Annotated in this window: 44 protein-coding genes, 1 tRNA gene, 1 rRNA gene and 1 pseudogene (1 of these 47 only partly in view); 33 read left to right on the top strand and 14 right to left on the bottom strand. The window is 71.5% G+C overall.

The annotated features are described in order from the left end of the window. A 5S ribosomal RNA gene (gene rrf / locus AB0J33_RS27280) occupies positions 1-85 on the top strand; the annotation flags it as partial. A 90-nt stretch (positions 86-175) separates the two neighbouring features. On the opposite strand, the gene AB0J33_RS27275 is transcribed toward rrf, so the two are convergent. Continuing rightward, positions 176-2,032: a hypothetical protein gene (locus tag AB0J33_RS27275; RefSeq protein ID WP_363617300.1), complete on the bottom strand. Its 1,857-nt coding sequence runs from the start codon at positions 2,030-2,032 to the stop codon at positions 176-178. Here AB0J33_RS27275 and AB0J33_RS27270 point away from each other — a divergent pair. Together AB0J33_RS27270 and AB0J33_RS27265 are read left to right on the top strand one after the other, a co-directional pair. After that, complete coding sequence (locus tag AB0J33_RS27270; protein ID WP_363617310.1) at positions 2,021-3,013, top strand: Replicase polyprotein 1ab; 993 nt, start codon at positions 2,021-2,023, stop codon at positions 3,011-3,013. The genes AB0J33_RS27275 and AB0J33_RS27270 overlap by 12 nt on opposite strands. A 38-nt stretch (positions 3,014-3,051) precedes the next feature. After that, positions 3,052-4,041 carry an HAD-IIA family hydrolase gene (locus tag AB0J33_RS27265; RefSeq protein WP_363617308.1) on the top strand — a complete coding sequence of 330 codons (990 nt, stop codon included), beginning with the start codon at positions 3,052-3,054 and terminating at the stop codon, positions 4,039-4,041. 11 nt (positions 4,042-4,052) lie between these two features. On the opposite strand, the gene AB0J33_RS27260 is transcribed toward AB0J33_RS27265, so the two are convergent. Beyond that, positions 4,053-4,391 (bottom strand): SCP2 sterol-binding domain-containing protein, encoded by a 339-nt coding sequence (locus AB0J33_RS27260; RefSeq protein ID WP_363617298.1) that lies wholly within the window; start codon positions 4,389-4,391, stop codon positions 4,053-4,055. A 111-nt stretch (positions 4,392-4,502) separates the two neighbouring features. On the opposite strand from AB0J33_RS27260, the gene AB0J33_RS27255 reads away from it, so the two are divergent. From AB0J33_RS27255 to AB0J33_RS27235, 5 genes are all read left to right on the top strand, one after another. Further along, entirely contained in the window at positions 4,503-5,105 is a 603-nt protein-coding gene (locus AB0J33_RS27255; protein WP_363617296.1) for a hypothetical protein, read from the top strand. Next, a complete protein-coding gene (locus AB0J33_RS27250) occupies positions 5,102-5,410 on the top strand; it encodes a hypothetical protein (protein WP_363617294.1) in 309 nt (102 codons plus the stop codon). The genes AB0J33_RS27255 and AB0J33_RS27250 overlap by 4 nt, the downstream gene beginning before the upstream one ends. A gap of 38 nt (positions 5,411-5,448) precedes the next feature. Further along, positions 5,449-6,309 (top strand): TlyA family RNA methyltransferase, encoded by an 861-nt coding sequence (locus AB0J33_RS27245; RefSeq protein WP_363617292.1) that lies wholly within the window; start codon positions 5,449-5,451, stop codon positions 6,307-6,309. 103 nt (positions 6,310-6,412) lie between these two features. Next, the gene (locus tag AB0J33_RS27240; RefSeq protein WP_363617290.1) at positions 6,413-7,297 is read left to right on the top strand and encodes an NAD kinase; all 885 of its coding nucleotides are present in this window, start codon (positions 6,413-6,415) and stop codon (positions 7,295-7,297) included. 158 nt (positions 7,298-7,455) lie between these two features. Continuing rightward, on the top strand, positions 7,456-11,178 hold the full coding sequence (locus AB0J33_RS27235; protein WP_363617288.1) for a S8 family serine peptidase: 3,723 nt from the start codon (positions 7,456-7,458) through the stop codon (positions 11,176-11,178). A 79-nt stretch (positions 11,179-11,257) separates the two neighbouring features. Here the strand turns inward: AB0J33_RS27235 and AB0J33_RS27230 are convergent, their stop codons facing one another. Next, complete coding sequence (locus AB0J33_RS27230) at positions 11,258-12,277, bottom strand: helix-turn-helix domain-containing protein (protein ID WP_363617286.1); 1,020 nt, start codon at positions 12,275-12,277, stop codon at positions 11,258-11,260. 89 nt (positions 12,278-12,366) lie between these two features. On the opposite strand from AB0J33_RS27230, the gene recN reads away from it, so the two are divergent. From recN to AB0J33_RS27185, 9 genes are all read left to right on the top strand, one after another. Continuing rightward, a complete protein-coding gene (gene recN / locus AB0J33_RS27225) occupies positions 12,367-14,124 on the top strand; it encodes a DNA repair protein RecN (RefSeq protein WP_363617306.1) in 1,758 nt (585 codons plus the stop codon). A 119-nt stretch (positions 14,125-14,243) separates the two neighbouring features. Next, entirely contained in the window at positions 14,244-15,422 is a 1,179-nt protein-coding gene (gene steA / locus AB0J33_RS27220; protein WP_124773929.1) for a putative cytokinetic ring protein SteA, read from the top strand. Positions 15,423-15,449: 27 nt separating this feature from the next. Then, on the top strand, positions 15,450-16,391 hold the full coding sequence (locus AB0J33_RS27215) for a copper transporter (RefSeq protein ID WP_363617283.1): 942 nt from the start codon (positions 15,450-15,452) through the stop codon (positions 16,389-16,391). A gap of 82 nt (positions 16,392-16,473) precedes the next feature. After that, positions 16,474-17,340 carry a hypothetical protein gene (locus AB0J33_RS27210; protein WP_363617281.1) on the top strand — a complete coding sequence of 289 codons (867 nt, stop codon included), beginning with the start codon at positions 16,474-16,476 and terminating at the stop codon, positions 17,338-17,340. A 1-nt stretch (position 17,341) separates the two neighbouring features. Continuing rightward, complete coding sequence (locus AB0J33_RS27205) at positions 17,342-19,027, top strand: lipid II flippase MurJ (protein WP_363617279.1); 1,686 nt, start codon at positions 17,342-17,344, stop codon at positions 19,025-19,027. Beyond that, positions 19,024-20,193, top strand: a complete 1,170-nt coding sequence (locus AB0J33_RS27200) for a glycosyltransferase family 4 protein (protein ID WP_363617277.1) — start codon at positions 19,024-19,026, stop codon at positions 20,191-20,193. Before AB0J33_RS27205 ends, AB0J33_RS27200 begins: the two co-directional genes overlap by 4 nt. Continuing rightward, positions 20,193-22,580, top strand: a complete 2,388-nt coding sequence (locus tag AB0J33_RS27195) for a hypothetical protein (protein ID WP_363617275.1) — start codon at positions 20,193-20,195, stop codon at positions 22,578-22,580. The genes AB0J33_RS27200 and AB0J33_RS27195 overlap by 1 nt, the downstream gene beginning before the upstream one ends. 164 nt (positions 22,581-22,744) lie before the next feature. Further along, complete coding sequence (locus AB0J33_RS27190; RefSeq protein WP_363617273.1) at positions 22,745-24,496, top strand: CTP synthase; 1,752 nt, start codon at positions 22,745-22,747, stop codon at positions 24,494-24,496. 76 nt (positions 24,497-24,572) lie between these two features. Further along, on the top strand, positions 24,573-25,178 hold the full coding sequence (locus AB0J33_RS27185; RefSeq protein ID WP_363617271.1) for an NUDIX hydrolase: 606 nt from the start codon (positions 24,573-24,575) through the stop codon (positions 25,176-25,178). Between the two features lie 84 nt (positions 25,179-25,262). Here the strand turns inward: AB0J33_RS27185 and AB0J33_RS27180 are convergent, their stop codons facing one another. Beyond that, positions 25,263-25,538: a TM2 domain-containing protein gene (locus AB0J33_RS27180; RefSeq protein WP_363617269.1), complete on the bottom strand. Its 276-nt coding sequence runs from the start codon at positions 25,536-25,538 to the stop codon at positions 25,263-25,265. 293 nt (positions 25,539-25,831) lie between these two features. Between AB0J33_RS27180 and ald the strand changes: the two genes are divergently transcribed. The 9 genes from ald (at position 25,832) to AB0J33_RS27135 (ending at position 34,503) form a co-directional block, all read left to right on the top strand. Further along, positions 25,832-26,947: an alanine dehydrogenase gene (gene ald / locus AB0J33_RS27175; protein ID WP_363617267.1), complete on the top strand. Its 1,116-nt coding sequence runs from the start codon at positions 25,832-25,834 to the stop codon at positions 26,945-26,947. A gap of 38 nt (positions 26,948-26,985) precedes the next feature. Beyond that, on the top strand, positions 26,986-27,951 hold the full coding sequence (locus tag AB0J33_RS27170; RefSeq protein ID WP_363617265.1) for a site-specific tyrosine recombinase XerD: 966 nt from the start codon (positions 26,986-26,988) through the stop codon (positions 27,949-27,951). A gap of 178 nt (positions 27,952-28,129) precedes the next feature. Then, positions 28,130-29,053, top strand: a complete 924-nt coding sequence (locus AB0J33_RS27165; protein WP_088990243.1) for a ParA family protein — start codon at positions 28,130-28,132, stop codon at positions 29,051-29,053. Between the two features lie 23 nt (positions 29,054-29,076). After that, on the top strand, positions 29,077-30,123 hold the full coding sequence (locus tag AB0J33_RS27160; RefSeq protein ID WP_363617262.1) for a segregation/condensation protein A: 1,047 nt from the start codon (positions 29,077-29,079) through the stop codon (positions 30,121-30,123). Next, positions 30,116-31,186, top strand: coding sequence for an SMC-Scp complex subunit ScpB (gene scpB / locus AB0J33_RS27155; RefSeq protein ID WP_363617260.1), 1,071 nt, complete (start codon positions 30,116-30,118; stop codon positions 31,184-31,186). The genes AB0J33_RS27160 and scpB overlap by 8 nt, the downstream gene beginning before the upstream one ends. Next, on the top strand, positions 31,173-31,943 hold the full coding sequence (locus AB0J33_RS27150; RefSeq protein ID WP_363617258.1) for a pseudouridine synthase: 771 nt from the start codon (positions 31,173-31,175) through the stop codon (positions 31,941-31,943). Before scpB ends, AB0J33_RS27150 begins: the two co-directional genes overlap by 14 nt. A gap of 196 nt (positions 31,944-32,139) precedes the next feature. After that, entirely contained in the window at positions 32,140-32,820 is a 681-nt protein-coding gene (cmk, locus tag AB0J33_RS27145) for a (d)CMP kinase (protein ID WP_363617256.1), read from the top strand. Then, entirely contained in the window at positions 32,817-34,217 is a 1,401-nt protein-coding gene (gene der / locus AB0J33_RS27140) for a ribosome biogenesis GTPase Der (RefSeq protein WP_363617254.1), read from the top strand. Before cmk ends, der begins: the two co-directional genes overlap by 4 nt. A 212-nt stretch (positions 34,218-34,429) precedes the next feature. After that, positions 34,430-34,503: transfer RNA gene (locus AB0J33_RS27135), tRNA-Pro, on the top strand. 106 nt (positions 34,504-34,609) lie between these two features. Here the strand turns inward: AB0J33_RS27135 and AB0J33_RS27130 are convergent. From AB0J33_RS27130 to AB0J33_RS27110, 5 genes are all read right to left on the bottom strand, one after another. After that, complete coding sequence (locus AB0J33_RS27130; protein WP_363617252.1) at positions 34,610-35,818, bottom strand: tyrosine-type recombinase/integrase; 1,209 nt, start codon at positions 35,816-35,818, stop codon at positions 34,610-34,612. Between the two features lie 195 nt (positions 35,819-36,013). Then, positions 36,014-38,023, bottom strand: coding sequence for a hypothetical protein (locus AB0J33_RS27125; protein ID WP_363617250.1), 2,010 nt, complete (start codon positions 38,021-38,023; stop codon positions 36,014-36,016). Next, entirely contained in the window at positions 38,020-39,171 is a 1,152-nt protein-coding gene (locus tag AB0J33_RS27120; RefSeq protein WP_363617248.1) for a 5'-methylthioadenosine/S-adenosylhomocysteine nucleosidase, read from the bottom strand. The genes AB0J33_RS27125 and AB0J33_RS27120 overlap by 4 nt, the downstream gene beginning before the upstream one ends. Next, positions 39,168-39,899, bottom strand: coding sequence for an NUDIX domain-containing protein (locus tag AB0J33_RS27115; RefSeq protein WP_354859420.1), 732 nt, complete (start codon positions 39,897-39,899; stop codon positions 39,168-39,170). Before AB0J33_RS27115 ends, AB0J33_RS27120 begins: the two co-directional genes overlap by 4 nt. Before the next feature lie 236 nt (positions 39,900-40,135). Continuing rightward, a complete protein-coding gene (locus AB0J33_RS27110; RefSeq protein ID WP_363617246.1) occupies positions 40,136-40,384 on the bottom strand; it encodes a hypothetical protein in 249 nt (82 codons plus the stop codon). On the opposite strand from AB0J33_RS27110, the gene AB0J33_RS27105 reads away from it, so the two are divergent. The 3 genes from AB0J33_RS27105 (at position 40,379) to AB0J33_RS27095 (ending at position 43,819) form a co-directional block, all read left to right on the top strand. Beyond that, entirely contained in the window at positions 40,379-41,287 is a 909-nt protein-coding gene (locus tag AB0J33_RS27105; protein ID WP_363617244.1) for a hypothetical protein, read from the top strand. The two genes, AB0J33_RS27110 and AB0J33_RS27105, sit on opposite strands and share 6 nt — an antisense overlap. 363 nt (positions 41,288-41,650) lie before the next feature. Next, positions 41,651-42,607, top strand: coding sequence for a tyrosine-type recombinase/integrase (locus AB0J33_RS27100; protein ID WP_363617242.1), 957 nt, complete (start codon positions 41,651-41,653; stop codon positions 42,605-42,607). A gap of 357 nt (positions 42,608-42,964) precedes the next feature. Further along, entirely contained in the window at positions 42,965-43,819 is an 855-nt protein-coding gene (locus tag AB0J33_RS27095) for a hypothetical protein (protein ID WP_363617240.1), read from the top strand. Here AB0J33_RS27095 and AB0J33_RS27090 read toward each other — a convergent pair. Continuing rightward, positions 43,798-44,190, bottom strand: a complete 393-nt coding sequence (locus AB0J33_RS27090; RefSeq protein ID WP_363617238.1) for a hypothetical protein — start codon at positions 44,188-44,190, stop codon at positions 43,798-43,800. The two genes, AB0J33_RS27095 and AB0J33_RS27090, sit on opposite strands and share 22 nt — an antisense overlap. Positions 44,191-44,616: 426 nt before the next feature. Between AB0J33_RS27090 and AB0J33_RS27085 the strand changes: the two genes are divergently transcribed. The 3 genes from AB0J33_RS27085 to AB0J33_RS27075 all read left to right on the top strand — a co-directional run bounded on the left by AB0J33_RS27085 (position 44,617) and on the right by AB0J33_RS27075 (position 46,767). Beyond that, positions 44,617-46,065 (top strand): hypothetical protein, encoded by a 1,449-nt coding sequence (locus AB0J33_RS27085; protein WP_363617236.1) that lies wholly within the window; start codon positions 44,617-44,619, stop codon positions 46,063-46,065. Positions 46,066-46,195: 130 nt separating this feature from the next. Continuing rightward, entirely contained in the window at positions 46,196-46,375 is a 180-nt protein-coding gene (locus AB0J33_RS27080; RefSeq protein WP_363617234.1) for a hypothetical protein, read from the top strand. Continuing rightward, positions 46,372-46,767: a hypothetical protein gene (locus AB0J33_RS27075; RefSeq protein WP_363617232.1), complete on the top strand. Its 396-nt coding sequence runs from the start codon at positions 46,372-46,374 to the stop codon at positions 46,765-46,767. Before AB0J33_RS27080 ends, AB0J33_RS27075 begins: the two co-directional genes overlap by 4 nt. A gap of 1 nt (position 46,768) precedes the next feature. On the opposite strand, the gene AB0J33_RS27070 is transcribed toward AB0J33_RS27075, so the two are convergent. From AB0J33_RS27070 to AB0J33_RS27055, 4 genes and pseudogenes are all read right to left on the bottom strand, one after another. Further along, positions 46,769-47,155 (bottom strand): hypothetical protein, encoded by a 387-nt coding sequence (locus tag AB0J33_RS27070; RefSeq protein ID WP_363617230.1) that lies wholly within the window; start codon positions 47,153-47,155, stop codon positions 46,769-46,771. 478 nt (positions 47,156-47,633) lie between these two features. Further along, complete coding sequence (locus AB0J33_RS27065) at positions 47,634-48,194, bottom strand: hypothetical protein (protein WP_363617228.1); 561 nt, start codon at positions 48,192-48,194, stop codon at positions 47,634-47,636. A gap of 519 nt (positions 48,195-48,713) precedes the next feature. Beyond that, positions 48,714-49,220 (bottom strand): hypothetical protein, encoded by a 507-nt coding sequence (locus AB0J33_RS27060; RefSeq protein ID WP_363617226.1) that lies wholly within the window; start codon positions 49,218-49,220, stop codon positions 48,714-48,716. A 467-nt stretch (positions 49,221-49,687) separates the two neighbouring features. After that, a pseudogene (locus tag AB0J33_RS27055) lies at positions 49,688-50,068 on the bottom strand (site-specific integrase); the annotation flags it as partial. Positions 50,069-50,421: 353 nt separating this feature from the next. Between AB0J33_RS27055 and AB0J33_RS27050 the strand changes: the two are divergent. Further along, positions 50,422-50,936 carry the 5' portion of a Tn3 family transposase gene (locus AB0J33_RS27050; RefSeq protein ID WP_363617224.1) on the top strand. 169 nt of this gene lie beyond the right edge of the window, so 515 of the gene's 684 nt are visible here — the first part of the coding sequence; it begins with the start codon at positions 50,422-50,424; its stop codon lies off the right edge, out of view.

Below are 50,936 nucleotides of genomic sequence, written 5' to 3'. Positions count from 1 at the left end.
TTACATTCCGAACCCGGAAGCTAAGCCCTCCAGCGCCGATGGTACTGCACTCGTGAGGGTGTGGGAGAGTAGGACACCGCCGGACAATCTTCCAGTCGAGGGCCGCCCCATCCGGGTCGGCCCTCGACTGCGTAGCGCCATTGGTGGCGCAATCAGGAAGGATGTACCTGTGAGTTCAGGACCGCAGGGCGGAGACCGTCCCCGTCGCTACGAAGACCGTACTGACGGTGCGGGTGGACGCGACCGCGGCCCGCGCCGTGATGACCGAGACCGGCCTCCGTACCGGGGAGACCGCGACAATGGTGGCGCCCGAGGCGGATACGCCGGCGGCCGCGACTCTGGTTCCCGTGGTGGTGACCGGGACAGCTCGCGCTCCAGCGCCCCGCGTGAGGGTGGCTACCGGGGCGGCGACCGTCGCGAAGGCGGCTTCCGAAGCGGCGACCGCGACGGCTCGCGCTCCAGCGCTCCCCGCGAGGGCGGCTACCGAGGCGGCGACCGCGATGGGGCACGCTCGGGTGGCGCTCCCCGCGAAGGTGGCTTCCGGTCCGGTGCTCCCCGCGAGGGTGGTTTCCGTGGTGGGGACCGGGACGGTTCGCGCTCGAGCGCCCCGCGCGAAGGCGGTTTCCGGGGCGGTGACCGTGACGGTGGTTTCCGGGGCGGTGACCGCCGTGAGGGTGGTTTCCGTGGTGGCGACCGGGACAGCTCGCGCTCCGGCGCTCCCCGTGAAGGTGGCTTCCGGGGTGGTGACCGTCGTGAGGGCGGGTACCAGGGCGGCGGCGACCGTACTCGTTCCGGTCCGCCTCGCGAGGGTGGCTTCCGGGGCGGTGACCGTGACGGTGGTTTCCGGGGCGGTGACCGCCGTGAGGGTGGTTTCCGTGGTGGTGACCGCGATGGTTCGCGTTCCAGCGCCCCGCGTGAGGGCGGCTTCCGCGGCGGTGACCGCGACGGAGGTTTCCGGGGCGGTGACCGCCGCGAGGGTGGCTTCCGGGGCGGTGACCGTGACGGTGGTTTCCGGGGCGGTGACCGCCGTGAGGGTGGTTTCCGTGGTGGCGACCGGGACAGCTCGCGCTCCGGCGCCCCGCGTGAGGGCGGCTTCCGGGGCGGTGACCGCGACAGCGGCTTCCGGGGCGGTGACCGCCGCGAGGGCGGTTTCCGGGGCGGTGACCGTGACGGTGGTTTCCGGGGTGGTGACCGTCGTGAGGGCGGGTACCAGGGCGGCGGCGACCGTACTCGTTCCGGCCCGCCTCGCGAGGGTGGCTTCCGGGGCGGTGACCGCCGTGAGGGTGGTTTCCGTGGTGGCGACCGCGATGGTTCGCGTTCCAGCGCCCCGCGTGAGGGCGGCTTCCGCGGCGGCGACCGCGACAGCGGCTTCCGAGGTGGCGACCGTGAGGGTGGCTTCCGTGGTGGCGAGCGGGACGGTTCGCGTTCCAGCGCTTCCCGTGAGGGTGGTTTCCGTGGTGGTGACCGTCGTGAGGGCGGGTACCAGAGCGGCGGCGACCGTAGTCGCTCTGGTCCGCCTCGCGAGGGTGGTTTCCGGGGCGGTGACCGTGACGGTGGTTTCCGGGGCGGTGACCGCCGTGAGGGTGGATTCCGTGGTGGGGACCGGGACGGTTCGCGTTCCAGTGCCCCGCGTGAGGGTGGTTTCCGGGGCGGTGACCGTCGTGAGAGTGGTTTCCGTGGTGGGGATCGCGATGGTTCGCGTTCCGGCGCTCCCCGTGAGGGTGGTTTCCGTGGTGGCGACCGGGACGGTTCGCGTTCCAGCGCCCCGCGCGAGGGCGGTTTCCGTGGCGGCGACCGCGACGGCGGCTATCGGGGTGGAGAGCGCACCGGTGGCTTCCGAGCCGACGACCGGCCGCGTCGTGAGGGCGAGTTCCGCCGCGACGACCGCGCGGGGGGCTCCGAGTCGTTCGAGGGCGGGCGTAGCTCGGCCCCGGCACTGCCGGACGACATCGTCGCGACCGACCTCGACAAGGACGTACGCGCCGAGTTGCTCTCGCTGAACAAGCCGGTCGCCGAGACGGTGGCCCGGCACCTGGTCGCCACCGGGCAGCTGATCGACGAGGACCCGGCCGAGGCGTTGGCGCACGCGCTGGCCGCCCGGCGGCTCGCGTCGCGTATCTCCGCCGTTCGTGAGGCGGTGGGGCTGGCCGCGTATCACGCGGGGGAGTGGCAGACGGCGATCGCCGAGCTGCGCACGTACCACCGGATGAGCGGGCTGCAGAGCCACCTGGCCGTGCTCGCGGACTGCGAGCGGGCTCTCGGCCGGCCGGAGCGGGCCATTGACCTGTTCCGTGGCGCGGACCGGGAGAAGCTTGACCAGGCCGTGGCGATCGAGTTGCTGATCGTCGCCGCTGGCGCGCGAGGAGACCTCGGGCAGAAGGACGCCGCGGTCGCGATGCTCCAGGTGCCGGACCTCACCAGCGAGGCCACCGTGCCGTGGACCGCCCGGCTGCGGTACGCGTACGCCGACGCGCTGCTCGCGGTGGGTCGGCGTGAGGAGGCCCGCGAGTGGTTCTCCCGTGCGGCCGACGTGGACACGGAGGGCGAGACCGACGCGGCCGAGCGGCTGCTCGAACTCGACGGCGTGGTCATCGAGGGCGACGACGAGGACGAGGTCGCCGAGGAGATCGCCGCGGGTCCGGGCGCTCCCGGCGCGGTACCGACCCGGTCCGACGCCGACCTGACCGGCGACGACGACGAGGACGACCTCGACGACCAGGACGACGACGAGGATGACGACGTCGACGACCAGGACGAAGACGACGAAGACGAGGACTTCGACGACGAGGAGGAGGCCGCCGCAGTCGGCCGTCCCGCCGACGACGAAGGCTTCGACGACGAGGACGAGGACCGTCACCCGACCGGGAGCGGCAACGCCGAGACGGACGCCGCTGGCGACAGCGGCGTGGCGAACGGCGAGGCGGCGAGCGGGGACGCGGCGAGCGGGGACGCGGCGAACGTTGCCGGGACCGTTGCGGCCCGGAACGACGAGTCGGGGTCGGCGCAGCGGTGAGCACGGGCGTGGGGGAGCGGCTGGTCGACGGGTACACCATGGTCGTCTTCGACCTGGACGGGGTGATCTACCTGATCGACCGGCCGATCCCCGGCGCCGTCGAGGCGGTGGCCCGGCTGCACGCCGAGGGACGGTCGGTGGCGTACGCCACCAACAACGCGTCCCGCCGGTCCAGCGAGGTCGCCGACCTGTTGACCGGGATGGGTGTGCCGGCGCGGCCGGAGGAGGTCCTCACCTCCGCCGCCGCCTCGGCCGAGTTGCTTCGCGACCGGCTGCCCGCCGGCGCCGCGGTGCTGGTGGTGGGCGCGGAGGCGCTGCGCGCGGAGCTGCGCGCGGTCGGCCTGAACCCGGTCAGCCAGGCCGACGAGAAGCCGGCCGCGGTGGTGCAGGGGTACGGCCCGCAGGTCGGCTGGGCCGAGCTGGCCGAGGCGTCGCTCGCGGTGCGGGCGGGTGCGCTCTGGATCGCCACCAACACCGATCGAACGCTGCCCAGCGGGCGGGGGCCACTGCCCGGCAACGGTTCGCTGGTCGCCGTGCTGCGTACCGCGCTGGAGCGGGACCCGGACGTGGTGGTCGGCAAGCCGGAGGCGGCGCTGTTCGAGACCGCCGCCCGGCGCAGTGGTGGTGGCCGGAGTCTGGTGGTGGGTGACCGGTTGGACACCGACATCGAGGGTGCCCGGCGGGCCGGGCTGGACAGTTTGCTCGTGCTGACCGGGGTCAGCGGCGTACCGGATCTGCTGGCCGCCGAGCCGCGGCGGCGGCCCACGTTCGTCGCGCGGGACCTGGCGGGGCTGTTCGATCCGGCTGCCGCCGTGCGGGTGCCGGGCCCGGCGGACGCCAGCGGCTGGTCCGTGACCGACCGGGACGGCACGCTGGAGCTGGCCGGGTCGGGTCGGGCGCTGGATGCCCTGGCGGCGCTCTGCGCGGTGGCGTGGTCGGCACCGGAGCCGGCGCTGCCGAAGATCCGTCCGGTGGGTTCGGACGCGGCCCAGGTGATGGAGAGCTTCGGTCTGACCGCTGCCGTGTGAGGCGGCCGGCCTCAGAGCAGCTTGCGCAACTTGATCAGGTCGAACGGGTTCGCCTTGATCGACACGCGGCGGGAGGTCACCGCGTTGGTGACGTCGAGGTCGCCGCGGACCAGGGCGAGCAGGTCGTCGCTGGACGTGCTCAGCGCGATCTTGGCCTTGGGGTCGTCGCCGTCGGTCAGCTCGACCAGCCGCCCGCCGGTGATCCGGCCGTGGAACGCGGTGTTCAGGTCGGTGATCCGGCAGGCGAGCGTCCGGTCCAGGTCGATCTTCTCGCGTACCGTCTCGGCGTTGCGATCCAACCGGGCGGCCAGCTCCTGCAACGCCTGCCGGCACTCGTCCACGCTGGCCACATCTCCCCCTCGCTGATCGCCACGCCGTCCTCGGCACCGTACCGCACGGGTCGGTCCGAGGTGCCCGGTAGCGTGACACCTGGACACCCCGCCCCGTGGAAGGACTCAGGCATGCAGGACGCGTGGCGCGCCTACCTCGAGCTGGCCATGGGCCTTGCGGAGGCGCCCCGGAAGAAGGCCCAGGACGTGGCGCGGCGCCTCGTCGGCTCCGGCGGTGCGACCGCCGCCCAACTTCAGGCCCTCGGCGAGGAACTGGTCACCACCGGCGCCGCCAACCGGGAAGCCCTGACCAAGCTGGTCCGCTTCGAGGTCGACCGGGCCCTCGGTGCGGTCGGTCTGGCCACGGCCGACGAGGTGGCCGAGCTGACCCGGCGGGTGCACGACCTGGAACGGCAGCTCCGGGAGGCGCGGTCCGCCGAGCCGGCCGACGCGCCGGCCGCCGGCCCCACGCCGCAACCCGCCCCGACCGTCGCCGCGCGGCCCGGCACCGGCCTCGTGCCCTCCGACACCTCGGCGGGTGCCCCGGTCTCCGCGCCGGCGCCCCACAAGGCCGTGGCGAAGAAGGCCGTGGCGAAGAAGGCGGTCGCCAAGAAGGCCATCGCGAAGAAGCCGCCGGCGACGATCAGCCGGACCGCCGACGAGGACGTCCCGACGCCGGCGGCGATGCCCGCCAAGAAGGCGGTCCGCAAGCAGCAGCCGGACGACGCCGCATGACCCGGCCCGGCCCACCGACCGGCGGGTCCTTCCCGAACCGGCCCGGCCCACCGCCTGGCGGGTCCGTCCCCGCTCGGCCCGCTCCGCCGGCTGGCGGCTTCCCGGCGCGGCCGGCTCCTCCGGTGGGCGCCCGCCCCGGGCCGCCGCCGGACCTCGGCGACGACGAGGCGCGGCACCCGGCGGTGGACGCCGCCGTGCGGGCCATCGCCAACGCGGCGACGCTCGCTCCCGCCGACCAGATCGCCCAGTACGAGGCGGCCTACGAGACGCTGCGGGAAACCCTCGCCACCATCGACCAGACCTGAGCGCGACGACCAGGCCTGAGCAGACCGGAGAACCACCCATGGCACGTCGTAACCGGCTGGACGCCGAACTCGTCCGCCGCGGTCTGGCCCGCTCCCGTGAGCAGGCCGCCGCGTTGGTGGAGGCCGGCCGGGTCCAACTGCGCGGGGTGGTCGCCCGCAAGGCGGCCGCGATGGTCGACCCCGCCGATCCGCTGCTGGTGACCGGTGCGGACCCGACCGAGGAGTACGTCTCCCGGGGCGGGCACAAGCTCGCCGGTGCGCTGGCCGCGTTCGCCCCCGGTGGGCTGCACGTGGCCGGGCGACGCTGCCTGGACGCGGGCGCGTCGACCGGTGGGTTCACCGACGTGCTGCTGCGCGCCGACGCCGCCGAGGTGGTGGCCGTGGACGTCGGCTACGGGCAGCTCGCCTGGTCGCTGCGGACCAACGAGCGGGTCCGGGTTCTGGAGCGCACCAACGTCCGTACCCTCGATGCCGACGCGATCGGTGGCCCGGTCGACCTCACGGTGGCCGACCTGTCGTTCATCTCGCTGCGGCTGGTGCTGCCGGCGCTCGCCGGCTGCACCCGCGACGACGGTGACCTGGCGTTGATGGTCAAGCCGCAGTTCGAGGTCGGCAAGGAACGGGTCGGCGCCGGCGGGGTCGTACGTGATCCGCAGTTGCGCGCCGAGGCGGTGTTGGACGTGGCCGCGACGGCCGCGCGGCTCGGCCTCGGGCTGGCCGACGTGGCGGCCAGCCCGCTGCCCGGGCCGAGCGGCAACGTGGAGTTCTTCGTATGGTTGCGCCGGGGCGCACCGCCGGCCGACCCGCAGCGGGTGCGGGCCGTGGTGGCGGCCGGGCCGGACGGCTCGACGACGGCCGGCGACGTGCCGGACGTGGCGGCGGAGGAGGTCGCAGGGTGAACGCGCGCAGCGAGGGCACCGCAACGGGTCGCGCGGTGACCCGCGGCCGTGCCGGGGCGCCGGGGACGGTACGCCGTCCGGTTTCGGGTGGGCGGGTGGCCCGATGAGCCGGACCGCGCTGCTGGTGACCCACACCGGTCGTCGGCGCAGCACGGAGCACGCCCGTTCGGTGGCCGCCGACCTGATCGACGCGGGTTTCGAGGTACGGGTGGTCGCCGACGAGGCCGACGACCTCGACCTGCCCGGTGTGGTGCCGGTCGCCGGGCCGCAGGCGGCCGAGGGCGCCGAGATCGTCTTCGCGCTCGGTGGGGACGGCACGTTCCTGCGGGCCGCCGAGCTGGCCCGACCGGCGAAGGCGCCGCTGCTCGGCATCAACCTGGGCAAGGTGGGCTTCCTGGCCGAGGCGGAGATCGACGACCTGGACACCGCTGTGCGGGACGTCGTCGGTCGCCACTACACGGTCGACGAGCGGTTGACCCTGGACGTCACGGCCGAGTTCGACGGTGGGCCGACCATCGAGTCCTGGGCGCTCAACGAGATCAGCATCGAGAAGGGCGAGCGGGCGCAGATGCTCGAGCTGCTCGTCGACGTGGACGGTCGACCCTTGTCGCGCTACGGCTGCGACGGCGTCGTGTGCGCCACGCCCACCGGCTCCACCGCGTACGCGTTCTCCGGTGGCGGGCCGGTGGTCTGGCCGGAGGTGGAGGCCCTGCTGCTGGTGCCGATCAGCGCGCACGCGTTGTTCAGCCGACCGTTGGTCACCGCCCCGACGTCCACCTTCGTGATCACCGTCGATCCGTTCACCACCCTCGCCGTGCTCTCCTGCGATGGGCGACGGGTCTACGACCTGCCACCGGGCGCGCGGGTGACGGTGCGTCGGGGCGCCCTGCCGGTGCGGATCGTGCGGTTGCGGCCCCGCCCGTTCACCGACCGCCTGGTGGCCAAGTTCGGTCTTCCGGTGCACGGGTGGCGCGGCAGCCGTCGGTGACCGTGGCGCACACCGTCGGTGGACGTCGGTTGTCCACCTGACGACATGTCGCCGCTGCGGCGGCCGGCGGCTAGTGACCTGGTGACACGCTCCGTCGCAGACTCCGATCGGCCCGCATCTACGGATGCGGGGCCTGGAGGAGTAGAGGAGCACATCGCATGCACTGGTCCCCACGCTGGCTCGCCGTCGGCGCGGTCGGCGCGTTGGTGGTCGGCCTCGCCGCACCGGCGTCCGCCGACCCGCCCGCCCGGCCCACCGGCCCGCACCCGGGCACGCCCGCCTCGGGCGTCGCGCCCGTCCGCATCACCCTGATCACCGGCGACCAGGTCGACCTGGTCCAGGCCGCGCCCGGCCGGGTCACCGCCAGCGTCCGGCGCGGTCCGGGTCGGGAGCGGATCATCTTTCAGACCGTGGAGGTCGACGGTGGGCTGCGGGTGCTGCCCAGCGACGTCATGCCGTACCTCTCCGCGGGGGTGCTCGACCCGAACCTGTTCGACGTGCAGGAGTTGGTCGCCGACGGGTACGGCGACGCCGCGCAGGGCGCGTTGCCGCTGATCGTCCGCTATCAGCAGCCGGCCGCCGGTCGGGTCCGGCCGCTCACCGGCGCCACCGACGCCCGGCCGTTGGCGAGCATCAACGGCGCGGCGGTGCGGGTCGGTAAGGGTGATCTGGGTGGCCTGTGGACGTCGCTGCGGGGTGCGCCGGGGCAGCGTGTCGCCGCCGGTGCGCCGGCCACGCTCGGCGCCGGTGTCGCCCGGATCTGGCTGGACGGGAAGGTCCGCCCGACACTGGAGCACAGCGTGCCGCAGATCGGCGCCCCGGCGGCCTGGGCGGCCGGGCGGGACGGTACCGGCGTGAAGGTGGCGGTGCTCGACACCGGCGTCGACGCCACCCACCCCGACCTGGCCGGCCGGATCGCCGAGGCGCAGGACTTCTCCGGCAGCGGCAGCGCCCGCGACGGGCACGGTCACGGCACCCACGTGGCCTCCACCATCGCCGGCAGCGGGGCCGCGTCCGAGGGGAGACGCAAGGGCGTCGCCCCGGGTGCCCGGTTGCTCGTCGGCAAGGTGCTCGACGACGCTGGCTCCGGCTACAGCTCGTCCATCATCGCGGGCATGGAGTGGGCCGCCCACTCCGGCGCGAAGGTGGTCAGCATGAGCCTCGGCGGTTCCCCGACCGACGGCACCGACCCGATGAGTCAGGCCGTCAACGAGTTGACCACCGAGACCGGGGCGCTGTTCGTGGTCGCGGCCGGTAACGAGGGCGCGGCGCGTACCGTGGGCGCGCCCGGCGCGGCCGCCGCGGCGCTGACCGTCGGCGCGGTGGACCGTGACGACAACCTCGCCGACTTCTCCAGCCGTGGGCCGAGACTCGGCGACAACGGCCTCAAGCCCGAGATCACCGCGCCGGGCGTCGGCATCGTCGCCGCGCGGGCCGCCGGCACCGCCATGGGTACGCCGGTCGACGACGCCTACACGACCGCGTCCGGTACCTCGATGGCCACCCCGCACGTGGCCGGAGCGGCGGCGATCCTCGCCCAGGAACACCCGGACTGGCCGGCCGCGAAACTGAAGGACGCGCTGGTCAGCACCACGAAGGCGAACCCGGCGTTGACGGTGTTCGAGCAGGGTGGCGGCCGCGTCGACGTGGCGCGGGCGCTCGGCCAGCAGGTGTACTCCTCCGGGACCGCCGACTTCGGCCGGCTCAGCACCGGTGGCGCGACGGCCGAGCGGACCGTGACGTACACCAACGGCGGCACGGCCCCGCAGACCCTGCGGCTGGCGCTGGAACTGCGCAACCTGGACACCCGCGCGGCCGAGACCGACGGTGTCTCGGTCGGCGGCGCCGAGGTGACCGTGCCGGCCGGCGGCAGCGTCGCCGTGCCGTTGCGGGCGGACCCGGCAAAGCTGGACCGGGGTCTGCACGGCGGGTGGTTGGTGGCCACCGGCGCGGACGGTGTGGCGGTGCGCACCGCGGTCGCGCTCACCCTCAGCGGCCCGCTGCACACCGTGACCGTGAAGGCGCTGGACATGCAGGGTCAGCCGGGTCTCGCGTCGGTGCTCACCCTCTTCGGTGAGCAGCCCGAGTCCGACTGGCTCGGTTGGGTCGGCGGCGAGGTGCAACTCCAGGTCGAGGAGGGCCCCTACCTGCTTGAGGCGTTGATCGAACACGGTGCCCCACTGGACGAGCAGATCACCCTGGTCACCGACCCGGAGCTGCTGGTCGACCGGGACCTCACGGTGTTGCTCGACCCGCGCAAGGGCACTCCGGTGCGCATCGAGACGCCGAAGCCCTCCGAACAGCAGGCGACGATCAGCTTCTACGAGCACCGGGTCTTCGGCAACGGCCGGCAGGTCGACCACGGGGTAATGACCTTCAGCACCGTTCAGCAGGTCAACGTCACACCGACGCGGCCGGTGCGCGCGGGGGAGTTCGAGTTCTCGTCGCGCTGGCAGTTGGTCGCCCCGATGGTGGACGCGACGATCAGTGGGGTGTCCGGCCCGCTGGACATCAACCTGATGGGTTACTCGCCGGCGCCGTCCGACCGGCGGAAGCTGCCGTTGATCTGGGCCGGCACCGGCACCCCGGGTGAGCTTGCCCGGGTGCGTGGTGCGGCTGCGCTGCTCACCACCAGTCCGGACGCCTCGGAGGAGGAGCAGATCGCGGCGGCGGCCGCCGCCGGTGCGACGGTGGCGCTGATCGTCCGACCGGCCGACTGGAGCGCGTGGACGTCGTGGACGCCGTTGGGTGACCGCCTGCCCATCCCGGCGCTGGCGGTGGCGCACGACGACGGGCAGAAGGTGATCGCGGCGGCCAAGCGTGGCCGCGCGACGCTGGATCTGACGTTGACCGTGCAGAGCCCCTACCTGTACGACGTGTGGCAGGTTTCGAAGGGGCGGGTCCCGGAGCGGATCACGCACCGGGTCACCGAGCGGAACACCGCCGAGGTGACGGCCAGCTACGGGGGCGTCGGTGGTGAGTGGGCCAGCGAGCAGCGCTTCGGGTGGCGTCCGTGGCAGGAGACCTCCTGGAACGACAACCAGCGGCTGGTGCGCGCCGGCAGCACCCGGCAGGAGTTCGTCAGCGCCGACGACAACTGGTGGCAGCACCGGGTCCTGCACAAGATCACGTTCATGGCTGACGGGCAGTTGACCGGTGGCCTGACCGAGCAGCCCCGGCAGTACGCCGCCGACGACCGGGAGACCGAGACCTGGCACGTCCCGGTGATCCGCCCGGCCGTGCCGGCGAGTGGGGTGCCGGTGCCCACCCGCGCCGGTGACAACCTGGATCTGCGGGTGCCCGAGTTCGTCGACGCGCAGGGGCACTACAGCGTGGCCGGTGAGAGCGAGGAGTCGGACACCGTCGCGGTGCGGGTCAGCCGCGACGGGCGGCAGATCGCGGACCTCTCCGACGGCTGGGCGCCGGTGCCCACGACCGCCGGGGCGGCCCGTTACCGCCTGGACGTGACCACCCAGCGGTCCTCGGCCGAGTGGCGCTACGCCACCCGGACCGACACGGCGTGGGAGTTCACCTCGGCCCGACCGGCGGGCGACGCCGCCACGCCGTTGTCGCTGCTGCAGGTGGACTACCGGGTGCCGGCCGACCTGCTCGGCGCGGTACGCGGCAACCGGCCGCACCAGCTGGGGCTGACGCTGCGCCAGCCGGCCGGGGTTTCCGCGCCGAGGGGCACCAGCGTCCGGGTGCAGGTCTCCCTCGACGGGGGCGTCACCTGGCGCAACGCGCCGACGAAGGGGTCGGGCACCCGGTACACCGCGACCGTGCCGGCGGGGCGCGGAACGGTGTCGCTGCGGGTGCACGCCGCCGACCGGGCCGGGAACACCGTCGACCAGACGGTGCTCCAGGCGTACGGGTTGCGCTGACGGGGGAGGGCGGGGCGGCTGAGCCGTCCCGCCCGCCGGGCAGGGGTTCGTCGTCGGTCGACGGCGGACCCCTGCGGCGTCAGAGCCAGCCGCGTCGGGCCACCTGGAACGCCAACCCCGGCCGGGTGTCCACGCCGGCGGCGGCCATCAGGTCGGCGATCCGCCGTTGCACGGTCCGTCGGCTCACGCCGAGCTGGGAGGCGATGGACTTGTCAGGTACACCGGCCACGAACAGCGACAGCAGCCGCGCCTCGTCGGCGTCCGGTTGGTAACCGCCGCCCGGATGGTCCTCGGGTTCCGGCCGGCGACTCTCGGCCGTCGCGACGGCGAGCGGGTCGTCGAGGCGCAGCCGGGTGGCCACCCGCCAGTGACTCTCGAAGAGGGCGAGCAGCGCGTCGAGCAGTTGACTGCGGCCGATCACGGCGGCGCTCGGTTCGCCGCCGTCGCGGTCGGGCACCAGCGGGCAGATGGCCGTGCGGGCGTCCACGATGGCCAGTCGGACCGGCAGCCGGTCCAGGACGCGGGCCTGCTCGCCGGCGGCCACCCCCTTGGCCAGGTCGGCCAACGCGCCCGGCTCCAGCAGCAGGTCGCGTTCGTAGATGGCCCGGTAGCTCACCCCCCGGGCCAGCGCGTCGAACTCCTCGACGTTCTCCGGTCCGGCCATCGCCAGGGGATTGGCGCGGCAGAACCAGAGCACCTCGGATCGCGCCGAGTTCTGTAGGTCGCGCAGCCGGTCCCGAAGAACCCGGGTGCCGGTGATCACCTCGACCAGGTGGTCGACGTGGTGCCGGCGCAGCCCGGAGCGGTACTCCTCGGCCAGTTGGGTGACCAGTCGGCGGGCCGCCTCCAGATCCTCCTGCCGGCGCAGCAGCGTCCCACCGAGGGCGACGTCCGGGGCGGTCGGGCGCAGCGGGGCGTCCGGGTCGTTGTCGCTGCGCTGCACGAGGCCCTTGCCGCGCAGCGCCTCGACCTGCGCGACGACCTGCTCACGGGGTCGGTGCAGGCGCCGGACCAACTCGTCGATCCGGGCCGTGGTGAGCTGGAGCAGGCAGCGGTAGAGCTCCTCCTCAGCCGGGGTCAGGCCGATCACGTCCAACACGGGGCAGAACTGTACGTCGGCCGGGTACCGGCCGTACCCGGGCCCGTCGGCTGGTCAAGTGTCGGGCCTCGCGTCTACTGTCGGTGGCTGTGCTGGAAGAGCTGCGCATCACCGGACTGGGCGTCATCGAGGACACCACGCTGCCGTTGACCGGCGGCATGAACGTCATCACCGGCGAGACCGGTGCGGGCAAGACGATGGTGGTCACCGGCCTCGGCCTGCTCTTCGGCGGGCGGGCCGACGCCGGGCGGGTCCGCGCCCAACCCGGCCGGGCGGTGGTGGAGGGGCGGTTGCGCCTGCACGGGCGGGTCGCCGACGCCGTGCACACGCGGATCACCGAGGCCGGTGGCGAGCCCGACGAGGACGGCTCGGTGCTGCTGAGCCGCACGGTGACGGTGGAGGGGCGCTCGCGGGCGCACGTCGGCGGCCGGAGCATGCCGGTGTCGATGCTCGGTGAGGTCGGCGAGCAGGCGGTCGCCGTGCACGGCCAGTCCGACCAGCTGCGGTTGCTGCGGCCGGCCGAGCAGCGGGCCGCGTTGGACCGGTTCGCGGGTCCCGCGCACGAGAAGCTGCTCGACGCGCTGCGCGACGCGTACACGGGGTGGCGTCGGGTGATCGACGACCTGGCCGACCGGCGGCGCAACGCCCGTGCGCGCAACCAGGAGGCGGACCTGCTGCGGCTGGGCCTCGACGAGATCACCCGGGTCGATCCGCAGCCCGGCGAGGACGACGAGCTGAAGACCGAGGCGCAGCGGCTGGAGCACGCCGAGGGCCTGCGGACGGCCGCGCAGATCGCGCAGCAGTGCGTGGCCGGTGGCGCGGAGGCCACCGACGAGACCCCGGACGCGGCGGCGCTGCTCGGCACCGCCCGGCGGACCCTGGAGGCGCAGGCCGGCACCGATCCGGCGTTGGGTGAGTTGGCGGCGCGCCTGGAGGAGGCGGCCACGCTGGTCACCGACGTGTCCGCGGAGCTGTCGGCGTACCTGGCGACGCTGGACGCGGACCCGGCCCGGTTGCAGCATGTCTACGAGCGGCGGGCGGCGCTGCGCGCGTTGACCCGCAAGTACGCCGACGACGTCGACGGGGTGATCGCCTGGGCCGATCGGGCCCGCACCCGACTGTCCGACCTGGACACCTCCGACGACCTGCTCGACGAGTTGGAGCGGGAGGGTCAGCGGCTCGCCGTCGAGGTGGCCGAGTTGGCGGGGCGGGTGTCCACGTCCCGGCAGGAGGCGGCGGTGCGCTTCGCCGACCAGGTCACCGTCGAGTTGGCCGGTCTGGCCATGCCGCACGCGCGGATCGAGGTGGCGGTGCTGCCCCGCCCGGCCGGGCGGGCCGAGCCGACCCTGGCCGTCAACGGCGTCGAGGTGGGCGTCGCCCCCGACGGTGGTGACGAGGTGGAGTTGCGGTTGCTGGCCCACCCGGGCGCGCCGTCGTTGCCGTTGCAGCGCGGCGCCTCCGGCGGTGAGCTGTCCCGGGTGATGCTCGCCATCGAGGTCGTCTTCGCCGGCTCGGGGGGCCCGCCGACGTTGGTGTTCGACGAGGTCGACGCGGGGGTCGGCGGTCAGGCGGCGGTGGAGATCGGCCGCCGGCTGGCCCGGTTGGCCCGCAGCCACCAGGTGTTGGTCGTCACGCACCTGCCGCAGGTGGCCGCGTTCGCCGACCGGCACCTGGTGGTGGCGAAGGACACCGGCGGGGCGGTGACGACCAGCGGGGTGCGGGTCGTCGAGGACACCGAGCGGGCTCGGGAGTTGGCGCGCATGTTGGCGGGTTTGCCCGATTCGGATCTGGGTATCGCCCACGCCGAGGAGTTGTTGGCCGTGGCCGCCAAGGAAAGGCGGTTGTGACGCCGCGTATTGTGAGCGCAAGCACACCGGCTTGTGCCGACGTGTGCTTCCCTGGGTAGGCGGCCCTGCTCAGGCATGTCGCGACAGAAAAGCCTGCCTCACATGCCAGGATGGTCACGATGCGTCTACCCACGTTGCGCCGCAACCGGAACTCCGAACCGGGCAGAGTCCTCGGCACCGCGCGCCTTGATCGCCGGACGAAACGCCTGGTCGGTCGGCTGCGCCCCGGTGACATCGCGGTCATCGACCACGTCGACCTGGACCGGGTGGCGGCCGACTCGCTCGTCGCCGTCGGAGTCGCGGCGGTGCTCAACGCCAAGCCCTCGGTCTCCGGCCGTTATCCGAACCTCGGCCCGGAGGTGTTGATCGCCGCCGGCATTCCGCTCCTCGACGACCTCGGTGAGGGCGTCTTCGAGCGGATCCGCGAGGGCGACCAGGTGCGCATCGAGGGCAACACGGTCTTCGCCGGTGACGAGCCGGTGGCGCACGGCAGCCTTCAGGACGCCGAGTCGGTCGGCAAGGCGATGGCCGACGCGCGGGAGGGTCTGTCGGTGCAGTTGGAGGCGTTCGCCGCCAACACGATGGACTACCTGCGCCAGGAGCGTGACCTGCTGCTCGACGGTGTCGGCGTGCCGGACATCGAGACGCAGATCCAGGGTCGGCACTGCCTGATCGTGGTGCGTGGTTACGACTACAAGGCCGACCTGGACGTGCTGCGCCCGTACATCCGGGAGTTCAAGCCGGTGCTCATCGGTGTCGACGGTGGCGCGGACGCGCTGGTCGAGGCCGGTTACACCCCCGACATGATCATCGGGGACATGGATTCGGTCACCGACGACGTGCTGCGCTGCGGCGCCGAGGTGATCGTGCACGCGTACCCGGACGGGCGGGCACCCGGCCTGCCCCGGGTCAACGGCCTCGGTGTGCCGGCGATCACCTTCCCGGCCGCGGCGACCAGCGAGGACCTGGCCATGCTGCTCGCCGACGAGAAGGGCGCCTCGCTGCTGGTCGCGGTCGGCACGCACGCCACCCTCGTCGAGTTCCTCGACAAGGGTCGCGGCGGGATGGCCTCGACGTTCCTGACCCGGCTGAAGGTCGGCGGCAAGCTGGTCGACGCCAAAGGGGTGAGCCGGCTCTACCGGCAGAGCATCTCCGGCTCGTCGCTGCTGCTGCTGGTCTTGTCGGCGATCGCGGCGATGGCGTCGGCGGTGGCCGTGTCGACCGTCGGGAAGGCGTACCTGGGTGTGGTCGCCGAGTGGTGGGACAATTTCGTGTTCCAGCTGTACCGGCTTTTCTAGTTCCCGACCGATCAAGAGGCTGCAAGCGTGATCAACTTCCGCTACCACGTGGTGTCCCTCACCGCGGTCTTCCTGGCTCTGGCGATCGGCCTGGTGGTCGGCACGGCCGCCCTCAACGGCCCGGTCGCCGACTCGCTCAAGGAACAGGTCACCGGGCTGCGCAAGGACAACCAACAGTGGCGCCAGACGGTCAACAACATGGAGAAGCAACTCGCGCTGGAGGAGGAGTTCGCCGAGGAGATCTCCCAGGTCGTCCTGCCCGGCAAGCTCACCGGGCGGCGGGTCGTGGTGCTCAGCCTGCCCAACGGGCGCGACCACACCGAGGGTGTGCTCAAGAAGCTCCAGCAGGCCGGGGCGACCATCACCGGCCAGGTTGACCTACAGGACAAGTTCATCAACCCGGACAACAACTCCAACCTGTTGGAGTTGGCCGTGACGGCGGCCCGCCCGACCGCGCAGACCACCGGCCTGCCGGGCAACGGGCACGGCGTGGAAACCTCCAGCGCGCTGCTGGCCAGCGTCCTGCTGGACCGGGCCCAGGGCGTCGCGCCGGTCAGCGACGCCGACCGGCGGGCGGTGCTCGCCGCGTACAACAACGCCGGCTACCTGACCACCGACAGCAACAAGGTCACCGCCTCGGCGGAGGCGGTGGTCGTGGTCAGCGGCCAGCCGTACGTCGACAAGGACTCCGACAAGCGGGACGAGTCGGTCGTCAAGATCGCGGAGCAGTTCGACCGCACCGGGGCGATCGTGGTGGGCGGCAACGGCTCCGTCGGCGGCAATCTGGTGTCCGTGGTGCGCGGCGACCCGGTGCTCGCCCAGACCATCTCCACGGTCGACAACGCCAACACGGTGCAGGGGCAGCTGGTCACCACCCTCGCCCTGGTGCAGCAACTCACCGAGAAGAAGGCCGGGCAGTACGGCGTCGGCGACAACGTCCTGTCTCTGCTGCCTAAACTGCCCCAGTGAGCGAACGACGTACCCCCGTGTCCGTAATCGTCGAGGCGACGTGTGAGCGACCGAGCCTGAGGGGCCGCAGCGAGGTGACGGCGTGAGCGCGCTGGGCCGGCTGTTGATCGCCGGTGCGGGTGCCGCGGCGGCCCGGTACGCGCTGCGGGAGGCGCGTACCTCGCCGGCCGGGCCCGCGTTGCAGCGCACCAACTTCCGCGGTCGCACGGTGAGTCTGGCCGCCGGGCCGGCGCTCGCCGCCGGCGCGACCGCCGCCGGCGCGTTCGGTGCCACCGGCGGCGCCGCCGGTGGGGCCGCCCTGGTCGCCGGTCTCGGCGCGGGTGGCGTCGGGCTGTACGACGACGTGGTCGGCGCGCGGCCGGAGCAGAAGACCGCCAAGGGCTTCGCCGGGCACCTCGCCGCGCTGCGCGAGGGGCGGGTCACCGCCGGTCTGGTCAAGGTCGTCGGGGTGGGCGCCGCCGGGTTGGCCGCCGCCGCGCTGCTCGCCGCCGACCCCCGGGTCGCCGCGCATCCGCGCCGGCAGCGGCACGGCGCGTTCGGTCGGGGTGTCGACGTGCTGCTCGGCGCGGGCGTGATCGCCGGCACGGCCAACCTGCTCAACCTGCTGGACCTGCGACCCGGTCGGGCGATCAAGTCCGGGCTCCTGCTCGCCGCGCCGCTGACCGGCGGCCCGCAGGGCGGGATCGCCGCGGGTGCGGCCGGCGCCGCCGCCGGCCTGCTGCACGACGACCTGGCCGAGGACGTGATGCTCGGCGACAGCGGCGCGAACGCGCTCGGGGCGCTGCTCGGTGTCGCGCTCGCCGCCCGTACCGGCCCGCTCGGCCGGGCCGGTGTGCTCGCCGTCCTCGCCGGGCTCACCGCCGCCAGCGAGAAGGTCAGCTTCACGGCGGTGATCCAGCGGACCCCGGGGCTGCGCGAGCTGGACGCACTGGGCCGACGCGCCGACTGACGTGACCAGACCGGCACCCCTCGCCGGCGCCGGCCGGCTGGCCGGGGCAGCCGCGCTCATCGCCGTCCTCACCGTGGTCAGCCGACTCGCCGGCTTCGGTCGTACCGCCGTGTTCACCTGGGTGGTCGAGCAGAGCGACCTCGGCGGCATGTACGTCATCGCCAACACGGTGCCGAACATCGTCTTCGAGATCGTCGCGGGCGGGGCGTTGGCCAGCCTGGTCGTGCCGCTGCTGGCCGGGGCGGTCGCGGCGGAGGACCGACGGGCGGTGGCGGCGACCACCGGCGCCCTGCTCACCTGGACGGTGAGCCTGCTGGTGCCCCTCGCGGTGCTCGTCGCCCTTTTCGCCGACCCGATCATCGCGCTGATCAGCGAGGGCCGATCGGCCGCGGAACTCGCCGCCGGCGCCCGGATGCTGCGCGTGTTCGCCCCGCAGTTGCCGCTCTACGGGATCGGCATCGTGCTCACCGGCGTCCTGCAGGCACACCGACGCTTCGCCTGGCCGGTCATCGCGCCGCTGCTGTCCAGCCTCACCGTGGTCGTCGTCTACGTGGCCTTCGGCGCCGCTCAGGGGCGGGGTGTGTCAGTCGCCCAGGTCGGCCGTACCGGCGAACTACTCCTCTCCGGCGGCACCACCCTCGGCGTGGTCGTGCTGTCGCTCTCGCTGCTGATCCCGCTGCGGCGGCTGCGGCTGCGGCCCCGGTTCGGGTACACCTTCACCGCTGACGCGCGGGCGCGGATCGGCGGGCTCGCCACGGCCGGCGCGGTGACGGTCGCCGCGCAGCAGGTGGCGCTCCTGGTGGTCCTCAACCGGGTCTCCGGCGGCCCCACCGGCTCCCCGCAGGTGTTCAACCTGGCTCAGGCGATCTACCTGCTGCCGTGGGCGGTGCTCGCCGTGCCGCTGGCCGTGGCGTCCTACCCCACCCTGGCCACCGCCAGCGACGCCGGTGACGAGGACGGCTACACCCGGACCCTCTCCGGCGCGGTGCGTGGCGTGCTGCTGTTCAGCTGCCTGGGCGCCGCCGCGTTGATCGGTACCGCGCGGCCGATCGCCGCCCTCTTCTACCCGGACAATCCGGCGTCCACCGCGGCGGCCATCATCGGGTTCGCGCCGGGTCTGCTCGGCTACGGCTTGTTCGCGATCCTGTCCCGCGCGCTGTACGCGCGCGGCGACACCCGGTCGGCGACGGTGGCGATCACCGTCGGCTGGCTGGTCGTCCCGGCCGTGGCGCTGCCGGTGACGGCGCTGCTCCCCACCGCCGACCGGGTGCTCGCGGTGACCTCCGCGAATTCGGTGGGGATGCTGGTGCTCGGCGCGTTGCTGCTCCTGGCGGTGCTGCGCGGCGCCGGCCGCGCCGCCCTCGCGGGCGCGGCCCGGGCCGGGACGGCCGGCGGCCTCGCCGGGGTGCTCGCCGCGCTCGCCGGGCTGGGCCTCACCCGCTGGCTCGACGGGCTGGACGGCGGCACCCCGACGATGGCGGCGGCACTCGGTCAGGGCATGCTGTCCGGGGTTCTGGTGGGGGCTTTGTTCCTCGCGGTGGTCTGGTTCGTCGACCGGCGGGACGTGCAGCCGCTGCTCGCCGGGGTGCTGCGGCGTCTGGGTCGGCGGGGGCCGTCCGGTGGCGCGCCGACGTCGGGCGCGGACTCCGCCGAGCGGGGCGACGGGAAGGAGACGGCGACGCGATGACCGAGCCAGCTCTGCCTGCCGGGTGGTCGGGCACTGTCGCGTTGGTGCTCGCGTCCAGCACCGGCGGGGTCGGCCAGCACGTTCGCTCGGTGGCCCGTGGCCTCGTTGCGGGCGGCGCCACTGTCCTGGTCTGCGGGCCCGCGGCTACCCAGGAGCAGTTCGACTTCGTCGGTGTCGGTGCGCGTTTCGAGCCGGTGGAGATCCCGGCCAGCCCGACTCCGGCCGACGCCCGGGCGGTGCTCGTCCTCCGCCGGGTGCTCAGCGCGGCCGGGGTCGACGTGGTGCACGCCCACGGCCTGCGGGCCGGGTTGGTCGCCGTGCTGGCCCGTCCCACCGCCCCGCTGATCGTCACCTGGCACAACGCGGTGCTCGCCGGCGGACTGCGCGGCGGGGTGTCCCGGCTCGTCGAACGGGTGGTGGCCCGCGGCGTCCGGGTGGCTCTGGGCGCTTCCGCGGACCTGGTCCGACGGGCCGCCGAGGTGGGCGCCGCCGACGCCCGGCTCGCCCCGGTCGCCGCGCCGACGCTACCCGCGCCACGTCGACGCCCAGCGGCGGTACGCGCCGAGTTCGGCGTGCGCCCGGACCAGCCGCTGATCGTCTCGGTCGGTCGGTTGCACCCGCAGAAGCGCTACGACGTGCTGATCGACGCGGCGGCCCGCTGGCGTACGCGTACCCCGCCGCCGGTCGTGGTGATCGCGGGCAGCGGGCCGGCGTACCTGCCGCTGGCCGCGCGGACCTCCGCCGCCCGTGCGCCGGTGACCCTGCTGGGGCACCGTACCGACGTGGCCGACCTGCTCGCCGGCGCGGACCTGGCGGTGGTGACCAGCGACTGGGAGGCGCGGCAGTTGTTCGCCCAGGAGGCGCTGCGCGCCGGCGTGCCGCTGGTGGCCACCGCGGTCGGTGGGCTCCCGGAGCTGGTCGGCGACGCCGCCACCCTCGTGCCCGCCGGCGACGTGGACGCGGTCGACGCGGCGGTACGCGCGTTGCTGGACGACCCGGCGGCCCGGGCGGAGTTGGGTCGGCGCGGCGCCGAACGGGCGGCGACGTGGCCCACCGAGTCGGACACCGTCGCCACCCTGGCGGCCCTCTACGCCGAGCTGGCGGGGGATCGCGGCGGTCCGGCGGCCGCCCCCGGCTCCGACGCCCCGAGAACGGGACACCGGTGATGCTGCGCCGAATCGCCCCCGCCCTGTTGACCGTGCTCGTGGTGGTGTTGGGCGTCACCGCGCTCGCCGCCCGCCCACCCCAGGGCGCGCCGCAACGCACCGCCGACTTCGTGGTGCTCGCCGGGATCGCCGGGCTGCGCTGGGAGGACGTGGATGCGCAGCGCACCCCGACGCTGTGGCGGATGGCCCAGGATGGGTCGATCGGTTCGCTGTCGGTGCGCTCCGCGCACCGGCCGACCTGCCCGGTGGACGGCTGGTTGACCCTGGGCGCGGGCAGCTTCGCCGCGTGGAACGGCAGTAGGCCGGCCGGTGGTTGCCCGACGGCGGCGGTGACGGTGGAGCAGCCCGACGGTATCGGCGCGAACCTGCCCGACCAGGAGAGCGTGGTCCAGTACAACCAGCAACGGCTGCCCTGGGGTGCCCTGCCCGGGTCTTTGTCGGAGTCGGTGCGCTGCTCCGTGGCCGTGGGCTCCGGGGCGGCCGTGGCCGCCGCCCGACCGTTCGGCCGCGTCGACCGGTACGCCCCGGCGCTGCCGGCCGACCCCCGGCCGCTGCTCGGCTCGTGTGTGCTCAGCATCGTCGACCTCGGCACGGTCGACGGGGCCGCCCCGGCGACCCGCGCCGCGCAGGCCCGCGCGGCGGACGCCGAACTGGCCCGGGTGCTCGCGGCGCGACCACCACGGTCGCTGGTGCTGGTCGCGGGGATCTCCGACACCGCCCAGCCGTCGCGGTTGCACGTGGCGGTCGCCGACGGGCCGGGCTGGGAGCGGGGGTGGCTCACCTCGGCCAGCACCGGCCGGGACGGGTACCTGCAACTGGTCGACATCGCGCCGACCGCGCTCGCCGCGCTGGGCCGGCCGATGCCGGAGCGGCTCTTCCTCGGCCGTGCGGCGGTCAGCACCGGTGGCCGTCCGGCGGATCTGGCCGAGGCCATCGACGCCCCGGCGAACGCCGACCGCGAGGCGGCCGCCCAGCGCAACGTCTCCGGTGTGTTCTTCGCGCTGCTCGCCGGGGTGCAGGTGCTGCTGGCGTTGGCGATCCTGCCGTTGCTGCGCCGGGCTCGTCCGCACGCCGGCCCGAGCGGCCCGACGCCGGTCTCCGGGCGGATCGTGGCGGTGGTGGAGCTGCTGCTGGTCGCGGCGGCGTTGACGGTCCCGGCGGCGTTGCTGGCCGACGCGGTGCCCTGGTGGCGCGGCGAACACCCCGGGTGGATCTTCGCGGGGGTGACCGCGTTGCTGGTGGCCGCCGGCACCGCGGCGGTGCGGTTCGCGCCCGGGTACGCGGGCACCCTCGGGCCGGTCGGCGCGGTGGCCGGCCTCACCACGCTTGTGGTCGGGCTGGACGTGCTCACCGGGGCGCGCCTGCAGCTCAACAGCGTGGTGGGCTACTCCGCCTTGCAGGGTGGCCGGTACGCCGGGCTGAGCACGGTGGGGCTGGGGGTGTTCCTGGCCGGGGCGTTGCTCAGTGCCGGCTGGATCGCTCAGCGGGTGCACCGGGGTTGGCGACCGGCGGTGATGGTGGCGGTGGGTGGCCTCGCCGTGGTGGTGGTCGGCAGCCCGTACCTCGGCGCCGACCCGGTGGGCGCGATCGCGCTCACCGCCGGGGTGAGCGTCGCCGCCGTGATCAGCGCCGGCGGCTGGTTGACGGTCAGCCGGTTGGCCTGGGCCACCATGGCCGCGCTGGCGGTCGGTATCGGGTTCGCCGTGGTGGACCTGCGGCGTCCGCCGGCGGAGCGGGGCAGCCTGGGCCGGTTCCTCTCCGCGCTCGGTGACGGCACCGGCGGGTTCACCGTGCACCGCTCCAGCACGGAGAACTTCGAGACGTTGGTCAACAGCCCGTTGACCGTGCTGGCGTTGGCCGGCGGGTTGCTGGTGTGGTTCGCCCTGTTGCAACCGTGGGGTGGGCTGATGCGGCTGTTCGGCATCTACCCGGCGGTCCGGGCCGCGCTGGCCGGCACCGTGGTCGCCGCGGTGCTCGGTGGTCTGCTCGACGGCGCGGCGCTGGACCTGATGGGCGCTGCCGCCGCCCTGGTGGTGCCGATGGCCGCCCTGGCGTCGCTGCGGGTGCTCGGGCACGCCGCGGACCGGACCCGCCCGGTGCTGGGCCGTTCCCGCGCCAACGGCGCCGACGACGACTCGGGGCCGGGCGGGGTCGGCCCGGTCGGTGGGGGTGACGGCCCGAGCGGCGGCGGTGGACCACTGGGTGCCGTGCACCCGCGTCCGATCGCCGGCCCGGCGTCGAGCGCACCGACGACGGTCACCCAACCGGCGCCGGACGCCCCCGGTGACGCCGACGACCCGGCGGAGCCGACCGCGGACGGGTCGAAACCGGCCCCCACACCGCCCCGGCAGGTCTCCCGGTCATCGACGGAGGTTGCCGCGTCCTGAGCGCCGGGCCTCCTTTGGATGGCCCGGAGGTGTCGCAGCCGGGGTGCGGCCTGCGGGTACCCGCCCGGGAGGTGTTACCGTCGAATCCCGTGGATCGCGTGATCACTTTTGCTGATCAAGCACGGCGGTCTGCATGACCGCGACAGACGACACGGGAGCAGGCCTTGGCCCCATCAGCACGGACGACCAGGCACATTTTCGTCACCGGGGGCGTCGCCTCCTCGCTGGGTAAGGGCCTCACCGCCTCCAGCCTCGGCAACCTGCTGACCGCGCGCGGGTTGCGCGTGGTGATGCAGAAGCTCGACCCCTACCTGAACGTCGACCCGGGGACGATGAACCCGTTCCAGCACGGTGAGGTCTTCGTCACCGAGGACGGCGCCGAGACCGACCTCGACGTCGGGCACTACGAGCGGTTCCTCGACCGGGCGCTGTCCGGCAAGGCGAACGTCACCACCGGTCAGATCTACTCCGACGTGATCGCCAAGGAGCGTCGGGGGGAGTACCTGGGTGACACCGTCCAGGTCATCCCGCACATCACCAACGAGATCAAGTCGCGGATCCTGGCGATGGCCGACCCGGACGAGGACGGGCAGCTCCCCGACGTGGTGATCACCGAGGTCGGTGGCACGGTCGGCGACATCGAGTCGCTGCCGTTCCTGGAGGCGATCCGTCAGGTCCGCCACGACCTGGGCCGCGACAACTGCTTCTACCTGCACGTCTCGCTGGTGCCGTACCTGGCGCCGTCGGGTGAGCTGAAGACCAAGCCGACCCAGCACTCGGTGGCGCAGCTGCGCAACATCGGTATCCAGCCGGACGCGATCGTGTTGCGGTGCGACCGGGAGATCCCGGTGAAGCTCAAGGAGAAGCTGTCGCTCTACTGCGACGTGGACGCCGAGGCGGTGGTCGCCGCCCCGGACGCCCCGAGCATCTACGACATCCCGAAGGTGCTGCACCGGGAGGGGCTCGACGCGTACGTGGTGCGCCGGCTCGGGCTCTCCTTCCGGGACGTGGACTGGGCCAGCTGGGACGACCTGCTGGAGCGGGTGCACCGCCCCCGGCACACGGTCACCGTGGCGGTGGTCGGCAAGTACGTCGACCTGCCGGACGCGTACCTGTCGGTGAGTGAGGCGATCCGGGCGGCCGGCTTCGGCCACCGGGCCCGGGTGCAGCTGCGCTGGGTGCCCAGCGACGAGTGCGTCACCCCGGCCGGCGCCGCCGCGGCGTTGGCCGGCGTGGACGGCATCCTGATCCCCGGCGGCTTCGGCGTACGGGGCATCGAGGGCAAGATCGGCACCGCCCGGTACGCCCGCGAGAACGGCATCCCGCTGCTCGGCCTCTGCCTCGGCCTGCAGTGCATGACCATCGACGTGGCCCGGCACCTCGCCGGTCTGGACGGCGCCAACTCGTTGGAGTTCGACGAGCAGGCGGCGCACCCGGTCATCGCCACGATGGCCGACCAGGAGGACATCGTGGCCGGCCGCGGTGACCTGGGCGGGACGATGCGCTTGGGCGCGTACCCGGCGACGCTGACCGAGGGTTCGATCGTCGCCGAGGCGTACGGCAGCACCGAGATCAGTGAGCGGCACCGGCACCGGTACGAGGTGAACAACGCCTACCGGGACGCGCTGACCAAGGCGGGTCTGCACATCTCCGGCACGTCGCCGGACGGCCGGTTGGTCGAGTTCATCGAGTTGGACCGGGGCCTGCACCCGTTCTTCGTGGCCACTCAGGCGCACCCGGAGTTGAAGAGCCGCCCGACCCGCCCGCACCCGCTGTTCGCCTCGTTCGTCAAGGCCGCGGTGGCGTACTCGCAGGCCGACCAGCTGCCGGTGGACCTGGACGCGGCGGCGGAGGCCCCGACGACGCGTAAGGCCGCCCGCAACGGCGCCGCCACGAGGGCGGCGTCCGCGTCGTGAGCGAGCGCAGCGAGCGAACCAGCAGGCTCAGCGGCATGGTGCCGCACGCCGTCGTCGAGCGCAGCGGGGCGACGGCGTGAGCGGGTTGGAGCACCGCTACGAGGTGCGTTCCCGGCAGGAGCGGTACCGGGGGCGGATCTTCGACGTGGTCACCGAGGAGGTGACCATGCCCGGCGGTGGGACCGGGATGCGTGACCTGGTCCGGCACGTCGGGGCGGTGGCCGTGGTGGCGCTCGACGACGCCGGCCAGGTGGTGCTGATCCGGCAGTACCGGCACCCGGTCGGGCGGCACCTGTGGGAGCTGCCGGCCGGTCTGATGGACGTCTCCGGTGAGGAGTTGCCGGCGGCGGCGCTGCGGGAGTTGGCCGAGGAGGCCGATCTCACCGCCGGGCGGGTCGACGTGCTCGTCGACCTGCACAGCTCGCCCGGTTTCACCAACGAGATCGTCCGGGTGTTCCTGGCCCGCGACCTCGCCGACGTGCCGGCCGACGAGCGGCACGAGCGCCGCGACGAGGAGGCCGACCTCCAGGTCGTCCGGATCGACCTGGACGAGGCGGTCGCGATGGTCCTGGCCGGTGAGGTCACCAACGCGTCCGCGGTGGCCGGGCTGCTGGCCACGGCCCGCGCCCGGGACACCGGTTTCACGTCTCTGCGCCGGGCGGACGCGCCGCTGCCGCGCTGAGCGCCGCCGCCGGTCCCGCCGGCGAAGGGAGTACGCGCCAACGGGGCCCCGCGGTCAGCCGCGGGGCCCCGTTCGCTGTCCGGTCTAGGAGTCGCGCAGCGGACGGCCCTGCGCGTCGGTGCCGCCGTTGACCAGGATCAGGATGCCGTCGATGACGCCCCAGAGAGCGCCGACGCCGCAGGTCACCAGGCTCACGACAAGCTGGAGAACGGCGATCTTGGTGTGTCCGGTGTAGAACCGACCGGCGCCGAAGGTGCCGAGCAGGATGCCGAGGATGCCCGCGACGACCTTGCTCTTGTCGGAGACGCCCTGGGGGTACCCCGGCTGGGGGTACCCGGGCTGGTAAGGAGGAGTGGTCATGGGCGGACACACTAGTGATCCACTGCCCGGCTGTCCGCACCGCCACCCGGCAGATGGGACGATAATGGTGGAACATTGTCCTGACGGCTGAGGCGATCATCCACCGCCGATTCCGGGCGGATGCCCTGACAGATCGTCAGGACACCCGCGCAGCGGATGCCACTGTGCTGGCTCACGGCGCACCGGGACGCGCCTAGACTGCCGCCGCGGGACCGGTGTACCGCGGTGGCAAAGGGGCCGCCGTGGCACCGAGCAGTCGGGGGAGAGCAGCCCCGAAGAGAGGTGTCTGCATCGTGAAGGTCGGAATCCCACGCGAGGTCAAGAACCACGAGTACCGCGTGGCGATCACGCCCGCGGGCGTCAACGAATTCACCCGCAGTGGCCACCAGGTCTTCGTCGAGTCCGGCGCCGGGGTTGGCTCCAGCATCACCGACGAGGAGTTCGCCGCCGCCGGCGCGACGATCCTCGCCACCGCCGACGAGGTGTGGCAGACCGCCGAGCTGGTGCTCAAGGTCAAGGAGCCGATCGCCGAGGAGTACCACCGGATGCGTGAGGGGCAGGTGCTCTTCACCTACCTGCACCTGGCCGCCTCCAAGGAGTGCACCGACGCCCTCATCGACCGCCGGGTCACCGGCATCGCCTACGAGACCGTCGAGCTGCCCGACCGGTCGCTGCCGCTGCTCGCCCCGATGTCCGAGGTGGCCGGCCGGCTCGCCCCGCAGGTGGGCGCCTTCTACATGATGCGTACCGGCGGTGGGCGCGGTGTGCTGCCCGGCGGTGTCTCCGGCGTGTACGCGGCCAAGACCGTGGTCATCGGCGCCGGCGTCTCCGGCATGAACGCCGCCGCGATCGCGCTGGGTCTGCAGTCCGAGGTGCTGCTGCTGGACAAGAACGTCGCCCGGCTGCGGCAGGCCGACGCGATCTACCGGGGCCACCTGCAGACCGTCGCGTCCAACGCGTACGAGGTCGAGCGGGCCGTGCTCGACGCCGACCTGGTCATCGGCGCGGTGCTGGTGCCCGGCGCGAAGGCCCCGACGCTGATCTCCAACGAGCTGGTCTCCCGGATGAAGCCGGGCAGTGTGCTCGTCGACATCGCCATCGACCAGGGCGGCTGCTTCGAGGACTCCCGCCCCACCACGCACGCCGACCCGGTCTACAAGGTGCACGAGTCGATCTTCTACTGCGTCGCGAACATGCCCGGCGCGGTGCCGAACACCAGCACCTACGCGCTGACCAACGTCACCCTGCCGTACGCCCTGGAGCTGGCCAACCAGGGCTGGCGCGAGGCGCTGCGCAACGACCCGGCGCTGGCGCTGGGCCTCAACACCCACGCCGGTCAGGTCACCTACGGCCCGGTCGCCGAGGCGCACGGCATGGACGTGCTCCCGCTGGCCGACGCGCTCGCCTGAACGGTGGCGCGCTGACCGGCGGCACGGACCCCGCCGGCGTGGGCACACCGCCCACGCCGGCGCTGCGCCGTGCCGTACGCGGTTACCTCGACCACCTGACCGTCGAGCGTGGCCTGAGCGCGAACACGCTCGCCTCGTACCGTCGGGATCTGGACCGCTATCTCGCGACCCTGGTCGACGCCGGCGTCGCCGACCTCGCGTCGGTCGGCGCCGGCCTGGTCGAGGCGCACCTGGCGCGGCTGCGCGCGGGCGACGACGCGCACCCGCCGCTGGCGGTCTCCTCCGCCGCCCGCGCGGCCAGCGCGGTCCGCGGCCTGCACCGATTCGCGCTGCGCGAGGGCCTGGCCGGCGCCGACCCGAGCCGCGACGTCCGCCCACCCACCCCACCGCGGCGGCTGCCCCGGGCGCTACCGGTCGACGACGTGGTCCGGCTGCTGGAGACCGCCGGCCCGATCACCGCGACCGGCGACGACGCCCCCCTCGCGCTGCGTGACCGGGCGCTGCTGGAGTTCCTGTACGGTACCGGCGCGCGCATCTCCGAGGCGGTCGGCGCCGCCGTGGACGACCTCGACACCGACGAGGGCACGGTGCTGCTACGCGGCAAGGGCGGGCGGGTGCGGCTGGTGCCGATCGGCGGGTACGCCGTCGACGCGGTCCGCGCCTACCTGGTCCGGGCCCGCCCCGGGCTGGCCGCCGCCGGCCGGGGCACCCCGGCGGTGTTCCTCAACGCCCGCGGCGGCGCGCTGTCCCGCCAGGGCGCCTGGGGCATCCTGCGTCGCGCCGCCGACCGGGCGGGGCTGCCCGTGGACGGGCCCACCGCCGTCTCCCCGCACACCCTGCGCCACTCGTACGCCACGCATCTGCTCGACGGCGGCGCCGACGTCCGGGTGGTCCAGGAGCTGCTCGGGCACGCGTCGGTGACCACCACCCAGGTCTACACACTGGTCACCGTCGAGCGGCTGCGCGAGGTGTACGCCACCGCCCACCCACGCGCCCAGGGCTGAACGTTCGCGGTCGGCGCCGACACGCCGGGCCGGTGCCGAACCCCCTGCTGGTCGGTGGCGTACAGTCGGCATCGGCGCGGACCTCCTGGGGCGACACGACCGGGGTGCGCAGCGGCGCCGCGAAGGACGTCGGACGGCTCCGACGCCGGGTGGGTCGTCGGGAGGGGGCAACGAGCACATGGCTGGCAACGGTGACCGTGCCGAGACCTGGACGTCGGAGCTCCGCGAGCAGCAGGCCACGCTCGGCGCGGACCTGGGTCCGGCGGACCCGGCTGCCTACACGATGCGCAAGCCCATCCCGGAGCCGATGCCCACCGACCGGCACGGGCCCGCACGGATCATCGCGATGGCCAACCAGAAGGGTGGCGTCGGTAAGACCACCACCACCATCAACCTGGGCGCCGCGCTCGCCGAGTACGGCCGCAAGGTGCTGCTGGTCGACTTCGACCCGCAGGGCGCCCTCTCGGTGGGGTTGGGCGTCAACCCGCACAACCTCGACCTGTCCGTCTACAACCTGCTCATGCAGGACGACGTGACCGCCGAGGACGTCCTGATCAAGACCGACGTGGCGGGCCTGCACCTGCTGCCGGCCAACATCGACCTCTCCGCCGCCGAGATCCAGCTCGTCAACGAGGTCGCCCGGGAGATGGCCCTGGCCCGGGTCCTGCGCTCGGTCCGCAAGGAGTACGACTACATCCTGATCGACTGCCAGCCGTCGCTCGGCCTGCTGGCGATCAACGCGTTGACCGTCGCGCACGGCGTGCTCATCCCCCTGGAGTGCGAGTTCTTCAGCCTGCGCGGGGTGGCCCTGCTGCTGGACACCATCGACAAGGTGCGCGAGCGGCTCAACTTCGACCTGGAGCTCGAAGGCATCCTCGCCACCATGTACGACAGCCGCACCACCCACTGCCGCCAGGTGCTGCAACGGGTGGTGGAGGCGTTCGGCGACAAGGTCTACCAGACGGTCATCACCAAGACGGTGAAGTTCCCCGAGTCCACCGTGGCCGGTGCCCCCATCACGACGATGGACCCGGCGTCCTCCGGGGCACGTAACTACCGTCAGCTGGCCCGCGAGGTGATCGCCGCCCAGTCGGAGCGGTAGCCGGAACGCCCGGTGCCCGCCTCGTGGACTACGGTCGTCCGGTGACCGCGCCACCCCTCGACCCACCCGAGACCGCCGCCGCGGCCGTGGTCGACGGTGCGCCGCCCGCCGATCCCGCTGCCAGTGGCTTCACGGTCCGGCTGGCCAACTTCACCGGCCCGTTCGACCTGCTGCTGCAACTGATCGGCAAGCACAAACTCGACGTCACCGAGGTGGCCCTGCACACGGTCACCGACGAGTTCATCGCCTACATCAGGGCGATGGGCGACGACTGGGACCTGGACGAGGCCAGCGAGTTCCTGCTCATCGCCGCGACCCTGCTCGACCTGAAGGCGGCCCGGCTGCTGCCCGCCGCCGAGGTCGAGGACGAGGCCGACCTCGCCCTGCTGGAGGCACGGGACCTGCTGTTCGCCCGGCTGTTGCAGTACAAGGCGTACAAGGAGGCGGCGGCGCACATCGCCGAGCTGGAGGCCGTCGGCGGCCGACGGTATCCGCGCGCGGTCAGCCTGGAGCCCCGCTACGCCGAGGCGCTGCCCGACCTGGTGCTCGGCATCGGCCCACAGCGGTTGCTGAAGCTGGCCGTGAAGGCGATGACCCCGAAGCCGGTGCCGGAGGTCTCCATCGCCCACGTGCACATGGTCCGGGTCAGTGTCCGCGAACACGCGGCGATCCTCGCCACCCGGCTGCGCCGGGCCGGCACGGCCACCTTCTCGCTGCTCTGCGCCGACTGCGAGGCCACCCTGGAGGTGGTGGCCCGGTTCCTCGCGCTGCTGGAGCTGTACCGGGAGGGCCTGGTCTCCTTCGTGCAGGAGCAGGCCCTGGAGGAGCTGACGGTGCGCTGGACCGGCCCGGCCGACGGCGACACCGAGCTGCACGTCGACGAGTACGCCGGCACCCCGGCCGACGATGCCGCCCCGACGGAGGCCGCGCCTGATCCGGCGGGACCTGCGCCGGGGTCGGCTGAGGCCGGCCCTGAGCCCGACCTGGCGGGGGTTGGGCCTGGGCCGGCGGTGGGGGCGGCTGGCGGGCCGGGCGGGACGGTAACGACGGAGGGTGAGCGGGATGAGTGACGAGGAACGCCGGGACTCGCTGGCCGACCAGGCCGCCGCCTGGGTCCCCCCGTGGGACCGTCCCCGCCCGCCGGCCGCCGACACCCCCAAACCGGCGGACGAGTCAGCCGCACCACCGGACGCCGAAGAGCCCGAAGCGGCAGCACCACCCCGACCGGAGCCCGAATCCGCCGGCATTCCCGCCGAACCGGACGGGGTCGCGGCGGGCTCGGCGCAGGTCGACGCGGAGCGCCAAGGCTTCGACAAGATGCCCTCGGGTGGGCCGGGCCCCGTTGAAGCGGTCCCGGACGGGCCCGAGCCTGTTCAGGCGGCCCCGAACGAGGTGTACCCGGACGGGCCGCCAGAGCCTGTTCAGGCGGCCTCCGACGAAACAGGGCCGAACCCTGACGCGGTGACCATGGGCACAGCGGGGGAGTCGGGTACGGCGGGGGAGTCGGGTGGGGCTGGGGACGTACGCCGGCGGCAGTCGGCGGGGCGGCGGCGGGCGACGGTCGCGCCGGAGCCCGCGCCCGAGCTGCCCGACGCCGAGCTGCGCGGCGCCCTGGAGGCCATCCTCCTGGTGGTCGACGAGCCCGTCAGTGAGCTGGTGTTGGCCCAGGTGCTGGAGCAGCCCGCCGAGCGGGTCGGGCCGATGCTCGACGAGATCGCCGCCGGTTACACCGCGGCCGGGCACGGGTTCGAGCTGCGTCGGGCGGCCGGCGGGTGGCGGCTGTACACCCGGCCGGAATACGCTACGTACGTCGAGCGGTTCGTGCTGGACGGGCAATCCGTACGATTGACCCAGGCGGCGCTGGAGACGCTCGCCGTGGTCGCCTACAAGCAGCCGGTGACCCGTTCGCGAATCTCGGCCATCCGAGGTGTGAACTGCGACGGGGTCATCCGTACGCTGGTCACCCGCGGCCTCGTCGAGGAGTGCGGCACCGAACAGGACAGCGGGGCGTTCCTCTACCGGACCACCACATTGTTCCTGGAGAAGCTCGGGCTGAACACCGTCGACGAGCTGCCGCCCCTCGCACCCTTCCTGCCCGACGACGTAGAAGAGCTTGCTGATGCGACCCGATAACCGTTCCCCCAAAGCCGACGCCCCTGTCTACGAGGGGGCGGAGCGCCTGCAGAAGGTGCTCGCCGCCGCCGGCGTGGGCTCCCGGCGCGCCTGCGAGGACCTGATCTTCCGCCGCCGGGTCACCGTGGACGGGCGGGTCGCCAAGCTCGGCGACAAGGTCGATCCGGCCACCGCGGTCATCCACGTGGACGGGGAGCGCCTCCAGGTCGACATCCGGCTGGTCTACGTGGCGATGAACAAGCCGCGCGGGGTGGTCACCTCCATGGCGGACGACAAGGGCCGCAACGAGCTGGCCGAGTTCATCGGCAACCGGGTGGAGCAGCGGGTCTACCACGTCGGGCGGCTCGACGCCGACAGCGAGGGCCTGCTGTTGCTCACCAACGACGGCAACCTCGCGCACAAGCTCATGCACCCCTCGTACGAGGTGCTGAAGACCTACCTCGCCGAGGTGGTCGGCCCGATCCCGCGCAACCTGAGCAAGCGGCTGCTGGCCGGCGTCGAGCTGGAGGACGGGCCGGTCAAGGTCGACTCGTTCAGGGTGGTGGACACTCTGGGCAAAAGCGCCCAGGTGGAGCTGAGCCTGCACGAGGGGCGCAAGCACATCGTCCGACGGCTGATGGAGGAGGTCGGACACCCGGTCACCCGGCTGGTGCGTACCGCGATCGGGCCCATCCGGCTCGGTGAACTGCGGACCGGACGGATCCGGCGGTTGACCAACGCCGAGGTCGCCGCCCTGTTCAACGCGGTGGGTGACTGACCCCCGAGTTCGGGGTACGGCAGCCGGTAGGCTCCACCGACGGCCGAGACGCGGCCGCCCGGGTGGCGTGGGTCGCCTCCGGCGGCGTCGCGCGCGGGTCCCCCAGCGGACCCGGGCATGATTGATGACGATTGAACAACCGCTTGCGGCGCCAGAGCACCGGGCGATCCGTGAGGTACGGGCTGAGGAGGACACGGTGGAGGAAAACGTACGGGCCGGGCGATGTGTGGTCGCCGTGGACGGGCCGTCCGGTTCGGGTAAGTCCACCGTGTCGCGGCGGCTCGCCGCCGGCATCGGTGCCCGCTACCTGGACACCGGGGCGATGTACCGGGCGGTCACGTGGGCCGTGCTGCGCTCCGGCGTGGACCTCACCGACGCCGCGGCGGTGGCGAAGGTCGCCGGCGAGGCCGACCTGCGCATCGGCACCGACCCGCAGGGGTACGGCGTGACCGTCGACGGCGTGGGTGTGGACGCGGAGATCCGTGGCCCGCAGGTGACCGGCGCGGTTTCCGCCGTTGCCGCCGTGCCGGCCGTTCGTGAGCTGCTGGTGACCCGGCAACGCGAGATGATCGCCAACGCGGGTCGGATGGTGGTCGAGGGCCGGGACATCGGTGCCGTCGTGGCCCCGGACGCGGACCTGAAGGTCTTCCTGACCGCCTCCGAGGCGGCCCGCGCGGCCCGGCGCAGCGCCGAGGACGCCGCCGACGTGGCGGCCACGGCCGCCGACCTGGCGCGGCGGGACCGGCTCGACTCGACCCGCAAGGTCAACCCGCTGGCCCAGGCGCCCGACGCGGTGGTGCTGGACACCACCGAGCTGGGCATCGACGAGGTCGTGGCGCGGATGCGCGACCTGCTCACCGAGCGGGGCGTGGCATGAGCGAGAGTTCCTGGGTCGAGTTGCGGGAGCCCGACGTCGCCGTCGAGGAACCGACCGGCCCGCAGCCGGTGGTGGCCGTGGTGGGCCGCCCCAACGTGGGCAAGTCGACGTTGGTCAACCGGATCATCGGCCGCCGGCAGGCGGTCGTCGAGGACGTTCCCGGCGTGACCCGCGACCGGGTGCCGTACGACGCGCAGTGGAACGGTCGGGCGTTCACCGTGGTGGACACCGGCGGCTGGGAGCCGGACGCGAAGGACCGGGCCGCGGCCATCGCGGCGCAGGCCGAGACGGCGGTGGTCACCGCCGACGTGGTGCTGTTCGTGGTCGACGCCATGGTGGGTTCCACCGACGTGGACGAGGCCGCGGTGAAGATGCTGCGGCGCAGCGCCAAGCCGGTGATCCTGGTGGCCAACAAGGCCGACAACAACTCCATCGAGATGGAGGCCACCTCGCTGTGGTCGCTCGGCCTCGGTGAGCCGTTCCCGGTGTCCGCGCTGCACGGGCGAGGCTCCGGTGACCTGCTGGACGCCATCCTCGCCGCGCTGCCCGAGGCACCGGCGATCGTGGAAAACCGCCCGCGCGGGCCGCGCCGGGTGGCGCTGGTCGGGCGGCCGAACGTGGGCAAGTCGAGCCTGCTCAACCGGTTCTCCGGCGAGGAGCGGGCGGTCGTCGACTCGGTGGCGGGCACCACTGTGGACCCGGTGGACAGCCTGGTCGAGATCGGCGGTCAGACCTGGCAGCTGGTGGACACGGCCGGTCTGCGCAAGCGGGTCGGCAAGGCCAGCGGCACCGAGTACTACGCCAGCCTGCGCACCGCCGGCGCGATCGAGGCCGCCGAGGTGGCCGTGGTGCTGCTGGATTCCAGCGAACCGATCAGTGAGCAGGACCAGCGGATCCTGTCGATGGTGACCGAGTCGGGCCGGGCGCTGGTCATCGCGTTCAACAAGTGGGACCTGGTCGACGCCGACCGTCGGTACTACCTGGACAAGGAGATCGACCGGGAGTTGCGCCGTATCCCCTGGGCGATCCGGCTGAACCTGTCGGCGATGACCGGCCGTGCCGTGGACAAGCTGGCCCCGGCCCTGAACAAGGCCCTGGCCAGCTGGGAAACCCGGGTGCCGACCGCGCACCTCAACCAGTGGCTGACCGCCCTGGTGCAGGCCACCCCGCACCCGGTGCGCGGTGGGCGAGCGCCGCGGATCCTGTTCGCGACGCAGGCCGGCGTGGCACCGCCACGGTTCGTGCTCTTCACCACCGGTCCGCTGGACGCCGGCTACCAGCGCTTCGTCGAGCGCAAGCTCCGAGAGGAATTCGGGTACGAGGGCAGCCCGATCGAGATCTCCGTCCGTCCGCGTAAGAAGCTCGGCCCCGGCGGCCGAGGCAAAGCACACGGCTGACCCCGTCCAGTTCTCCCCGAATGCCGGATGGGTGCTTCCGCCCATCCGGCATTTCCCTCCCCAACCCCACCCTCCTAGGACGCTTTACAGGTTGTGCGGTGGGTCGCTGTGCGGTGGTTCGGTCACGTCGCAACGCCGGTGGGGCCTGTGCGGACGATCCTCAGCTGCTGCGCTAAGCTGTACCGGCTGCCGCGGGGGAAACCACGCGGGGGCGGGACGTGGCGCAGCTTGGTAGCGCACTTGACTGGGGGTCAAGGGGTCGTCGGTTCGAATCCGGCCGTCCCGACGCATCTGACCAGGGGATATGCCGACGGAGGCATATCCCCTGTGGTTGTTTCAGGGCTGTGTTGTCGCGCTGCTGTCGCATCCACGCACGGATCTTGCAGTGGCGCTCAGGCGGCTCGGGCGTCGGCCGCGTCGAGGGCCGCGCAGGTGGCGCTCACGCCGTCGGCGGCGGCGTCCCGGGTGAGGTGGCCGTAGATGTCGATGGTGGTGGCCACGTTCTTGTGGCGCAGCGTCTTGGACACCACGGCGATGGGCACCCCTTGGTTGATCATGATCGTGGCGGCGATGTGTCGCAGGTCGTGTACCCGAATTGCCGGAAGCCCGGCGTCGGCGGTGAGGTGGCGCAGGTGGTCGAGCACGTACTGCGGCCGTAGGGGTTGGCCATCGGGTCTGGCGAACACGAGGTCGAGATTGTCGTGATGGCGGGCGGTCGCCTGTTGCCGGCATTGGCTGCGGCGTTGCCGCTGCAACGCGTCGACGGCGCGGGTGGACAGGGCGACCCAGGCCCGGCTGCCGTGGGTCTTGGGCGCGTTCAACATGCTGCGGCTGTTGTCGACGCTGACCAACGTCCAGCGCACGAATAGTGCCCGCGCATCAAGGTCCACATCGGCCCAGTGCAGGCCCAGAGTCTCGCCTTTGCGCATCCCGGTGCAGACCATCAACTCGAAGAGGTCCGCGAGCGGATCCTCAACGGCGTGGCAGTGCCGCAGGAACGCGCTTGTCTGGCTGGTGCTCCAGCAGGTGAGCTCGGTTTCCGGCGGTCGGGGGATCATGGCGAAACGGGCGGCGTTGTGGGGCAGCCGGTGGTTGCGGCGGGCGTCGTTGAGCGCGCTCGACAGGGTCGTCACGCAGCGGCGCAGGGTGACCGGGCCGCGGCCGGCGGCGAGCTCACGCTGGATGAACTGGGTGACGTGGTCGTGGGTGAGCCGCTCCAAGGGCACGGCGCCGAGCGCGGGGATGAGGTCGTTGTGGATGTAGGCGGTGTAGCGGTTCACGGTGTTCGTCTTGAGGGCCGGGGACTTGGTCTCAAGCCAGCAGGTGAGGTAGCTGGCCACCGTCTCGCTGTCGTCGAGGCTGACACCGGCGCGCTCGCACTCAAGCACATGGGAGTGGGCCGCCGAGGCCGCCGCCTTGGTGGCGAAACCGGTACGGCGCATGGTGCTGCGCTTGTTCAGGCTCGGCAGGTCGACGGCGAACGCCCAGCCGCCGTGCCGCGCCTTGGACAGCTTGGGGCACCGGGGGCCGAGTAGTCGGCCGGTGCTGTCACGACAGGCGCAGCAGCGGTAGACGCGGCCCCGGTTCGGGTTCTGTCTCATGACGTCCTCCTCGGTAGAGGTGAGCTTCTGCCACCTCTACCGTTGCCCCGTTCGGCTGCGACAGCATCGCGACAACCCCGTATGTCCTCGAGCGAGGTTGGATCGATGACGTCCGTGTCACCGAGCACCACCCCGCAGCATCCCCAACCGGGTTGTTGCCCGACCCTGGCCCCGCGCCGAGCAGCACGGCATCTGTCAGCCGTCCATCGCTGCGACGAGCCGCCGGAGGCCGGCGTGTTCTCGGCGGGTCTCGTGGGTGATCCATTCCTTGCCTTCGGCAGCGATGCCCTCTAGCACGTGCAGGGTGCGATCGAGGCCCGAGGCGTCGAGGGAGACCTGGGAGGCGATGCGGTCGTCGTCGCCGAGTTCCGGCATTCCTGGCCATTCACCAGTGATCGTCAGCTCGTCCCGTGGGTTGTTCGTCAGGGTAAGGGAGAGTTTCTTCTCGCCGTTGCGGGCATCGACGACGTGCGCCGCTACGACCGAGTTGTACTGGTAGGTGAGACGCTGCTGATCGCCGAGTTCCATGGTTTCGAAGTCGAGGGTGACCGTGACCTGGCGGACGCCGTCCTTGGTGAGCAGGAAGAGGAGGAGTTTGTATCGGGAGTAGCGCCAGGGTCCCTTGCTGACCCGGGCACGCTTGCACCCGGGCACGGGCGCCTCGATGAAGGCGTGCGCTATGACATCCTGCGGGGCCACGCGGTAGTGCCGCAGCGTGTCCTCGACCAGGATCTTGCGGTCGCAGTCGAGCCATTGCGCCATCTGCGCGTCGGTCGGCTTCGATTCCAACTTGCGTACCCACCTGTCGTACGCCGCGCACCGGTCCTCGTAGTCGCGCCGGACCCGTTCTATGTCGTCTCGGTAGCGGTGGTCCTCGAGAAGGATCGCGAGCCAGCCCTGGATGGCGAGCCGGGCCCCGGCCACGATTCCGGCTGTCGCGATCACCGTCGTGAACGGCGCCTCGACGAGGGCCTGCCACAGCAGCAGCGGCCCGGAAATCACCAGGGCGAACACCGCGGTGCCGAAGGCGGTCCGCGTTGAGGATGGCACTCGGGAGTCCTCGGGATCTGCGGTCAGTTCACCGCTGTGCCATTGCCGTTTGACGTCGCTGGCGAGGAATCTCACGAGCCAGGCGACGCGCTTGGCGTCGACCGATTCTTCCCGGTATAGCTCGACCAGCTCGTTACGGAGGGTCTGCCGGATGCCCGCCGTCTCCGCCAGCCACGTCTCCCGGGCTATGTCCGCCGGCAGGTAACGCCCGAAGTAGCGGTCGAACAAGGAGTCCATCGCTGAGGCGAACCGGTCGGACTGCGTGGGAGCGCGCCGGGATGTGAAGGTGAGACGCTGGCGGGCTACCTGGCGTCGATGTCGAGCGAGCCTGATCGTGAATCCGGCCCGGACCGCGACGACGACGGCTCCAAGAGCCGCCATCAGGTATCCGGCGGAGCGAAGCCACGAGTGGGCCCAGGCGTGCTGGACCACCGCAAGGCCCGTGACGAGGAGCAGTGCCGAACCGCCGAGGGCGCGTAGATAGTCCGCCGCGTTGGTGCGGATCGGGTGCGGTGGAACCGGCCGGGGAGGAATCGGCTTGGGCTGGAAGAACTTCCAGACCCGCTCCACCCGGTCGTTGGCCGTCCTATTCCGCCGGGCGGTCGCGAATGTCTTCCGCCAGGTCCAGTCCTGGTGGGGGCCAGCCAGGAAGACCTCGAGTTGGTTGAGGATGCTTTCCTGCAGGGGCGGGTTGAGCGATTCGAACTCCTTGACCACCAGACCGATGGCGGCCGGGTCGGGAGTCTCCGCCGTGGTCTGCGGCAGCGAGTCCAGCAGCGAGCCGACGGCGTTGACGCCCCGAGCCCAGGGATCCTCGGAGTGCTGCGCCGCCCATCGGCGGACGTGTGCCAGTTGCGCGAGTTCCTGGTCCGTCAGGCTCTGCAGGGTACGACCGCTCAACAGTGCGAGCGCCAGATAGAAGTAGGCGCGTGAGTTCCGGTAGCCCCGGGTGATCGCTTTCCTGATTAGCTCTCTCGCCTCGGGTGGGGCGCTGATCTCCAGGTAGCGGAGGCCGACCTCGAACTGCCGCTCCGGCGGGTCGGCGTCGCTGACGTGGTAGCCGCCCTCGATGTGAACCTCCTGGGCCTGAAAGCCCACCCGGGCGTTGCCGTCCGCGACGTTGGTGAACGTCTTCTCCTGCGGTCCGGCGCTCATGCGAGATCCCGCAGAGCCGCCATGAGCCCCGCGACCCGTGTGGCCAGGTCCGTCCAGTCCAGCAGCAGGCTACGCAGCTTCCGCAGAGCTGTAGTCGCGCGGCTGCGTGCCTCGTCGTCGGCCGGGGGCACGTCGGCGGCGGCGGCGTCCATTTCCTGCTCCGCCGCGCGGTAGGTGACCGCGTCCACGTCGCCTGCCTCATGACACTTACGGAGCGAGGCGCGCAGGTCTGCGAGCTGGTCGTGGAATGTCTCCCCGCCCGCACCGCCCGGCGCGCCGTAGACGGTCGCGTGGTGAACGGTGTGTGCTTGAAATCCGACGTGAGCGTTGCCCTTGGCGATGTTCCTGACGGAGCCGGACATCGACGCATCACCTGCTTCCTTCCGAGGATGGCGAGGGGAGGGGCCATGCTGCGCCCCGAGTTCCTGGGCGAGCGCGAGGGCGAAGGCCGCGGCGTTGGCAGCGGCACGCGGCTGCCAGTTTTCGCCGTCGGTGTGGACCTTGGTCCCGTCGGCACGGTCGCTGATGCCGCGGACGACGACGGCTGGCAGAGAGCGGTTTAGGTGGGCGGCCTGGGCGACCCCGGCCGACTCCATCTCCACCGCCAACGCATCGTTGTAGTGGTCACGGATGCGCTTCGCCTCGGGCGAGGACGCCGAGTCGAGGACTACCTCCCCGGCGGCGATCGGGCCGAACCGCACCTGGGGGACTCCTCCGGCGAGGCCCCGCGCCCAGCCTCGCTCTCGCTCAAGATGCCGGGCGAGCTGATCACAGGCGTGGGGGATCTCCCACACGCGAGGTCGGGTGCGGAACGCGTCGCTCTCGCTGGTGCCGCCGTGATAGGCGTACACGTGGGTGGCCACGACGACGTCGCCGAGGCCGACGGAGGGCCAGAGCGCCCCGGCCACGCCGGCGAAGATGACCGCTTCCGGGTCGAACTCGGTCATGGCGCGTTCGGTGATGACGGCGGAGGGGTGGTTGCCCTTGCCGACGAGGCCGAGAATGATCTCACAGGAGCCTCCGGTCACGGTGCCACGCTCGAAGCGCGTGCCCATCGGGTGTACGTGCGGTTCGACCTCCGTGAGACGTTCGCGGACTGCGTTGTACTCGAGGTCCAGTGCGGTGAGCACGACTACGGGTTTAGTCATCTCTCGTCTCCTCCGGCTGCGACGGTCGGGACCGTGCGGATCATGGGCGGGTAGAGGTTCCGGCGCGGACCAGCGCGGTAGACGCGGGCCGGGCGGCCGGTGCCCGTGGCGCGGGGCGGACCGGCGGGGACTACAAAGCCCTTCGTGCCTTGGACCTTGCGGTAGAAGTTGCGGGGATCGAGCGGGGTGCCCCAGACGGCCTCATAGACCTGCTGCAGCTCTGTGAGGGTGAAGACCTCCGGGCAGAAGGCAGTCGCCAAGCCTGTGTGCTCCAGCTTGGAGCGGGCACGCTCCACCCCGTCGACGACGATGCGCAAGTGGTCGAAGGCGAGCGGTACCCGCGCGGCCAGTACATCGTCGACCGGCGTCCACTCAGCGGCTGCGGCGTCGGTTCCAAAGACGGGCTCGGGAAGGCGCGGCACGACAGCGAGGTGGGCGACGGAGACCACGCGTCCACGAGGGTCACGGTCGGGATCGCCGTATGTACCGAGCTGCTCCAGGTGCGGGATGTCGGTGAGCCCCGCCTCTTCCCGCAGCTCCCGACGGGCGGCGCTGAGGATGTCCTCGCGCTCATCGGCGAGGAACCCACCAGGCAGCGCTGCCCGCCCGATGAACGGCTCGATACCGCGCCGCACGAGAAGCAGGCTCAGACGACCACCGCGCAGGGTGAGGATCACAAGGTCGACGGCGAGCAGGATCAGGGGTGGTTCCCAGGTGTCTTCGGGCACTGCTCGACCATAGCTTTTTGTCGATACGACAAAAAGGGGTCGGTCCTGTCGTGAGGCCGACACTTCAAGTAGTGTCTCGATCACCAAGAGGTGCCATAAGTGAGGTGGTACCGCCATACGTGGTGGCGGTGGGATAAGGCTGGCTGAATGCGCCGCATGGCTGGGTAGCCATCTTCACGGATTCGGCGTAGCGCCTTACCACTTGCCGTGGATGGTCAGGGCTGGCACCATGCCGGTCATGATCGAAAGAATCGAGTCCTCCGTCCGCCGGTGAGCGTGACGACCGAGCCTGGATCGCTCGGACCCCAGATCGCCTGTTCGAATACGCACTGCGACTGCATCAGCAAGATCCGGACTCGCCCCTGCCGCGTGATGGCGAGCCCTACCCGGACGACGAACGCCACCGCTACCGGCGGCAGCGCCCGCAGACCCGGAAAGATCAGCGCCTCCGCGGGGTCGACGTTGCCGCCATCCTCGACATGCACTTCGGCAAGGCAGATGCGCCACCGAGCGAACTCGCCGACGCGTTCTGCGAGGTTGACGTGCCGATCCATCACAACGAGCACATCGCGGCGGCGGCGCTGCGCGCGCATCGGCAGCGGCTGCGGCAGACCGGCCGGTGGCTGGTGCGGCACAGCCCCGATCGATGCTCAACCACTGTTGGGCTGGCACTGCTCGCTACCGATTGGGCGGAGGAGGACATCCCGCTCATCCAAACCATCGGCCTGCTGTCGCATAGGTTCGGGCCGTTGGCCGCCGAGGCGCTGCGACGTTGGCGAGGAGGCGAAGAGGCGTTGTTGTGGCTGGCCCAGCGTGTTGCCGGTTGGGGACGGGTCTACGTCATCGAGGCGCTCTGCCAGCAGGGGGCATACGCCTCGCGTCGGTGGCTGCTGCGCCACGCCTGCGACGGCGACTACCTCAACGGCTACTTTGCCGGCCGCGTCGCCACTGCAGCTCACCTGCACGAAGCGATCACCGGGACTGAGACCGACGATGACCTGGTCGACCACACCGGTCGACTATTGAAGATAATGGCGGGCTGCGGTGGCATGGGCATGACCCTCGAGCACTATCCGCCGGCGCCCCATGTCCTCGCCGCGCACGTAGCTTGCCTCGACCGGCAGACACCGACCCTGAACAGGTACGTCGACGCCGCGATCATCACCGACCATCTGGCGAACAAGACTCCGGAGCAATCCGGATTCACGCAAGAACAGCGGGATCACCTCGTCCGGCAGTACCTGGCCGTGCTTGATCGACAGAACTGGTGTGACGCCGTTCGCGCCGGACATGATGCGGACAACGACTTCTTCGCCTGGTTCGCCAGCAACCCTGCGGCACGGCTGCATCTGCGAGCGTTCACTGAGATGACGGATAACGATCGATGAACGAGCGTTCGGTGGGGGAGGGTCGCTGGTGCCGTTCTCTAGCGCTTCTCCGCCGCCGGGCCGCCCGTGAGATCTCACGACCGTCTCACGGACGGCCCGCGACGGGCCGGTAGAGCCCGGCCTGCCTCGGACCGTCTCCTGCCGATGAGCTGAGTATTCGGCAGGAGACGGTATGGTCCGGCACCCGCCGGTAGACCTGCTAGTTCTGGGGGTCAAGGGGTCGTCGGTTCGAATCCGGCCGTCCCGACAGTGAGAGGGTTTCCACAGGCTCTGACCTGTGGAAACCCTCCTTTTCGTGTTCACGGTGGTTCGTCGAGGTCGAGCACGCCGCTTATCGACCACTTGACTCGACGGGTGACCGACATGGCTCTACTGGACCTCACCAAGCTCACCGCCGACCTGTCCTCGACCTGGGCGGGGTACCTGCGCGACTGGGACCGGACGCTGCGGGCGGGCAACTACCCGGAGACGACGCGGTACAACTACCTCCTCGCCGCGGCGCAACTGGCCCGCTACCTGGCCGAGCACTCGCCCGACCCCGATGCCGCTGACGCTGCGGAGGACCCCACCGAGGTGACCCGTGGGCATGCGGAGGCGTTTCAGGCGTGGATGATCGAGACCCGGTCGGCGTCGACTGCGCTGAACAAGCACAAAGGTCTGCAGCAGTTCTTCAAGTGGCTGCTGGTCGAGGAGGACATCGACCGCTCTTCGATGGATCGGGTCCGACAGCCCAAGACGCCACAGAAGCTGATCCCGATCATGCGGGACGAGGACACGAAGAAGCTCCTCGACGCCTGCAAGGGCAAGACCTTCCCGCACCTGCGCGACGAGGCCATCATCCGCCTGTACTACAACACCGGTGCGCGGCTGTCGGAGGTCGGCAACCTGCTGCTCGACGACGTCGACCTGAACACGGAGTCGGTTCATTACCACGGCAAGGGCGCCAAGGACCGGCGGGTGCGATTCGGGCCGAAGACGGCCCGGGCCATCAGCCGCTACCTACGGGCGCGGGGCAAGCACAAGGGTTCGGAGCTGCCGGATCTGTGGCTCGCCGACCGTGGCGGCCGGAGGTTGGCGGCCAACGGCATCAAGATTCGTCTGAAGCGGTTGGGCCTCGCCGCGGGCGTCGCGAACGTGCACGCCCACCGCTGGCGGCACAACTTCGCCCACGAGTGGAAGCGCGCCGGCGGGAACACCGGCGACCTGATGCTGCTGTTGGGCTGGACCTCGGAGGACATGCCCCGGCACTACGGCGCGAGTGCGGCGGCCGAACGCGCCCAGGAGATCCAGGTGCAACTGGGCATCGGGGAAGGGGTGTAGACGCCGGCAACACGGTCGGCCGGGCCGAGTCCCGGCTTGGCCGACCGCGTTGCTCTTGTCGTCGATCGGCGGACCTGAGTCGAGTCGGGCTGGGTGCTGCCCACTTGCCCCGGTACAGATTCCGGTACGTCTTGTCGTACAGAGCTACATCGGCTTCGCCGACCTACCGCCGATCGGCGGTGCGTGACGCCTGTAGGACCGGTCGACATCCGATTGGTGACATTGCGTAATGAGTGGCCAATCGGCGGCTCGGAGTTCGGATCTGTCGTGTTGAGTGTGTTCATGGAGCCCATGTAAACGCAGACAGCCGTCATCGCGGTATGTTCTCGCCCCCAGGTGGTTGCGAGACGGTGTGGCGTGATCGGAGCGTTTGAAATTGAGGCGGCCCAGATGGGTCTGCGCCGGTACTGGCTGGCCCGGGGCGAGCTGAACGGCGGGCCGTTCGGGGTAGCGGATGGCAACCTCGATGTCAGCTTCGCTCAGGCGCGGATGGTTGGTGTCGACTTCTCCGGGCTGAGGTTTTCCAGCTTCCTGGCGCATGACTCGGAGTTCGAACGCTGTGACTTTTCCCGGACCGCGTTCGGCGACGTCTTGTTCGGCGCTACCGGCTATGGCGGCGAGCGGTGGGACGAGCTGAGCTGGCCGGAGACGGTGTTCCGGGAGTGCGTCTTCGCTCGCACCCGCATCCCTCCGGAGGCTTACTTCGGCAACGTCCGATTTGAGCGCTGCGTGTTCGACGGTGCCCGCCTGCGCGACTTGACCTCTACACACAATGCACAGTTCGTTGGATGCGTCTTCCGCGGCAAGATCCAGGACGTCAACTTCTGGGGTACGACCACCGAGCGCAACGCGGCGCTCGGTCGAGACCGCAATGCCTTCAGCGACAACGACTTCACCGGCGCGGAACTGCTCGGTGTCGCGTTCCGACACATCCATCTTGACGCCCAGAGATTTCCGGGCCTGCCCGACTACGCCGTCCTCGACCGCATCGACCAGCGCGTGGAGGCCGCGCTGGCTGCTATGGCTGACTGGCCGGACGACGAGACCAGGACCAAGGCGGCGTGGTCCCTCCGATTCGGGGCCGACTGGGCTATCAAGTACAACGACGGGCACGCCCTGGTGTCTCGCAGCTGGGTCAGTCGCCGGCTGCCACCGGGCGTTCGTGACCAGATCTTCTGGATGCTCGTCAACTACACCGACGACCGGCAGTAAAGACCACGGCCGTCGGCTCCCGCCGACCGCGCCAGATCCCGCAACTGGACATACCGATCGGCTTCGTGCTCGTCCAGAAGCTCATCCTCGGCGTACTCGGCCAACCGCTCGTCGGTCACGCCAGCCAACGCCTGGGTGACCTCCAACCGAACCCGCGTCAGCCCTGGCCCTTCCGCTTCGACGGAGACAACGACATCGTCACCGAACTCGCTGGCATCCCGACCAGTTAGCTCGGCGACCCGACCGGCCAGCCCATCGATCCATCCCTTGCAGTCGACATACGGCGAGCCGGTACCCGCTGACCCCGCCGAGAGGTCGAGACGTTCCAGCTCCACGCTCGACGCCGCAAAGTAATCAACAAACACGCCCACGACATGCCAGGGTAGCGGCGCCGAACTGCAGCCGTGAGACACCGTCCGGTGGCGAGGCGCCCGAAACTCCGACGCGCACTCATCTGCCACTTCGGGTGAACTGGCGTAGTGGCTGCCAGTGACGCACGGTGATGCATCGCTGCCTCGCCTGCATCCGCTGCCGACGTTGTACCGGCCGATCACTTTCTTGTGCGCGCCGCGTTGCGGCCTTCCTGAGCCGCTACCCTGGGCAGATCTGTGTGGAGGGACAGTAAAACCTCGCCTCGATCCAGAGCACGAACGTGATTTCGCGCTGCCAGGGTTCGATGAGGTCGGCCGTAAGATTTGGGAGTGGCCGACTTGACTGACGCAGATGATTGACGTCCGGCATCCGTGAACAGTTGGGCGAGGTTGTTCGTCAGCCACTGTCAGTACGAGGTGTCCGCCGTGCCGGGCGCGTCCGGCATGGGGATCTACACCCTCGGCGACGGCCTGCTGCACGTCGTCGGGCCGTATCAGTTCACCGCCTTCTGCGGCATACATACCGGTTGGATCGAGGCGCGTGTCCGTGTCCTGCCCGGGCCTCCCACGGGAGTCGACGTCGGCTGGGACGCGATCAGTGAGGCAACCCTCTTCAGTCCCAGCGGCCGACTGTCGGTCGTCGGCCTGATGGGCGGCACTGCGGAAGCCCTCACCGACGTCGCTGTCCCGCGCGGGCTGATCCGGGTGCGCGTGCACGCGCGCGACCGTCTGCACGAGACCGTACGCACCGACGACGACCCGCCCGAGCAGCACGAGCTGCACGTCTGGGCGGTGCCCGAGGAGACGCCATGGCGCACAGTGCTGGCCGACCCGGGGAGCCGCGACTGGGAGCAGAAGCCGTCGAAGGCCGCTGAGTGGGGAATGCTGTCACTGGTTGCGCGCCCGTCTGGTCGTCCGGCGATCATGCCGCCGCTGCCACCTGACCCGTACGAGGACGACGCGGGCCTGTCCCGGGTGGCGGTGGTCCGCCACCGGCCCGCGCCGGCCGAGGTGCCTGTGGGAGTGCTGCCCGCCGGCGACCTGGAGGTCCGGCTGGAGCGGGTCGACGGCGAGACTCTCAGGTGGTCTTGGGCCACCGCCGACGAGCCGATCTTCCCTGATCCGCTGGCCACGCTGCCGGACAACGAGTCGAGTACCGTCCGGCTGACGTCCGGCCCCGACGGCTTCACGCTGCGGCACGAGGGGGTGCTGGGTCGGCACGCCTTCGCCCTCGGCCTGATTTGGGACCATCTGCTCGACGCCGCCGGGTCGTATTCGTGGGTGGAGACGTTGCGTGGGCAGGCGGCCGAGGCGACCGCGTTGGCCGAGAAGTACCGCCGCCTGCGGGCCGAGCGCGACGCCGAGCGGTGGGGAGGTGCTCCACCGTCGGATCGTGTCCGCGGGCTCTTCGGCCAGGCGCGGTCCCTGGCCCGTATCGACCGCGGGCTGCTCGACCGCATCGATGCGCTGCCCGCCGCCCGCCAGCGGGAGGCAGCCTGCTGGGCGGCCCGCCGCGCGATGCGGGTGGCCGGGCTGGAGCAGATCGGGTGGATCACCGACGCGCTCGCCACCGCCGACGCCAGCCGTCCGCTGCCCCGGTCCTTCACCGAACAGGGCGGCGCCGCCGCGTTCAACCGGCTCCTGTCCGATCCCGAGGTGCCCCACACCACCGTCACGCTGGACTTGGGTTCGAGAGCATTCGGCGAACGCCGTGTCGCCGAGGCGCTCCAGCAGGCCGCCGCGTTCCCCGCACTGATAGCCCTGGCGAATGACGATCCGTTGGCCGCTGCGATTGACGCCGTTTACAACGCGGCAATCGCCCACGGTGACGACCGCGACCGCTTCCTCACGGACGCCCACATCGCGTTGCGCTGAGCCTGGTTCGGCACGCGGAGGCGCAAGCCGGCATCCGAATGGGGCGGCCCCCCCGTTACCTAATGAATCCCGAACGGCCCGCCGAGGTCCGCGGGATGCCGCGCTGCGCCGCGGCGGCCGCCAACGCGGCGTGGAGGACCTGGCCGCCGAGCTGCAGCAGGCGCTGCGCCGTCCGCAACTGCGCCACCTGGCCGTCGTGGAGGAAGCCATGGGCACCCAGACGCTGGCACTGCTGGCAACGCTGAACGTCGAGCACGCCAGTTCCGACCAGCTTGCCGAGGCCGCCAGCACCCCGACCACGCGATCGTGACCAGCTTTCCCGGCCTGGCCGACGTGACGGCGCCCGCGTGCTGGCCGAGATCGGCGACGAACTCGCCCGGTTCGCTGATGCCCGTGCGTAGAAGGCCTATGCCGGCGCAGCTCCGGTCACCCGGCCTCTGGTCGCAGCATCTCCATCACCCACCGCAAGGTAAAAACGACCGGCTCGCCGCTCCGGGGTATTTGTGGGCCTTCGTCGCCGCCACCGACGCCGAGCCCGCCAAACAGCACTACCAACGCCAACGCGACCACGGGGACCGGCACCCCGCCGCGTTACGCAACCTGTTCAACCAGCTCCTCGGTTGTCTGCATCACTGCCTGGCGACCTGCCAGCGATACGACCCTGCCAAGGCATTCGAGGCGAGGCAAGACGCCGCCGCATGAATCACGACCAGCTCTGTTCCCTTCGCCAGGTCACGTACTCGTCGAAGATGTCAGCCAGGCCACCATGCTCTGTCCGTCGCTGCAGAAACTCGTCAAGCAGCCGAAACAGCGCTTCGACAGCTAACTGATTGAGCTCGATCTCCGTCTCAAGCTGCTCGCGTTGCGGTGGCCCATCCGGGAACGCCTGGTGCAGCACCAGCGCCTCCCAGATCAGGTTGTCTCCGCGCCCGCAGCGGGTCACCAGCCACTCCCTGAAGCCTGCAAGCAGCTGCCAGTCGTTGCCGGCCTCGCAGCCCCGGATAAAGACCGTGAAGTCGTGGAACGAGCCGTCCAGCGTGAACATCCCCGGCCGTCGATGCACGTCCGCGAAGAGCTTCCGGTAGTCCATTCCGCCATCCAACCAACCTCGCCAGTTGACCGTTGAGGAGATCGGAGGTCTTATTGATCGGCCCCAGCCGGGGACCCTCGGTCGCCCGGCCCGGTATGACTTCCTGCCCCTGTCGTTCGGCTGATTCGGGGTGTTGCCGCCGGGGCGGGTAACCTCGACGGACCGCTGATACGGACACGGCTACCCGTGTTGGGGTAGGTCTTTCGGTTGGCCGGTGGGTGAGGGTGGCGACGCATTCCACGTCCGACTGCCCTCGATCCGCTCCCCGAAACCGGTGCCCCCAGTCAAGCAGAGTCCGGTCACAAGCCCCTTCGGGGCCAGCGAGAGGAAGCGGTGGCAGGGTTCCTGGCCGGCCCCCCGGGAGAGTCACGGGGTGACCCTACTCGCCGAATTCGAAGCCGAAAGCCGTCCGCTTGCTCGCGGAGTGACATCCCAGCCGTCCGGATCTGCCACAAGAAGCTCGTGTGATGGACCTACGTTAGAGGCGCATGGCCGGCACACGGTTGTTGGCTGGCCGCCGCACCTGGTCGACGGTGCCGCCGCGCACACCGAGGCTGGCTCGCGCGGCGCGGTAGAAGCCGTCACGGGTCTCGTCGGCCCGCCGAACCAGTTCCGTTAGGTCGTTGGGCGGGTCCGGTAAGGACCGCGCGGCCTGCTCCAGAGCTCGCACCGCGTGACGCCATGCGGAGGCTGCCCTTATGGTGACCTCATCACCGAGCAGCAGGACTGCCTCCCACGTCAGCGTGTGCCGCACATCCGCCTCAGCCAACCGCGTCAACCCCTCCTCGCCGTCAAGTGCAGGGGTACGGGCGCCGGGCCGGTGGGCGCTGAGCATTCCCAGCGCCAGCAAGTGGATTTCCTTCACGGCACGCGTGAAATCGGCGTAGGCGTCCAGCCGCCGCTCGTCCCATCGCACCATTTGACTGCGCCGCCATCGAGCCCGTTCGGCCACTGTCGTGGCAATGATCGTGCCGACAGTGCCGACCACCACGCCGATCAGCGCCGCTACCTGCGGCATCATCGTCTCCAGCAGTCTCATCGACGTCCCCTCGCCGTGGTTGGGCTCAGCCCGTCAGCCGTGATTCGCACTATCGTCAGTTGCCATGCCGGCGGCGCCGGTTCACGAATCCGGTGACAGTAGACCCCTGCTTACTGTCGCGATTGTCTCTGTTCGAGGGGCCATGGTGGTCGACTGGCGTCACCGGCGCGCCGCGTCGGCCAGGCGTCGCTGCCGAGCCAGCCATCTCGTGGTCGTCGAGGTGCACGTCGTCGTCCCAGCCGGCGGTGTGGCGCCGCAGTTCACGGACGGTCACGGTGGGCAGCACGGATTCGTTGCGGCTTACCGCCCGGCAGGCTTCGAGCAGAGTTCTGCGGTCATGTCACGGGGGAGCACTGCGGTAGCGCCGGCCCGGACGGCGCGTGTGCGGCGGCCGATCTGGCCGCTGTGCGACGATCCGGGCCGCCGGACGGGACCGGCCGAGGCCGCTGGACTGCTGGCGTCACGCGCCCGTTCATTCCATCTTCGGAGGCGGTGTCTTGCCCCGTTGTGGCGCCGTCTTCAGGTGGCAGGATGATGCCACTCCTTGAGCCGGCGCGCGGGGATGTCGCCGGCCGACGGCCAGAGTTGTATCCGCCACCTGTCGCCGGGGGTGATCGAGCCGGGCCAACCGCGGTTGACGAACCCCCGACCCGATATTCGGGCGGCATACCGACCGCTCGGCACCTCGAAGTTGGCGACGGCGTCCGTCGGGCTGAAGTAGCGAAGCCCTTCATCGACGACCAGGAAGCTGGCCTCGAAGACCTCCTCCCAATCCTCGTGATCGTCAAGCGGCCGGTCGTCCCACACCTCCAGACGGAACGGCATCTCGACGTTGTTCTGGTGAGGGGAGATGACGATGACCCCGTGGTCGTCTGCCGCGACGCCTGGGCCATTGATCGCTTGTTCGAGCAGGGACATGTAGTCGGCATCGGGCGATGGATTACCGCAGAGGCAGAACTGCCCGTAGTCGAGCCGAACGGCTTTCTCCTCGACCCGCCGCGGTGCTGGCGCGCTCACGTAGGGCATTCTGCCCGACCAGCGGTGCAGGGCCGCGCGTCCTTTTTGGCTGAAATCCGCTTGTGCGTCTGCGATGCCTCGGCTCAGCCTGACAGGACGGCGCCGCCGCCCGCGCTGTGATAGGGGCCCGTGGACAGCCGATCGGGGAGCTCTTTGCCATGCCGATCCATTAAGTCACGCTACCTGCCTATGCACTCGGATCGGTACGCCGACGGCGGGACTTGCGGGACAGTTCCGCCAGCTGCAACATGTATACCGTCCTGGCGTGTCGTGCCATTTCCGCGCGTACATCTGGATCGAACAGGCCCTCGGGATCGACCTGTCGTTCGAAGCGATCGAGGAAACCCTTAGTCCCGGCTGCCGTGCGGGCGCGGCGGTCGGTTGTTTTGGCCCAGGATGTGTGGGCGGCTATGCGTGCCCGGCGTCGACGCTGCTCCGGTGTCAGCCCCGTCGACCCGGCTGTCCGTTCGTCGGGTTCAGACACGTTCACCGATCCCGACACGGGATTGGCTTTCCTGGGCGCGTTCGGCGGCTGCGCTGGCGCCGTAGTGCCGGGGCATGTCGTCTGAGGTCCAACCGAGCAGCAGCATCAGGTCGCCCGTGTCGCCGCCGGCGCGCTTCCACTCGTGGGCGAAGTTGTGACGCCAACGGTGAGCGTGGACGTTCGCGACGCCGGCGCGCCGGCCGCGACGTTTCAGCATGAGCTTGATGCCGTTGGCCGCAAGTGCCCGTGTGCCTCGGTCCGCGAGCCAGAGCTCGGCAAGGAGTGACCCTTTGTGCTGGGACCGCGTTCGGAGGTAGCGGCTCATGGCCCGAGCGGTCTTGGGTCCCAGCCGTACCCGGCGGTCCTTGGCGCCCTTGCCGTGGTAGCGGACAGTGTCCGTGTCGGCGAGGCTTGGCGCGCCAGCTTACGTCGCTGCGGACCGAAGGTCTTCCTGGAGTCGAGCGAGGTATTGCAGTGGAGGCGCCGACGGCACTGGGTCACCCTTGTGCGCGAGGGTCTCAACGCCGTCGCTGTCCAGAGGTTCGTTGATGGCGTCGAGAACGCCGAACGCCGAGCTGGCGTCGATGGCGCCAAGCCGTCCCCACTCGGTCATGGCGGGCACCCTTCGGCCGACGCCCGCACGCCGCTCGGTTGACCTGCTGTCGTGGATCAGCGCGCTCGTGGGCGCTATCGAGCGACTGTAGCTGCAAGGACGGCGCCGCCGCCGTGGCGTGCGCGGCGCCGTCCTACCCGCTGCGGGCGAAAGCGTGTGCGATTACAACAAGCAGGGACACCCTGCACTTCGCGGACCTGGTCTTCAACCCGGACAACGACCACCGCCCTGACGTGCTGATCACCGACCAGGGCTCGTACTCCGACATCGTGTTCGCGATCGTGACCCTGCTCGGGTTCGACTACCGGCCGGTGCTGGCCGACCTGCCCGACGCAAAGCTGTGGCGGATCAACCGGGGCGCGGACTACGCCGCCCTGGACCGGGCCGCCCGCGGCACCATCGACCTCGATCGCATCGCCCGGCACTGGCCTGACATCCTGCGGGTCATCTGCTCGATCTACACCCGGACCGTGGCCGCCCATGAGGTGATCCGGATGCTACAACGCGACGGGCGAGCCACTCAGCTCGGCGAGGCGTTCGCCGCCTACGGGCGGATCTTCAGAACGCTGCACGTGCTGACCTTCGTCGACGACCCTGCCTACCGGCGGGAGACCAAGGCGATGCGCAA

This window comes from Micromonospora sp. NPDC049645, assembly GCF_040675155.1.
In the GTDB taxonomy this organism is placed as follows: Bacteria; Actinomycetota; Actinomycetes; order Mycobacteriales; family Micromonosporaceae; genus Micromonospora.
Note: the sequence above shows the minus strand (reverse complement) of the source record. Positions and strands in the feature narration are given on the sequence as shown.

Excerpts from the sequence above, each read along its gene's own strand:
- AB0J33_RS27065 (WP_363617228.1), bottom strand. The coding sequence starts at position 48,194 with ATGAGACTGCTGGAGACGATGATGCCGCAGGTAGCGGCGCTGATCGGC.
- AB0J33_RS27105 (WP_363617244.1), top strand. The coding sequence starts at position 40,379 with ATGCACTTCGGCAAGGCAGATGCGCCACCGAGCGAACTCGCCGACGCG.
- AB0J33_RS27150 (WP_363617258.1), top strand. The coding sequence starts at position 31,173 with ATGCGACCCGATAACCGTTCCCCCAAAGCCGACGCCCCTGTCTACGAG.
- AB0J33_RS27240 (WP_363617290.1), top strand. The coding sequence starts at position 6,413 with ATGAGCCGGACCGCGCTGCTGGTGACCCACACCGGTCGTCGGCGCAGC.
- AB0J33_RS27195 (WP_363617275.1), top strand. The coding sequence starts at position 20,193 with ATGCTGCGCCGAATCGCCCCCGCCCTGTTGACCGTGCTCGTGGTGGTG.
- AB0J33_RS27060 (WP_363617226.1), bottom strand. The coding sequence starts at position 49,220 with ATGCCCTACGTGAGCGCGCCAGCACCGCGGCGGGTCGAGGAGAAAGCC.
- steA (WP_124773929.1), top strand. The coding sequence starts at position 14,244 with ATGCGTCTACCCACGTTGCGCCGCAACCGGAACTCCGAACCGGGCAGA.
- AB0J33_RS27250 (WP_363617294.1), top strand. The coding sequence starts at position 5,102 with ATGACCCGGCCCGGCCCACCGACCGGCGGGTCCTTCCCGAACCGGCCC.
- AB0J33_RS27245 (WP_363617292.1), top strand. The coding sequence starts at position 5,449 with ATGGCACGTCGTAACCGGCTGGACGCCGAACTCGTCCGCCGCGGTCTG.
- AB0J33_RS27200 (WP_363617277.1), top strand. The coding sequence starts at position 19,024 with ATGACCGAGCCAGCTCTGCCTGCCGGGTGGTCGGGCACTGTCGCGTTG.
- AB0J33_RS27130 (WP_363617252.1), bottom strand. The coding sequence starts at position 35,818 with ATGAGACAGAACCCGAACCGGGGCCGCGTCTACCGCTGCTGCGCCTGT.
- AB0J33_RS27070 (WP_363617230.1), bottom strand. The coding sequence starts at position 47,155 with ATGGACTACCGGAAGCTCTTCGCGGACGTGCATCGACGGCCGGGGATG.
- scpB (WP_363617260.1), top strand. The coding sequence starts at position 30,116 with ATGAGTGACGAGGAACGCCGGGACTCGCTGGCCGACCAGGCCGCCGCC.
- AB0J33_RS27255 (WP_363617296.1), top strand. The coding sequence starts at position 4,503 with ATGCAGGACGCGTGGCGCGCCTACCTCGAGCTGGCCATGGGCCTTGCG.
- AB0J33_RS27165 (WP_088990243.1), top strand. The coding sequence starts at position 28,130 with ATGGCTGGCAACGGTGACCGTGCCGAGACCTGGACGTCGGAGCTCCGC.
- AB0J33_RS27180 (WP_363617269.1), bottom strand. The coding sequence starts at position 25,538 with ATGACCACTCCTCCTTACCAGCCCGGGTACCCCCAGCCGGGGTACCCC.
- AB0J33_RS27235 (WP_363617288.1), top strand. The coding sequence starts at position 7,456 with ATGCACTGGTCCCCACGCTGGCTCGCCGTCGGCGCGGTCGGCGCGTTG.
- der (WP_363617254.1), top strand. The coding sequence starts at position 32,817 with ATGAGCGAGAGTTCCTGGGTCGAGTTGCGGGAGCCCGACGTCGCCGTC.
- AB0J33_RS27125 (WP_363617250.1), bottom strand. The coding sequence starts at position 38,023 with ATGAGCGCCGGACCGCAGGAGAAGACGTTCACCAACGTCGCGGACGGC.
- AB0J33_RS27120 (WP_363617248.1), bottom strand. The coding sequence starts at position 39,171 with ATGACTAAACCCGTAGTCGTGCTCACCGCACTGGACCTCGAGTACAAC.
- AB0J33_RS27265 (WP_363617308.1), top strand. The coding sequence starts at position 3,052 with ATGGTCGTCTTCGACCTGGACGGGGTGATCTACCTGATCGACCGGCCG.
- AB0J33_RS27100 (WP_363617242.1), top strand. The coding sequence starts at position 41,651 with ATGGCTCTACTGGACCTCACCAAGCTCACCGCCGACCTGTCCTCGACC.